Origin of the sequence: Erwinia billingiae Eb661 (assembly GCF_000196615.1) — a bacterium.
In the GTDB taxonomy this organism is placed as follows: Bacteria; Pseudomonadota; Gammaproteobacteria; order Enterobacterales; family Enterobacteriaceae; genus Erwinia; species Erwinia billingiae.
Genome location: NC_014306.1, coordinates 3841036 through 3898706 on the forward strand (window position 1 = coordinate 3841036; position 57671 = coordinate 3898706).

Sequence of the window (57671 nt, forward strand, 5' to 3'; positions counted from 1 at the left end):
TGAGATCATGACCAGTCCAAATGCCCCCCACGGACTGCTGATGTTTTGCAGCAATGTCAGCACCGGCACGGTACATATCGCCGCCAGCCCACCAAAGATCAGCATTGAGCTCCGGCGTCCAATTTTATCTGACAACGCTCCAATCAACGGCTGAATCAGCATAAAAATGAACAGTGCAGCGGTCATTAGCATACTGGCCGTTCGCGCATCCATACCCGAAGTGTTTACCAGATACTTCTGCATATAGGTGGTAAAGGTATAGAAGCTTAGCGAGCCGCCCGCCGTAAAACCAAGCACCATAATAAACGCGCGACGGTGTTTCCACAGACCTCTCAACGATCCGGCATCTTTATGCTGACGGGTTTTCTGATCGGATGTTTCATTCAGGGAACGGCGCAGATAGAGTGCAACGACGGCCAGCACGGCTCCGATTGCGAACGGTATTCTCCAGCCCCATGCACGAAGTTCTTCATCACTCAGGATCTGCTGCAACACCACCACGGTTAGCAGTGCCATCAATTGCCCACCAATCAGGGTGACATACTGGAATGAAGCATAGAATCCCTTCTTCCCTTCTACAGCGACTTCACTCATATAGGTTGCGCTGGTGCCGTACTCGCCGCCTACAGACAGCCCCTGGAACAAACGCGCTAACAGCAGTAAAGCCGGCGCCCAGACACCGATGGTGTCGTAACCCGGTAAACAGGCAATCACCAGCGATCCGAAACACATCATGCAGACCGAAATCAGCATTGATTTCTTACGACCGTGCTTGTCGCCAATGTAGCCAAACAGCCAGCCACCGATGGGTCGCATCAGAAAGCCAGCGGCAAAGACACCTGCGGTCTGTAACAGCTGAGTTGTTGGGTTTCCTGAGGGGAAAAAGACGTGAGAAAAATAGAGAGAACAGAATGAATAGACATAAAAATCAAACCATTCGACCAGATTCCCTGATGATGCACCAACAATTGCCCAGATACGTTGGCGCGTGGAGAGCGCATCGGCCGTAGCCTCAGGCTGCCGTTCTGACGTGGCATCTGCCATAGAATTAACCTCTTTTATTATTCCTTGCTAATAATTAGCGATAGAAGTGAAACAACAACCGGTAGTAAACCTTACTGGCAAGATGTTAATGAATTGTTTTAAGTATTAACGTTACAGAACTGTGAAGCAGGTTGGATTATAGAGTAAGTGTTTAATATCGCCATAAATGAAGGGTGTGGTGCGTCAGCACGGCGTTTTAGTTTTCTGGTTTTGGGGTGCTTGAGGATTTCAGTGGTGGGTTTTGGCCGTTATCAGGCGGGCCTGGGGAGTCCGGGAGCTGTTTTGAGGCGGGTCTGGCGTGGATTTTTGCTTTTTACGCACACAAAAAAGCCCCATGCTTTCGCATGAGGCTTGTCTGCTTGTTTGATGCCTGGCAGTTCCCTACTCTCGCATGGGGAGACCCCACACTACCATCGGCGCTACGGCGTTTCACTTCTGAGTTCGGCATGGGGTCAGGTGGGACCACCGCGCTAAAGCCGCCAGGCAAATTCTGTTATTCACGCCGCCATAGGGCCGCGCAAATTTATCCGGTTCAAGCTGAAAATATCGTTCGTGTCTCTCAGACACCACCAGAACGCTTCTGGTGTTGTAAGGTTAAGCCTCACGGGTCATTAGTACCGGTTAGCTCAACGCATCGCTGCGCTTACACACCCGGCCTATCAACGTCGTAGTCTTCAACGTCCCTTCAGGGGCCTTAAAGGCCCAGGGAAGATTCATCTCGAGGCAAGTTTCGCGCTTAGATGCTTTCAGCGCTTATCTTTTCCGCACTTAGCTACCGGGCAATGCCATTGGCATGACAACCCGAACACCAGTGGTGCGTTCACTCCGGTCCTCTCGTACTAGGAGCAACCCCTCTCAATCTTCCAGCGCCCACGGCAGATAGGGACCGAACTGTCTCACGACGTTCTAAACCCAGCTCGCGTACCACTTTAAACGGCGAACAGCCGTACCCTTGGGACCTACTTCAGCCCCAGGATGTGATGAGCCGACATCGAGGTGCCAAACACCGCCGTCGATATGAACTCTTGGGCGGTATCAGCCTGTTATCCCCGGAGTACCTTTTATCCGTTGAGCGATGGCCCTTCCATTCAGAACCACCGGATCACTATGACCTGCTTTCGCACCTGCTCGAGCCGTCACTCTCGCAGTCAAGCTAGCTTATGCCATTGCACTAACCTCACGATGTCCGACCGTGATTAGCTAACCTTCGTGCTCCTCCGTTACTCTTTAGGAGGAGACCGCCCCAGTCAAACTACCCACCAGACACTGTCCCCACGCCGGATCACGGCGCCAGGTTAGAACATCAAACGTTAAAGGGTGGTATTTCAAGGTTGGCTCCACGCAGACTGGCGTCCACGCTTCAAAGCCTCCCACCTATCCTACACATCAAGGTTCAATATTCAGTGTCAAGCTATAGTAAAGGTTCACGGGGTCTTTCCGTCTTGCCGCGGGTACACTGCATCTTCACAGCGAGTTCAATTTCACTGAGTCTCGGGTGGAGACAGCCTGGCCATCATTACGCCATTCGTGCAGGTCGGAACTTACCCGACAAGGAATTTCGCTACCTTAGGACCGTTATAGTTACGGCCGCCGTTTACCGGGGCTTCGATCAAGAGCTTCTCCTTGCGGATAACCCCATCAATTAACCTTCCGGCACCGGGCAGGCGTCACACCGTATACGTCCACTTTCGTGTTTGCACAGTGCTGTGTTTTTAATAAACAGTTGCAGCCAGCTGGTATCTTCGACTGGCTTCAGCTCCGGGAGCAAGTCCCTTCACCTACGCGCCAGCGTGCCTTCTCCCGAAGTTACGGCACCATTTTGCCTAGTTCCTTCACCCGAGTTCTCTCAAGCGCCTTGGTATTCTCTACCTGACCACCTGTGTCGGTTTGGGGTACGATTCTGTGTTACCTGATGCTTAGAGGCTTTTCCTGGAAGCAGGGCATTTGTTACTTCAGCACCGTAGTGCCTCGTCATCACACCTCAGCGTTAAAAGAGTCCGGATTTACCTAAACTCTCCGCCTACATGCTTAAACCGGGACAACCGTCGCCCGGCTAACATAGCCTTCTCCGTCCCCCCTTCGCAGTAACACCGAGTACAGGAATATTAACCTGTTTCCCATCGACTACGCCTTTCGGCCTCGCCTTAGGGGTCGACTCACCCTGCCCCGATTAACGTTGGACAGGAACCCTTGGTCTTCCGGCGAGCGGGCTTTTCACCCGCTTTATCGTTACTTATGTCAGCATTCGCACTTCTGATACCTCCAGCAGCCCTCACAGTCCACCTTCGACGGCTTACAGAACGCTCCCCTACCCAACAACGCCTAAGCGTCGCTGCCGCAGCTTCGGTGCATGGTTTAGCCCCGTTACATCTTCCGCGCAGGCCGACTCGACCAGTGAGCTATTACGCTTTCTTTAAATGATGGCTGCTTCTAAGCCAACATCCTGGCTGTCTGTGCCTTCCCACATCGTTTCCCACTTAACCATGACTTTGGGACCTTAGCTGGCGGTCTGGGTTGTTTCCCTCTTCACGACGGACGTTAGCACCCGCCGTGTGTCTCCCGTGATAACATTCTTCGGTATTCGCAGTTTGCATCGGGTTGGTAAGCCGGGATGGCCCCCTAGCCGAAACAGTGCTCTACCCCCGAAGATGAGTTCACGAGGCGCTACCTAAATAGCTTTCGGGGAGAACCAGCTATCTCCCGGTTTGATTGGCCTTTCACCCCCAGCCACAAGTCATCCGCTAATTTTTCAACATTAGTCGGTTCGGTCCTCCAGTTAGTGTTACCCAACCTTCAACCTGCCCATGGCTAGATCACCGGGTTTCGGGTCTATACCCTGCAACTTAACGCCCAGTTAAGACTCGGTTTCCCTACGGCTCCCCTATACGGTTAACCTTGCTACAGAATATAAGTCGCTGACCCATTATACAAAAGGTACGCAGTCACACCACGAAGGTGCTCCCACTGCTTGTACGTACACGGTTTCAGGTTCTGTTTCACTCCCCTCGCCGGGGTTCTTTTCGCCTTTCCCTCACGGTACTGGTTCACTATCGGTCAGTCAGGAGTATTTAGCCTTGGAGGATGGTCCCCCCATATTCAGACAGGATGTCACGTGTCCCGCCCTACTCATCGAACTCACAATAAGTGCATTTTTGTGTACGGGAGTATCACCCTGTACCCTGCGACTTTCCAGACGCTTCCACTAATGCACAAACTGATTCAGGTTCTGGGCTGTTCCCCGTTCGCTCGCCGCTACTGGGGGAATCTCGGTTGATTTCTTTTCCTCTGGGTACTTAGATGTTTCAGTTCCCCAGGTTCGCCTTGCAACACTATGTATTCATGTTGCAATGATGCACCAAAGTGCACCGGGTTTCCCCATTCGGGTATCGTCGGTTATTACGGTTCATATCACCTTACCGACGCTTATCGCAGATTAGCACGCCCTTCATCGCCTCTGACTGCCTAGGCATCCACCGTGTACGCTTAGTCACTTAACCTCACAACCCACAAGCGTCCCGAAAGACACGTGCTGTTGTAAGCATTTGAGAGACTCGAACATATCGTTAATTTCATTCTTATTACGGAGAATGAAAACGACATGTCGTTTCAATTTTCAGCTTGTTCCGGATTGTTAAAGAGCAAATATCTCAAACGTGACTCGTCCTTGCGGAGAGAATCAGTTTTGAGATACTGGTTGATAATGTCTTTCACTCATTATCAGGAGATGGCGTCCCCAAGGGGATTCGAACCCCTGTTACAGCCGTGAAAGGGCAGTGTCCTGGGCCTCTAGACGATGGGGACTCTGTTACTGTTGCTCATTACGTTTTCTATCAGACAATCTGTTGTGGACACTACGCGGGAAGGTATCTTCAGGTAAGGAGGTGATCCAACCGCAGGTTCCCCTACGGTTACCTTGTTACGACTTCACCCCAGTCATGAATCACAAAGTGGTAAGCGCCCTCCCGAAGGTTAAGCTACCTACTTCTTTTGCAACCCACTCCCATGGTGTGACGGGCGGTGTGTACAAGGCCCGGGAACGTATTCACCGTAGCATTCTGATCTACGATTACTAGCGATTCCGACTTCACGGAGTCGAGTTGCAGACTCCGATCCGGACTACGACGCACTTTGTGAGGTCCGCTTGCTCTCGCGAGTTCGCTTCTCTTTGTATGCGCCATTGTAGCACGTGTGTAGCCCTGGCCGTAAGGGCCATGATGACTTGACGTCATCCCCACCTTCCTCCGGTTTGTCACCGGCAGTCTCCTTTGAGTTCCCGACATTACTCGCTGGCAACAAAGGATAAGGGTTGCGCTCGTTGCGGGACTTAACCCAACATTTCACAACACGAGCTGACGACAGCCATGCAGCACCTGTCTCACGGTTCCCGAAGGCACTAAGGCATCTCTGCCGAATTCCGTGGATGTCAAGGCCAGGTAAGGTTCTTCGCGTTGCATCGAATTAAACCACATGCTCCACCGCTTGTGCGGGCCCCCGTCAATTCATTTGAGTTTTAACCTTGCGGCCGTACTCCCCAGGCGGTCGACTTAACGCGTTAGCTCCGGAAGCCACGCCTCAAGGGCACAACCTCCAAGTCGACATCGTTTACGGCGTGGACTACCAGGGTATCTAATCCTGTTTGCTCCCCACGCTTTCGCACCTGAGCGTCAGTCTTTGTCCAGGGGGCCGCCTTCGCCACCGGTATTCCTCCAGATCTCTACGCATTTCACCGCTACACCTGGAATTCTACCCCCCTCTACAAGACTCTAGCCTGCCAGTTTCAAATGCAGTTCCCAGGTTAAGCCCGGGGATTTCACATCTGACTTGACAGACCGCCTGCGTGCGCTTTACGCCCAGTAATTCCGATTAACGCTTGCACCCTCCGTATTACCGCGGCTGCTGGCACGGAGTTAGCCGGTGCTTCTTCTGCGGGTAACGTCAATCGACAAGGTTATTAACCTTATCGCCTTCCTCCCCGCTGAAAGTACTTTACAACCCGAAGGCCTTCTTCATACACGCGGCATGGCTGCATCAGGCTTGCGCCCATTGTGCAATATTCCCCACTGCTGCCTCCCGTAGGAGTCTGGACCGTGTCTCAGTTCCAGTGTGGCTGGTCATCCTCTCAGACCAGCTAGGGATCGTCGCCTAGGTGAGCCATTACCCCACCTACTAGCTAATCCCATCTGGGCACATCCGATGGTGTGAGGCCCGAAGGTCCCCCACTTTGGTCCGAAGACGTTATGCGGTATTAGCTACCGTTTCCAGTAGTTATCCCCCTCCATCAGGCAGTTTCCCAGACATTACTCACCCGTCCGCCACTCGTCACCCGAGAGCAAGCTCTCTGTGCTACCGTTCGACTTGCATGTGTTAGGCCTGCCGCCAGCGTTCAATCTGAGCCATGATCAAACTCTTCAATTAAAAGTTCGATTTGCTGAAACAAGTTCAGCGGTGCTCAAGTGTAAAACGTCATAATGAATTTCATTATGTGTTCACTCTTAAGGCTTGATATTTTTTTGCGCCTTGCGGCGCTGATATCAATCCTGCGAGTGCCCACACAGATTGTCTGATAAATTGTTAAAGAGCGTTGCGGTAAGTGCCTTGGCGCCTTACTGCGAGGTGGCGTATATTACGCTTTCCTCCTTCAGAGTCAACTTCTTTTTGTGAAGTTTTTCTCCGGCGATTCAGCTTCCTGAACCTCTGACCCGGTGACTCGTAAGTCGTTGTTCCGTGTCAGTGGAGGCGCAGTATAGGGAATTTCTGGAGACTGACAAGGGCTAAATGCAAAAAAACATTCAACCGCTCAATTTTCAACCCAAAACGCCAAATTGGCCCCTTTTACGACCACTTATTAAACAAAAATGGGCCCGAAGGCCCATTTTTATTTTTACCGCGATTACTGCTGAGCCACTATGGCATCGTCTTTTACATCCATTTCGATCGTTTTACCCGGGATCAGTGCACCAGAAAGTATCTGCTGCGCCAGCGGGTTCTCGATCTGCTGCTGGATAGCACGCTTCAACGGACGAGCACCATAAACCGGGTCATAGCCATTTTCAGCAAGCTTATGCAACGCAGCATCGGAAATGTGTAAGTCATATCCGCGATCGGCCAGGCGATCGTAAAGACGCTGCAACTGAATCTTGGCTATAGAAGCAATATGCTGCTCACCCAACGGATGGAAGACCACCAGCTCATCTATACGGTTAATGAACTCCGGACGGAAGTGCTGACCGACTACCGTCATCACCACGTCTTTCATTTCCGGATAGCTAAGCGCGCCAAACCGTTCCTGAATCAGATCGGAGCCCAGGTTAGAGGTCATGATCACCACCGTGTTGCGGAAGTCGACCGTTCTACCCTGACCATCCGTCAGACGTCCATCATCCAGAACCTGCAGTAAGATGTTGAAGACATCCGGGTGCGCTTTCTCCACCTCATCCAACAGGATCACCGAATACGGCCGGCGACGGACGGCTTCAGTCAGGTAACCGCCCTCTTCATATCCGACATAACCTGGAGGTGCACCCACCAAACGGGATACTGAATGCTTCTCCATGAACTCGGACATATCGAGACGCACCATCGCATCGTCACTGTCGAACATAAAGTTAGCCAGCGCTTTGCACAGCTCGGTCTTACCCACACCTGTCGGGCCAAGGAACAGGAATGAACCAATCGGACGATTAGGATCCGCCAGACCCGCACGACTACGGCGAATCGCATTCGACACGGCTTCGACCGCTTCATTCTGTCCAATCACACGCTGATGCAGATCCTGCTCCATACGCAGTAACTTATCGCGCTCCCCTTCCATCATCCTGTCGACAGGGATCCCGGTCCAGCGAGCCAGCACGTCAGCAATTTCAACTTCGGTTACCCGGTTACGCAGCAAACGCATGGTTTTGCCTTCAGACTGCGTAGCCAGAGCCAGCTGTTTTTCCAGCTCAGGGATTTTCCCGTACTGCAGTTCAGACATCTGAGCCAGATCGCCAAGACGACGCGCCTGTTCCATTGCCAGCTTCGCCTGTTCCAGCTCAGCTTTAATTGTCTGAGTGCCGGAAAGAGAGGCTTTCTCCGATTTCCACTCTTCTTCAAGCTCAGAGTAATCACGCTCTTTCTGGTTCAGCTCATCTTCCAGCATAGACAGTCGTTTGATGCTGGCATCGTCAGTCTCTTTCTTCAGAGCCTGTTGCTCAAGCTTCAGCTGGATGATGCGGCGTTCCAGGCGATCCAGAGATTCCGGTTTTGAATCAATCTGCATACGAATGCTGGAACCGGCTTCATCAATCAGGTCGATGGCTTTATCCGGCAGCTGACGGTCGGCAATATAGCGATGCGATAAGGTTGCCGCAGCCACGATAGCCGGATCGGTGATCTGCACATGGTGGTGCAGCTCATAACGCTCTTTCAGACCACGCAGGATCGCGATGGTATCTTCCACGGTTGGCTCAGCCACATACACTTTCTGGAAACGACGCTCCAGAGCCGCATCTTTCTCAATATACTGACGATACTCATCGAGAGTGGTCGCGCCTACGCAGTGAAGCTCACCGCGAGCCAGTGCAGGTTTGAGCATGTTACCGGCATCCATCGCGCCGTCAGCTTTACCTGCGCCAACCATAGTATGCAGCTCATCAATAAACAGAATGACATTGCCTTCCTGTTTAGAGAGATCGTTCAGTACGGCTTTCAGACGCTCTTCGAACTCACCGCGGTATTTCGCGCCGGCCACCAGCGCACCCATATCAAGAGAAAGCACCCGGCGCCCTTTCAGCCCCTCCGGCACTTCGCCATTTATGATTCGCTGGGCAAGCCCTTCGACAATAGCGGTTTTACCTACACCAGGCTCACCGATCAAAACCGGGTTGTTTTTGGTACGGCGCTGCAGAACCTGAATGGTGCGACGAATTTCTTCATCACGACCAATCACCGGGTCCAGTTTGCCGGACTCAGCACGTTCGGTCAGGTCGATGGTGTATTTTTTCAGTGCCTGGCGCTGATCTTCAGCCCCTTGATCGTTCACGTTTTCGCCTCCACGCATTTGGTCAATTGCCTTGCTCAGTTTGTCAGTGGTTACACCGGCAGATTTCAGAAGATCGGCCAGCGAACCGCGCGACTCAAGAGCAGCCAGAACAAACAGTTCGGATGAAATGAAATTATCAGCACGTTTTTGAGCCAGCTTGTCACAGAGATTCAGAACACGAACCAGGTCCGCAGAAGGCTGAACATCGCCATCCGTTCCTTCCACCTGCGGCAAACGGCCGATAGCCTGTTCAACACTGCTGCGCAAAGCAGCGGTATCAACACCGGCGGTGGTCAGTAAAGGACGTACGGATCCGCCTTCCTGAGTCAGTAATGCACTCATTAAGTGGAGAGGTTCGATAAATTGATTGTCGCGACCCAGGGCTAAAGACTGGGCATCGGCGAGAGCAAGCTGGAATTTGTTAGTAAGACGATCCAGACGCATAATTCCCCCATTCAGGTCAAATTGCTACTGGAGATTAAATGAGGTCATCCCTCAAATTTTCAAGTTTAATGACCTAAATATTTTGGTGAAAAATACATCATTCTGGACCGTCTTATGGCGCTAGGTTATATCAGCCAGATCAAACTTGCCAGACGGCCGGTGACGCCATCGCGTCGGAAGGAGAAGAATTCAGTGGGTTTTGAGACGGTGCAAAGGCCGCCACCCGAGATGTGGCGCACTCCGCTGCGGACTAAACGCTCTCTGGCAAGTTGCCAAATATCCGCATAATATTTTTCACCAACAGGCCTGAAAGCCCTGTCACTGTGCATTTTTTGCGCTAAAAATGCGTCCCGAACCTCGGGACCCACTTCAAAAGCGTCTGGCCCGATCGCCGGCCCCAGCCAGGCATGTATCTCTTCCGGCGGCGCATTAAATGCTGCCAGCGTCGATTCCAGTACGCCCTGGCAAAGACCTCGCCAGCCAGCATGTGCCGCCGCCACTTCCTTGCCATCTGAAGAACAAAAAAGCACCGGCAAACAGTCGGCTGTCATCACGGCGCAAGGTATTCCGCGCTGACGGGTGTAAACGGCATCCGCCTTTAAGCTGTCAGGTTGACCGCCCGTCAGGTGAAGCACCTCACTACCATGAACTTGTTCAAGCCAGACTGGCATTGCAGGCAGCTCGCCCAGCTCAACCAGACGCTGACGATTAGCCTGCACATGCAGAGGATTATCCCCCACATGTGCGCCAAGATTCAGTGAGTCCCACGGCAAGCAGCTTACGCCACCCACCCGGGTTGAGCTGCATGCCCGCACAGTGGCAGGCAGCGTCCAGTCAGGCGTGATCAGGCTCATTACCAGTCCATCTGATCCTTGAATTCAGCGGTATCCGCTTTCATCTCTGCGATCAGGTCAACCATATCCTGAGGCAACGGCGCATGCCATTCCATTTCAATGCCGCTAATCGGATGGTACAGGCGAAGCATGGTGGCATGCAGAGCCTGACGATCGAACTTACGCAGCATCGCAATAAATGACTCCGACGCGCCCTTCGGCGGACGCGGACGGCCACCGTATAACTGATCGCCCACCAGCGGATGGTTAATGTGCGCCATATGGACACGGATCTGGTGAGTACGGCCGGTTTCCAGACGCAGACGCAGGCGCGTATGCACACGGAAATGCTCCATGATGCGGTAATGCGTAGTGGCAGGTTTACCGGTTGGGTGAACCGCCATATGCGTACGCTTGGTGGAGTGACGGCTGATAGGCTCGTCAACCGTACCGCCCGCTGTCATTCTGCCGATCGCCACAGCTTCATACTCACGGGTGATTTCTCTTAACTGCAAAGATTCCACCAGATGCGTTTGCGCTGGAACGGTCTTCGCCACCACCATCAGACCCGTTGTGTCTTTATCGAGGCGATGAACGATACCCGCACGCGGCACGTCAGCGATGGCCGGGAAATGATGCAACAGTGCATTCAGCACGGTGCCATCGGGATTACCGGCACCGGGATGGACAACCAGACCGCGTGGTTTGTTGATGACCAGAATGTCTTCATCTTCATATACGATGTCTAAAGGAATGTCCTGCGCTTCCCAGCGTGCTTCTTCTTCAATTTCGGCATCAATAGCGATTTGTTCGCTACCGAGCACTTTTTCCTTCGGTTTGTCGATGATTACGCCATTGACGGTGACGCGACGGTCGAGAATCCACTCTTTTATGCGAGATCGAGAATAATCAGGGAACAATTCGGCCAAAGCCTGATCTAAGCGTTGTCCGAGTTGTGATTCGGATACCGTTGCGTTGAGTTTTACTTGTTGTGCCATAAACAGCTTCTTCGTTAACGTTGGGTTTTCACGGCGATGCCGTTTAATATAATGTGCTATTGTACCTGGTCACTATCGGGAGCTACATGGACAGCTTCCTGAATAACACTCTGAGGATAATCAAATCGTCATGACGCGTATGAAATATCTGGTGGCTGCAGCCACGTTGAGCCTGGCATTGGCTGGTTGTTCCGGTTCGAAGGAAACGGTGCCTGACAATCCGCCTTCTGAAATCTATGCCACAGCCCAGCAAAAACTGCAGGACGGTAACTTTAAAGGAGCAATAACGCAACTGGAAGCGCTTGATAACCGCTACCCGTTCGGCCCTTACTCCCAGCAAGTTCAGCTAGACTTGATCTACGCTTACTACAAAAATGCCGATTTGCCGCTGGCGCAGGCCGCAATTGACCGCTTCATGCGTCTGAATCCAACCCACCCGAATATTGATTACGTGATTTATATGCGTGGTCTGACGGATATGGCGCTGGACGATAGCGCACTGCAGGGCTTTTTCGGCATCGACCGCTCTGACCGCGATCCGACGCATGCGCGTGACGCCTTCCATGATTTCTCTCAGCTGCTGCGCGGTTACCCGAACAGTCAATATGCAACAGATGCAAGAAAGCGTCTGGTGTATCTGAAAGATCGTCTGGCGAAATATGAATTATCCGTTGCTCAATTCTACACTAAGCGCGAGGCTTATGTCGCAGTAGTTAACCGTGTTGAGCAAATGATGAAAGATTATCCGGACACTCAGGCTACGCGCACGGCACTGCCACTGATGGAAAATGCATACCGTCAGCTGCAGTTAAATGCTGAAGCGGACAAAGTCGCTAAGTTGATTGCAGCAAATCAGGCTTAAGCGTTGAAATGAAAAATGGCAGCCCGTGGCTGCCATTTTTTTGCTCAGAATTCCTGCTAATTGCCCAGTTCTCTTCTGAGTTATCCAGTCAATAATGCCCGCTAAAAAGCGCCCCGACAACCCCCATTTCAGCATTTCTCCTCCCATCTCACAGATTTCTCCACATTGACAAAAAGTGACAAAAAAACGTGATGTGAATCACGCATAAACCTCTTTTTCGAGGTATGCTGGACCTACATTCGACGGAAATGACAGAGAGGTAAGCACTATGGTTCTGAACATTACCAGCAAGCACATGGAAATCACTCCGGCTATCCGCCAACATGTCGAAGACCGTCTCGCCAAGCTCGAAAAATGGCAAACTGACCTGATAAAACCCCATATCGTTCTTTCAAAGGAGCCGAAGGAATTTGTCGCTGATGCCACCATCAATACGCCAAATGGCCCGCTGGTCGCCAGCGCGAAGCATGATGATATGTATACGGCTATCAATGATCTGATCGGAAAACTGGAACGCCAGCTGAACAAGGTTCAGCATAAAGGTGAAGCGCGCCGCGCCAATGCCAGTGTGAAAGACCTGAGCATCATCGATCAGGAATAGACGTCAAAAGGAAGATAACGCGCCTCAGGGCGCGTTTTTTATTGACAGAAATAAATTGCAGCGGTTACTTTAAACGCTCTCCGGTTCTGGATAGCACAATGCACAAACGACCGTTCTTCTTCGCATTCTTTTTTACCTTCTTTACCTTCCCCTGATTGGGAGGCAATTCGTCGTGTAAGAATGAATGCGAAGACGAACTACAAAGCCTCCCCAGCGGGAGGCTTTTTTTTTATGAACATCTGACAGGTAGCCTTATGACCCCTGAGAATCCCCTGCTCGGCCTGCGCGATAAAATCAGCGCGCTGGATGAACAACTGCTGAATATGCTTGCTCAACGCCGGGCGCTGGCGATTGAGGTTGCAACGGCGAAGATGGCAACACATCGCCCTATCCGCGACATCGACCGCGAGCGAGACCTGCTTGAGCATCTGATTACCCTTGGCAAAGGCCACAAGCTGGACGCGCATTACATCACGCGTCTGTTTCAGCTGATTATCGAAGACTCGGTGCTGACGCAGCAAGCCCTGCTGCAAAAGCACCTCAATAAGACCACGGCTCAATCCGCACGCGTTGCCTTCCTCGGCCCGAAAGGTTCTTACTCCCATCTGGCTGCACGCAACTACGCCGCGCGCCATTTTGAGACATTTATCGAAAGCGGCTGTCTGAAATTCCAGGACATCTTTAATCAGGTCGAAACCGGCCAGGCGGACTATGCGGTGTTGCCAATTGAAAATACCAGCTCCGGCTCGATCAACGATGTCTATGACCTGCTGCAGCTGACCAGCCTTTCAATTGTCGGCGAGATGACCATTCCGATCGATCACTGCGTGCTGGTCAACGGCAGCACCGATCTGCAACAAATCGAGACGGTTTACAGTCATCCTCAGCCTTTCCAGCAGTGTAGCCAGTTCATTAATCGCTATCCGCACTGGAAAATTGAGTACACCGAAAGCACTGCTGCCGCGATGGAAAAAGTCGCCGCCATGGACTCGCCTAAAGTTGCCGCCATTGGCAGCGAAGCAGGCGGAGATCTTTATGGGCTGCAGGTACTGGAACGTAACCTGGCGAATCAGAAGCAAAATATCACCCGCTTCATTATCCTCGCCCGCAAACCGGTAGAGGTGACGCCGCAGGTTCCCGCTAAAACCACGCTGATTATGGCTACAGGCCAGCAAGCGGGTGCGCTGGTAGAAGCCCTGCTGGTTCTGCGTCAGCACAACCTGGTGATGAGTAAGCTGGAATCCCGTCCCATCAACGGCAATCCATGGGAAGAGATGTTTTATATCGATTTCCAGGGCAACCTGCGTTCCGATGAGGTTCAGCAGGCATTGAAAGAGCTGACGCCGATTACCCGTTCCCTGAAAGTGCTGGGTTGCTACCCGAGCGAAAACGTTATCCCGGTTGAACCTGAATAAGCTTTAACGCCTTCCAGGCATTGGCCATCTCAACCCCGGCCGATGCCTCCTCGACTTGTTTGCGCAGAATCATTGTCTCCTTTCGACCTAACGCTATATTATGCTTTATATAACGTTACTCAGGGAATCACCATGTTGCGCGCCTTCAAGACTGCTGCTTTTACCGCCCTACTCGCCCTTGCTCCTTTTTGCTCCCAGGCTGCCCGTCAGGTCACCGATCAGTTAGGCCGGCAGGTCACCATCCCGGATCGTGTCGATCGCGTGGTGGTTCTGCAGCATCAGACGCTGAACCTGTTAGTCCAGCTCGACGCGACCAATACCATGGTTGGCATTCTGGGTAACTGGAAACAACAGTTAGGAGACGGCTATCAGCGTCTGGTCCCGCAGCTGGCCACCATTCCTGCGCTGGGCGATCTGACGCATGTTGACGTGGAGAAATTGGTCGCGCTGCATCCGCAGGTAGTTTTTGTCACCAACTACGCCCCGAAAGAGATGATCGACCAGATCCAAAACCTTGGCATTGCGGTGATTGCGATTTCACTGCGTAGCGGTGATGAGAAACAGCAAGGTGAACTGAACCCTCAGTTACAGAACGAAGATCAGGCTTATAACCAGGGCCTGAAGGACGGGATCAGATTGATCGGTGAGGTGGTAAACCATCAGCCACAGGCCGAAGCGCTGATTAAAGCGACTTTTGACGAGCGCCAGCAAACGGCGGATCGACTGAAAGACATTCCTGCCGAACGGCGGATCCGCGCTTATATGGCCAATCCGGATCTGACGACTTATGGTTCCGGAAAATACACCGGGTTGATGATGGCACATGCCGGTGCGTTGAACGTCGCGGCAGCCACGGTCAAAGGCTTCAAGCAGGTCTCGATGGAGCAAATCATCGCCTGGAACCCGCAGGTGATCTTTGTACAGGACCGTTACCCAAAAGTGATCGATGAGATCAATCAGCAGCCAGCCTGGCAAGCCGTAGATGCGGTAAAAAATCACCGCGTTTATCTGATGCCTGAGTATGCAAAGGCCTGGGGTTATCCAATGCCGGAAGCGCTGGCACTGGGCGAACTGTGGATGGCGAAGAAGCTGTATCCTGAAAAATTCAGCGATATCGATATGCAGAAAAGAGCCGACAGCTGGTATCAACGTTTCTACCGTACTCACTACGTTGGCGGTAATTGATGTGCAGCATAACGGTCTTAGCGGCCGGCAGCCTGCGGGTGGTCTGGCCCAGATTAATGACGGCATTCGAACGGGAAAGTGGCATCAGCGTGACGACTGATTTTGGTCCTGCTGGCCTGCTGTTGCAACGCATCGAACAGGGCGAAGCCTGCGTTCTGTTTGCGTCAGCCAACTCAGCCCATCCTCAGACTTTGGTTGAGAAAGGACAGGCAATCCATACCGCCCTGTTTACCCACAATCAACTCTGTCTGAGCGTTACCGCTACGCTGGCTGCACAAGGTCGTGACTGGTTAGATCTGTTGCGGGATCCGCACTTGCGCCTGGCAACGTCCACGCCATTAAGCGATCCGTCAGGCGATTATACCTGGCAGCTTTTTGATCGTATTGACGCGACGCATCCCGGAGAAGGCAGGGCGTTAAAGCAGCGAGCGATGCCGCTGGTTGGTGGCCCGCAAAGCACAGCCATCCCGGCCGGAGAACTGGCTGCAAGCTGGTTACTGAATACCAAACAGGCTGAGATGTTTATTGGCTATCAGAGCTACGCGCCATTGCTGAAAGAGAAGGGAAACCTGGTGACGCTATCCATTCCCGCGCCCTGGCAAATCACGGCTGATTATGCTTTTGCCGTGTGTCAGGAGCGTGCGCAACCACTGGCAGCATTTCTACTGTCAGCCAGGGCTCAGCAGATATTTAAGGATGCGGGTTTTTGCAGTGAATAGAAAAAGGCCGTTTCCGGCCTTTTGATGGAGAGATTACGGTCGGCTGTCATTCGCCTGGCGTAGCAGCGTACGGCTTTCCAACATGAAGCGTTGGGCATAATCGCCAAACCAGTGCTCCACTTTGCGGAAGCTGGTAATAAACGCCTGCTTATCGCCCTGCTCCAGCAGCTTGATAGCTTCACCGAATCGCTGGTAGTAACGTTTAATCAGCGCCAGATTGTTCTCGGACGACATAATGATGTCCGCATACAACTGTGGGTCCTGAGCAAACAGCCTGCCCACCATCGCCAACTCCAGCCGGTAGATTGGCGAGGAGAGCGCCAGCAGCTGTTCGAGCTGGACATTCTCTTCGGCCAGATGTAAGCCATAAGCGAAGGTTGCGAAGTGACGCAGCGCCTGAATAAAGGCCATGTTCTGGTCGTGTTCCACCGCGCTGATACGGTGTAGACGCGCGCCCCACACCTGAATCTGTTCCAGCAGCCATTGATAGGCCTCTGGCTGACGGCCATCACACCAAACCACTAACTGCTTCGCCAGGCTTCCACTGTCCGGACCAAACATCGGGTGCAGGCCTAAAACCGGGCCGCTGTGTGCCGCCAACATCGCCTGCAACGGACTGTTTTTTACCGATGCCAGATCGACCAGAATACAGTCGTCAGGCAATGGCGGCAGCCCGGCAATCACCTGCTCGGTCAGGTGGATCGGTACGCTGATGATCACCATTCCGGCATCAGACAGCATACTGTCAGCCTGTTCCCAGTCTTCTTTATCAAGGATCTTCACCTGATAGCCGGACAGCGTAAGCATCTTTTCAAACAGACGCCCCATCTGCCCTCTGCCACCGACAATCACCACCGGGCGCAGATCGGGATTCAGCGTTTTAAAGCCTTTATCATTTTCGCTGGTGTAGGATTCACGCATCACCCGACGAAGAATATCTTCGATCAGGTCAGGCGGGACACCGAGCAACTCAGCTTCTTTGCGGCGTGAAGCCAGCATTGAGGCTTCACGCTCTGGAACATAAATCGGTAATCCATAACGGCTCTTTACCTCGCCGACTTCAGCGACGAGGTGCAGACGTTTGGCCAGCAGATCGAGCAGCGCTTTATCAACTTCATCAATTTGATCGCGTAGCGCGGTCAGTTCAGCCACCATAATTAATCCTCTTGCGACAGACGCGCCGCCAGCACTCCGTTCAGGTCCTGATGAATTTCACGCAGCAAGGTTTCCGTGGTTTCCCAGTTGATGCAGGCATCAGTAACGGAAACGCCGTAGCGCATATCACTGCGCGGTTGCTCGGAAGACTGGTTGCCTTCGTGAATATTGCTTTCCAGCATCAGGCCCATAATTGAACGGTTGCCGTCTTTGATCTGCGCTACCGCAGATTCAGCCACGCCGGACTGACGACGAAAATCTTTGTTAGAATTGCCATGGCTGCAATCTATCATCAAGGAAGGACGGAGTCCCGCCTGACGCATCTCTTTTTCACACTGCGCGACATCTTCCGGGCCGTAGTTCGGGCTTTTGCCGCCACGCAGGATCACATGACCATCCGGATTGCCCTGGGTCTGCAACAGGCACACCTGGCCACTCTGATTGATGCCGACAAAACGGTGAGGCATTGATGCCGCACGCATGGCGTTGATCGCCGTGCCCAGGCTGCCGTCAGTGCCATTTTTAAAGCCAACCGGCATGGATAAGCCCGATGCCATTTCGCGGTGAGTCTGAGATTCTGTGGTACGCGCACCAATTGCTGACCAGCTGAACAGATCGCCAAGGTATTGCGGGCTGTTAGGATCCAGCGCTTCGGTCGCCAGCGGCAGGCCCATTTCAACCAGGTCCAACAACAGACGGCGAGCAATGTGCAGACCGGCTTCCATATCGAAAGAGTTATCCATGTACGGATCGTTGATTAAACCTTTCCAGCCAACGGTCGTACGAGGTTTTTCAAAATAGACACGCATAACGATGTACAACTGATCCTTCAGTTGCTCGGAGAGACCTTTCAGCTGACGAGCATATTCCAACGCGGCTTCAGTATCGTGAATTGAGCAAGGGCCACAAACCACCAACAAACGGTGATCTTTGCCGCTGGTGATATCGGCAATGGTCTGGCGGGAAGCGGTGATTTGCGCTTCCAGCGCTGCATTCAGCGGGTACTGTTTTTTTAACTCTTCTGGCGTGATCAGAATCTGTTCGCCAGCGATATGGACATTATTAAGCGCGTCTTTTTGCATGATGGTCATCCTGTTTCTCTCGATATGCGTAGGTCAGCCCTCTATGGGGTGATTGATAATGTATCATATGCGATACAAAACTCAATCCACGCATGTACACTTTTATTACCACAACCAATCACCCTTTGAACTTATTTAAATAAATCTATATAAATCATATCTATAAATAACCTAGCGCACCCCTAACCCACAAATCATATGTACACTTAACTTTACACTGATATGTGAAATTTCCCCTGTTTTATTCGTGCCATCCCGTTCACTCTAGGTTTTCTGCGCGTCCATAAAGGGCACGGGCAGACATAAGATTCGTTCGTGAATGTTGAAATGATAACCTATGATGAAGATAACTAAGGATTAATCCCGCTAAAGGAGAGCCTGCAATGAAAATCCAGCTTCGCCCCTACCGTGATGAAGATGCTCCCGCATTCTCTCAGGCCGTGAATGATTCAATGGATACGTTACGTCCCTGGTTACTGTGGGCGCACTCAGGATTCACTGAAGCCGAAGCCCGCCAGTGGTTCGCCATCTCTCATCTGCTTCGGGATAAAGGGGAAGCCAATGAACTGGGCCTGTTCGCAGAAGACGGGCGCTTGCTGGGTGGCGCAGGGTTACGCTACTCCAGAGATCAGCAGAATCATTGTTCCATCGGCTACTGGGTGCGTAGCAGTGAACAGCGTCAGGGGATTGCCAGCTCCGCGGTGCAGTATCTGGTCGATCTCGCCTGGCAAAGTCCGGAAAGAGAGATTGTGGAGATCCTGGCCGTTGAAGAGAATCTGGCCAGCCGGGGTGTGGCGCTAAAGTGTGGCGCGGAGTTTATCGGCATTAAGTACGGTTTGATCGTGCTGGACAGCGGTCCGGTGAACACCGCCATCTACCATTTTCACCGACAGCGGTGAGGCAAATTTCAGGCACAAAAAAAGGGGCCGCCTTTCGGTCAGCCCCTTGTTCGCTATTAACTTAAGAAGTTGCTTTAGCGCCCAAACGTTCTTTGATACGTGCAGACTTACCAGTACGCTCACGCAGATAGTACAGTTTAGCCTGACGCACGGCGCCACGACGTTTCACAGCAATGCTGTCGATAACCGGTGAGTGAGTCTGGAATACACGCTCAACACCTTCGCCGTTAGAAATTTTACGAACAGTGAATGCAGAGTGCAGACCGCGGTTACGAATAGCGATAACCACGCCCTCGAATGCCTGCAGACGTTTCTTAGAACCTTCAACGACCCATACTTTCACTTCCACGGAATCACCCGGACGGAATGAAGGTACGTCCTGTTTCATCTGCTCTTGTTCAATTTGCTTAATAATGTTGCTCATAATTAAATCTCTTATCCTGGGTAAACTGATATTCAGGCGCGCGGCGATTGCCGTGCATGCCCATCATCGTTATGTTGCTTAGCGAAGCTCCTTTTGGAACTCCTTCAGCAACTTTGCTTGCTCTTCAGTCAGAGCCAGGTTTTCCAGAAGTTCAGGTCTTCTTAGCCAGGTACGGCCCAACGACTGTTTCAGGCGCCAACGGCGAATTTCAGCATGGTTGCCCGACAGCAGAACTGGCGGAACCTCCATCCCTTCTAACACTTCAGGTCGGGTGTAGTGTGGGCAATCCAGCAAACCGTTAGAGAACGAATCTTCATCGGCTGACGCCTGCTTACCCAGTACGCCTGGAATAAACCGGGCAACTGAATCAATCAACGTCATTGCGGGTAGCTCCCCACCACTGAGTACGTAATCGCCAATCGACCATTCTTCATCGATTTCGGTTTTGATTACGCGCTCATCAATCCCTTCATAACGACCACATACCAGAATCAGTTTCTGGTTGGTCGCCAGCTCGCAAACCCCATCTTGATCGAGTTTGCGACCCTGAGGTGAAAGATAAATCACCTTAGCGCCTTCTCCTGCCGCCGCTTTTGCTGCGTGGATGGCATCCCGTAAGGGTTGAACCATCATTAGCATCCCCGGTCCGCCGCCGAATGGACGTTCGTCCACGGTGCGGTGCCGGTCATGAGCGAAGTCACGAGGACTCCAGCTCTGGATGCTGAGCAGGCCATTTTTTACTGCCCGGCCAGTTACTCCGTAATCGGTAATCGCGCTGAACATCTCTGGGAACAGGCTGATAACGCCAATCCACAGCGATGAAGCTGGTGCCATACCGTCTTGTCCGGAGCTCAAAAACCAGGATCCCAATCTACTTCAATGGTGCCGGTAGTGAGATCGACATTCTTGATAACCTGTCCATCAAGGAACGGAATTAACCGCTCCTTCGCACCGAATGCATCCTTCAGGTTTGCCTGTACGACGAGAACGTCGTTCGAACCGGTTTCCATCAACTCAGTGACTTTACCCAGCTCGTAACCTTCAGTGGTGACTACCTGGCAACCTATAAGGTCTTTCCAGTAGTAATCGCCGCCGTCCAGTTCCGGCAACTGCTCTGAGTCCACGACAATTTCGCAATTCGTCAGCAGACCGGCAGTATCACGATCGTCAATGCCTTTGACTTTGATGATCATGTCCTGATTGTGGCGCTTCCAGCCTTCCAGCTCGACAAGCTGCCATTGACCCGCACGTTGGATAAACCACGGCTGATAGTCAAAAATGCTTTCGGCATCTTCGGTGGAGGAAAACACTTTGAGCCAACCACGGATACCGTAGGCTGATCCCATCTTCCCCAGAATTAACGGGTTAGCTGGAGACCGCGCGGCGAGTTGCTTGCTCATGTTGACCACCGTGACAGATTAAGCTGCTTTCTTAGCTTCTTTGACCAGCGCACCAACGCGGTCAGAAACAGTAGCGCCCTGGCCAACCCAGTGCTCAATGCGGTCCAGATCCAGACGCAGTGCTTCAGCCTGACCAGATGCGATCGGGTTGAAGAAACCAACGCGCTCGATGAAGCGACCGTTGCGAGCATTACGGCTGTCAGTGACGACTACCTGATAGAACGGACGCTTTTTAGCGCCGTGACGTGCCAAACGAATTGTTACCATAACATCCTCTTGAGTTAATAAAACACACGGGCCCCATTGAGGGAACGGGGCCCGAATGCAATATAAAAAGCCCGAAAATTTTACTCATTTTGGCGCAAAAAGCAATCTAATTCTCCATCCTGTCTTTTCGGCTGATTTAGCGGCCCGGGAAGCCCGGCGGCATCATACCTTTCATGCCGCGCATCATCTTCGCCATACCGCCCTTTTTCATCTTCTTCATCATGCGCTGCATGTCGTCAAACTGCTTCAATAAGCGGTTAACGTCCTGCACCTGCATACCTGAACCGGTTGCAATGCGGCGCTTGCGGGAACCTTTGATGATCTCCGGCTTTTCGCGCTCTTTACGCGTCATGGAGTTGATCATCGATTCCATGCGCACCAGCACTTTATCGTCCATCTGCGACTTCACGTTATCAGGCAGTTGCCCCATGCCCGGCAGTTTGCCCATCAGGCTGGCCATGCCACCCATGTTACGCATCTGCTTGAGCTGATCGAGGAAGTCGTTCAGATCGAAGCCGTCACCCTTCTTGAGCTTGCTGGCCAGCTTTTCAGCCTGAGCACGGTCAACTTTGCTTTCGATATCTTCAATCAGCGACAGCACATCGCCCATTCCAAGGATACGGGAAGCAATACGTTCCGGGTAGAACGGCTCCAGAGCGTCGGTTTTTTCACCCACACCCATAAATTTAATCGGTTTGCCGGTGATTTGACGGATAGACAGGGCAGCACCGCCACGGGCATCACCGTCCACCTTGGTCAGGATCACACCGGTCAACGGCAGCGCTTCGTTAAACGCTTTCGCTGTATTGGCGGCATCCTGGCCGGTCATCGCATCGACCACAAACAGGGTTTCTACCGGGTTAATCGCGGCGTGAACCTGTTTGATTTCGTCCATCATCGCTTCGTCTACGTGTAAACGACCGGCGGTATCCACCAGCAGCACGTCGTAGAACTTCAGCTTAGCCTGCTGTAACGCATTCTTAACGATATCAACCGGCTTCTGGCTCAGATCGGATGGGCAGAAATCAACGCCAACCTGTTCAGCCAGGGTTTCCAACTGTTTGATCGCCGCCGGGCGATAAACGTCGGCAGAGACGACCAGCACTTTCTTTTTGTGCTTTTCGCGCAGGAATTTACCCAGCTTACCGACACTGGTGGTTTTACCCGCACCCTGCAGGCCAGCCATCAGCACCACGGCAGGAGGCTGCGCCGCCAGGTTAAGCGTGTTATTTTCTGCGCCCATCGCCGCGACCAGTTCACTCTGAACGATCTTGACGAACTCCTGACCTGGGGTCAGGCTTTTATTTACATCCTGACCTACCGCCCGCTCTTTTACGCGGTTGATAAAGTCACGCACCACCGGCAGCGCAACGTCCGCCTCAAGTAACGCCATGCGAACTTCGCGCAGCGTGTCCTTAATGTTGTCTTCGGTCAGCCGTCCACGGCCACTGATATTGCGCAGGGATTGCGACAATCTGTCGGTTAAATTATCAAACATCGTCTCTCGCTCAACGTAATGAGAGGTCGCCAGGCGACACAATGGGACGGATTATAACATGAAGCCGCTGCGATCTCAGCCATCTGCGTTGAGATCGTTTGGAGCCAGCAGCCGCTGACGCTATACTGATTTTTTTCTCATCTGGCTGGTACCTGACAACACCTATGTCCGTTTTTGCGATCCTGGCGCTACTCGCCTACTCCTTCAGCCTTGCTTTGATTATTCCCAGCCTGCTGCGCAAGCAAAGTGGATGGCGTCGCCTGGCGGTAATCTCAGCTGTAATCGCGCTGATTTGCCACGCTGTCGCGCTCGAACAGCGTATTTTTGCCATCGACGGCGGCCAGAATCTTAGCCTGCTGAATATTGGCTCACTGGTCAGCTTGCTGATTTGCGCGATCATGACCATCGTCGCCTCACGCAATCGTGGCTGGATGCTGCTGCCGATTGTGTACAGCTTTGCGTTGATCAACCTGGCCTTTGCCACGTTTGTGCCCAACGCCTTTATCACCCACCTCGAAACCACACCGGGGATGATGGTGCATATCGGTCTGGCACTGTTTGCATATGCTACGCTGATCATTGCCGCACTCTATGCCTTACAACTGGCGTGGATCGACTATCTGCTGAAAAACAAGAAGCTGGCCTTTAACAGTGATATCCCGCCGTTGATGACCATTGAGCGCAAGATGTTCCACATCACTCAGGTTGGCGTGGTGCTTCTGACGCTGGTGCTTTGCACCGGCTTGTTTTACATGCACGATCTTTTCAGTCGCGAGAATGTTGACAAAGCCGTGCTGTCGATTCTTGCCTGGTTCGTCTATATCGTTTTGCTTTGGGGTCATTATCACGAAGGCTGGCGCGGTCGCCGCGTAGCCTGGTTCAACTGCGGCGGGGCTTTTCTGCTGACCATGGCGTACTTCGGTAGCCGGATGTTGCAGCACTTCCTGACCTCATGACCCTCCACTACAAGGAATTCCTTCGTTGGAACATGTTTCAACCACCACGTTAATTATCACTCTGGTCATCATGATTTTTGTCTCGGCCTACTTCTCAGGTTCCGAGACGGGGATGATGACCCTCAATCGCTATAAGCTTCGCCATCTGGCTAAAAACGGTAACCGTGCCGCTCGTCGTGTTGAAAAACTGCTGCGTCGTCCTGACCGCCTGATCAGCCTGGTGTTGATTGGCAATAACCTGGTGAATATTCTGGCCTCCGCGCTGGCCACCATCGTCGGCATGCGGCTATATGGCGATGCGGGTGTGGCCATCGCCACCGGGATCCTGACGTTTGCAGTACTGGTGTTCTCTGAAGTTCTGCCAAAAACCATTGCTGCGCTCTATCCTGAAAAAGTCGCTTTCCCCAGCAGCTTCCTGCTCGGCCCGTTACAGATCGTGATGATGCCGCTGGTGTGGTTGCTGAACACCATTACGCGCCTGCTGATGAGCATGGTGGGCATCAGAAGCGATGGGGCTATCAGCGGCGCATTAAGCAAAGACGAGCTGCGTACCATCGTGCATGAGTCACGCTCACTGATGTCCCGTCGCAATCAGGACATGCTGCTGTCAGTGCTGGATCTGGAAAAAGTGAACGTCGATGACATCATGGTGCCCCGCAATGAGATTGCCGGCATTAATATCAACGATGACTGGAAATCGATTGTTCGCCAGCTGACCCACTCTCCTCATGGCCGCATCGTGCTGTACCGTGACTCACTTGATGACACCATCAGCATGCTGCGCGTGCGCGAAGCCTATCGGCTGATGACCGAGAAGAAAGAGTTCACCAAGGAAGTCATGCTGCGCGCTGCGGACGAAATTTATTACGTTCCTGAAGGCACTCCGCTGAACGTGCAGCTGGTTAAATTCCAGCGCAATAAGAAGAAGGTTGGCCTGGTGGTGGATGAGTATGGCGATATCAAAGGGCTGGTGACCATCGAAGACATTCTTGAAGAGATTGTCGGCGACTTCACCACCTCGATGTCCCCTACTCTGGCGGAAGAAGTGGTACCGCAGAATGACGGTTCAGTGCTGGTTGAAGGCAGTGCCAACATCCGTGAGCTGAACAAAGCCTTTAACTGGACGTTGCCAGAAGATGAAGCCCGTACGGTGAACGGCATGATCCTTGAAGAGATACAGGATATTCCGTTACCTAACACCCGGGTAAAAGTGGGCAACTATGCGATTGATATTCTTGATGTTCAGGAGAATATGATTAAGCAGGTACGCATCATACCGAAGAAATCGTTGAAAGAGTCAGTCGGATCGTAAAAGGCGGGCGGTAAAAAAGGGCGGGAAATTTTCCGCCCTGTTCAGAAGGTAAGACGTTGGGGCAAACTCACTTGCCCCGGACAAACTAGATGTGCAGTTCCTGCAGTTTGTCTTTCGGCAGCGCCAGTTCGTCGTTATGGTTCACGCGAATGTCGTTGTCGATAATGTGACGTGCAATATCCTGCGCTTCATCTAAAGAGTGCATCTCAAACGTGCCGCACTGATATTCGTTCAGTTCAGGGATTTTGCGCTGGTCGGTGACTTTCAGCACGTCCTGCATTGCCCCTTTCCAGGCTTTTGCCACACGCTGCTCATCAGGTGTACCAATCAGGCTCATGTAGAAGCCGGTACGGCAACCCATTGGGGAGATATCAATGATCTCCACGCCATCACCGTTCAGGTGGTTACGCATGAAGCCAGCAAACAGGTGCTCCAGCGTGTGGATCCCGCGCTCAGGCATCACTTCTTTGTTTGGCTTGCAGAAACGCAGGTCGAAAACGGTAATGGTATCGCCATGAGGAGTGTTCATGGTCTTAGCTACACGAACCGCAGGTGCCGCCATAATCGTATGATCGACAGTAAAGCTATCCAGCAATGGCATATTGTTACCTCAACTAATGAATTTATTTTCGAATCAGTGAAACTTTCTCTGTCGTGCCCGGTCTGAATATATGAAAGACGCGCAATTTTGTTATCATCATCCCTGACAACAGAGATGTTATTTTGGCCACAGCAATGTGGCCATTTTCTTTTCTTAACTGCGACTCTTTAAGAAGTCTTCAAAGTTAAGCGTATCACTTTCTTCGATTTCCTGCTGACTCGCATTTGAGCGAACAGCTTCCTGCTCAAAATCAGACTCAGTCAAAATTTCCAGCGACTCTTCAGCCAGCTGATGGCGATACTGTTCCGCCAGGGCCAGCCCCGTGCCGTCAATGCCGTTATCTTTCAGGGCATTCAGGAAACGTGCTGAATAGGTCAAATCCGGATCGTCGAAAGAAGCAACCAGACGGTCACACACTTCCTGATACAAATGATTTCCCTGCTGGCTATCCAGTGTTTCAGCCACGCGACGCAGATCTTTGAACAGCGTTTTGCCCACTTCTGCCAGCGGATGCTGCGCTTCACCACAACCCATGCCCAACATTAAGCCAGGCTTACGCCCTTCAAGGATCACGCGGTTCCAGTTGGTCCGGGTGCACAGCAGCTCGTCACTGCTCATCTCCGGCGCATCGGCCAGCGTACACCAAATCAGGAACAGATCCAGGAAGCGGACCTGATTCTCATCGACGCCAATGGCTGAGAACGGGTTGATATCCAGTGAACGGACTTCGATATACTCAATCCCACCACGCAGCAGCGCGTCAGACGGGTTCTCGCCGGAACGCGTGACGCGTTTAGGACGGATTGGCGCATAAAGCTCGTTTTCAATCTGCAGCACGTTGGTGTTCAGCTGCAACCAGTTACCCTGCTCGTCCTTAATGCCCATCTCGCCATACTCTTTCGACGGCGTTTTAATCGCCGCTTTCAGAGCCTTCACATAATCGGGCAGATTATTGAAGGTGATGCCCAGACCGTTCTGAGATTTGTTGGTATAACCGAGGTCGCTCAGACGTAATGAGGTGGCATAAGGCAGATATAGCATGCCCTTTTCCGTTTTCTCGAACGGCAACTTAGTCTCTTTTCCCTGCAGGAACGAAGAGCAGATCGCCGGAGATGCGCCGAACAGATAAGGAATGACCCAGCCAAAACGGTAGTAGTTACGGATCAGGCGCAGATAGCCTTCGGAGATCGCGTCCTGCCCGCTCTTCTCATCCTTACCTTCTCCCCATGCCTGCCAGAAAGAGAGCGGCAGTGAGAAGTTGTAATGGACGCCGGAAATAACCTGCATCAGCGAACCGTAGCGGTTTTTTAAGCCTTCACGGTAGAGCGTTTTCATCTTACCGATGTTGGAGCTGCCGTACTGAGCCAGTTCGATATTCTGACTGTCTTCAATCAGGCACGGCATGCTCATTGGCCACATACGCTCTTCGCCTAAATCGCGGGAGGTATGACGGTGGATATCCCGTAAAAAGGCCAACAGTTTGTCGATATCGCCTTCTACCGGCGTAATGAATTCGAGCAGCGTTTCCGCAAAATCCGTGGTGATCCACTTGTGCGTTAACGCCGAGCCAAGAGATTTTGGGTGGCCGGTGGTCGCCAGATGACCATCTGGTCTGACGCGCAGCGTTTCGCGTTCAATACCGCGACCAATACCTTTTAATGCGTCAGGATGAGCTTCCAGCCAGGAAAGCGCCTGTGATACGTCCGGGATCAAATTGACCTCCCGCTCGGAGAAAAACTTATTATTGTTAAGCATAATGTTAACCGTAGCGCCGATTATTCGCGAATCAATGCCACCAATCCATGCCCTGTAGTGTTGCGTACGCCAACGCTATGTAACGCAAGGTCTTACCCACGGCGAGAAAAAACACCATCGGCAGCCAGGCAAAACGTAGCCAGCCAGCGAGAACGCATAGCAGGTCGCCAATCACTGGCAACCAACTCAATAGCAGCGCAGCAGGCCCCAAACGGTGCAGCCACGCCGTTGCTGTGTTATGCCATCGCCCCTGCTGTTTTAACGGCAGCCAGCGACCAATGATAATATTTGTCAGACCGCCTAGCGTGTTACCAAGTGCTGCGGTTGCAACAATGCCACTCACTGAAACCTTTCCTGCTATCAGCAAGCCCGCCAGTAACACTTCTGAACTGCCGGGCAGTAAGGTTGCACTGAGAAAGCTGCTGGCGAACATCGACCCGTAAGCGAGCCAGTCACTCACAGCAAACGTACATCGACGTAGTCCATTCCTGCGGCCTGAGCTGCCTGAATGCCGAAATCTGCGTCTTCAAACACCACGCAACGTGATGGAACCACCTTCATCAACTCTGCGCAGCGCACAAAGGTTTCTGGCTCGGGTTTGTGGCGGGTGACGTCATCGGCCCCCACAATCACATCGAAGTACTCACGTAGCCCCAGATGCTGCAGCAAGGCTTCTGCCATCGCATGTTCGCTACCGGTCCCTACCGCCATTGGACGACGCCCTTTATAGGCTTTCACCACCTCAATCAGCGGCAGTGGACGCACGGTATCAAAGAGCATCTCTTTTAGCGCCACGGTTTTTTCTTCCGCCAGCTTAAAAGGGTCCAGCGTACTTTGATGACTGGCGATGATCACTTCAGCAATACGCCAGGTCGGTGAGCCATTCAGGCCAATCACCGAGCGTTCATCAAAGTGCAAGCCATGACGTGCCAGAACGTCATGCCAGGCCTTACGATGCGTTGGCTCCGTGTCCAAAATGGTGCCATCCATATCGAATATCAACCCTGCATAACTGTCGTACATTCTGCTCTCTCCATCCTTGATCAAGTGAACAATTACTTTAGCGTAAAGCGGTGCACTTGTCGCTGTTGGCATGGATCCGCAAATGCCTTGATTTACATAGGGATTTTCATTATCAGAATTTGGCGTGAGAATAAGCTCAGAGGGTTCTAAACAGGAGTAGACATGTTTTTTACAGGGTAATCAGAGGGTTAATATTATGAGGGTGGTGAATTGTTGTGAAGAGGAGATGTTGTGCGGAACGGTAATCATCCTTTGTGCTGGCTTCAATCACAGGTAACTTTGCCAAACCGGAGGAGCTATAAGACTTGGGAAATATGGTGCATCCAGGAGGATTCGAACCTCCGACCGCTCGGTTCGTAGCCGAGTACTCTATCCAGCTGAGCTATGGATGCATTGGGAAATGCGGTAATGCTGAGGGGTAATGCGATGATACCGTCAAGTGCGCTGGCTGAATTGTTGAGAGAGACAACTCAGTCGACCACAAAGACCGTAAAATCTGTATTCTGGTGCTGCCAGAATTGCAAAATATGGTGCATCCAGGAGGATTCGAACCTCCGACCGCTCGGTTCGTAGCCGAGTACTCTATCCAGCTGAGCTATGGATGCATCGGAAAAACTAAGGGGAGATAACGCGACAAACCTGAGGTGATACAGAAGAAACTAATTGCCATTCGAAGGAACGCTTTCACTTCTCAGAAATGGTGCATCCAGGAGGATTCGAACCTCCGACCGCTCGGTTCGTAGCCGAGTACTCTATCCAGCTGAGCTATGGATGCATGACATATTCTGGTATAACGCAGGGTGCTAACGACTCACCGTGATACAAGCTGCTAACAAGTATCGTACTACACACAAAAAAGTTTCGTTCAAACTCTCTTGTAAAATGGTGCATCCAGGAGGATTCGAACCTCCGACCGCTCGGTTCGTAGCCGAGTACTCTATCCAGCTGAGCTATGGATGCAAATGGCGGTGAGGCGGGGATTCGAACCCCGGATGCAGCTTTTGACCGCATACTCCCTTAGCAGGGGAGCGCCTTCAGCCTCTCGGCCACCTCACCAGTACGCACTCTTGCGAGTTGTGCTTCAGAACTTGATAACTGCTCATCGGCACTGCGTGGCGCACATATTACTTTGGCGGACTTATAAGTCAAACAATTTTTCCCCCTACGTGTTTGATTGCACAATTCGCAGGCAATACGGGTGTTTTGGCGACAAAAAGATTGAAATATCAACAATAATACCCAGGCGATAATGCAATAAGCTCAGCGCAAGAAAATACGATTGTGGGAAGATTTTGGGCCACGACAGCCAATACAGGGCAATCAAAAGCGGTATTGAGGCAGAAACAGTGAAAAGTTCAGGGCAACAGAGAAAGCGGAACGGGGGATTTAAGACAGAAGAATGGCAGAGATGAGGAAGAAAACCGGTAGCGCCTCGCTAAGCGTAGCGAGACGCCGGATCCGTTAGTAACTCGTTTGCTGAGTTTTTTCGGCCTGAATACGCTGATAGATCTCTTCGCGATGGACAGACACTTCTTTAGGGGCGTTCACACCGATGCGAACCTGGTTCCCTTTCACACCCAGCACCGTTACAGTCACCTCATCGCCAATCATGAGGGTTTCACCAACTCGACGAGTTAGAATAAGCATTCTTTGCTCCTTGAAAGATTAAAAGAGTCGGGTTAACTGTCGCCCGGCATTATCCATCGTATAACGCTAAATATAGACTATGACAAATACACCACAAGTGCACCATCATACCAATACATTCTGCTGATACTTAGTTTAGCCGAAATACCCTTCGCTAACCTGACTTTGTGTTTTTTAAGAGTGCACCCATCAGTAAGCGCCATGGAGTGACTCCACAGCGCCTTCTGCGCGCATTTTTTATTTTGTTACAGCTTTGCAGCGACCCACGACTCAACGCCTGCCAGTGCCGCAGGCAGCGCCTGAGCATCGGTGCCACCCGCCTGAGCCATATCAGGACGACCACCACCTTTACCGCCAACCTGCTGAGCCAGTTCGCCCACCAGTTCGCCGGCTTTAACCCGATCGGTCAGATCTTTCGTTACCCCGGCAATCAGGGAGACTTTCCCATCCGCCACGGTCGCCAGCACGATGATCGCTGACTTGAGCTGATTTTTCAGCTCGTCGACCATCGTACGCAGCATCTTCGGCTCAACGTTGCTCAATTCACTTACCAGCAACCTGGTGCCTTTAATTTCAATCGCTTTACTGCTCAGGGACGCACTCTCCTGCGCCGCCTGCTGATCCTTAAGCTGCTGCAGCTCCCTTTCCAGGCCGCGTACGTGATCAATCATCGCACGTACCTTTTCGTTCAGGTTGCTGTTGTTGGCTTTAATCAGATGGGCAATCTCCTGCAACTGCTCGCTCTGGGCATACATCAGGCCCAACGCGCCTTCACCGGTTACTGCCTCAATACGACGCACGCCGGCTGCCGTACCCGACTCAGACAGAATGCGGAACAGGCCGATATCACCGGTACGGCTGGCGTGGGTACCGCCACAAAGTTCCGTGGAGAAGTCACCCATGCTCAGCACACGCACGTGATCGTCATACTTCTCACCGAACAGCGCCATCGCACCATGGGATTTGGCGGCTTCCAGCTCCATGATATTGGTTTCAATGGCCAGATTGCGACGAACCTGGGCATTAACAATCTCTTCAACCTGGCGAATTTCTTCTGGCTTCATCGCTTCAAAATGCGAGAAATCAAAACGCAGGTATTTGTCGTTAACCAGAGAGCCTTTCTGCGCCACATGATGACCCAGAACCTGACGTAATGCAGCATGTAACAGGTGCGTAGCAGAGTGATTCAGACGAATGCGGTCACGACGTGCCTGGTCAACCTGCGCAGACAGACGATCGCCAATGCGGATTTGACCGGCGGCCAGCGTGCCAGTATGACCAATCGCCTGACCGTATTTCTGCGTGTCGTTAACGGTAAAGGTGGCTGCATCGCTCTTCAGCTCGCCGGTATCGCCAACCTGGCCACCCGATTCGCCATAGAATGGCGTCTCATCCAGCACAATCACCCCTTCCTGCCCTGCCACGATCTCTGTCGCCGGTTTGCCGTCGACAAAAATAGCGGTCACGGTGGAGTTCAGTTCAAGCTGCTCGTAGCCTTTGAAGGCAGACGCGGCATCAATCTGGATCACTTTGCTGTAATCAGCGCCGAAGCCACTGGCCTCACGCGCACGTTGACGCTGCTGCTCCATGGCTTTCTCGAAGCCAGCCTCATCAATCTTCAGATTTCTTTCACGGCAAACGTCAGCCGTCAGGTCAGCCGGGAAGCCGAAGGTGTCATACAGACGGAAGACGGTTTCGCCATCCAGCGTATCGCCCTGCAACTTCTCCAACTCTTCATCCAGCAGAGCCAGACCACGCTCCAGCGTTTTAGCAAACTGCTCTTCTTCTGTTTTCAGGATCTGCTCAACCTGAGACTGCTGGCTTGCCAGCTCTTCGCCCGCGGAACCCATCACAGAAATCAACGGCCCAACGAGTTTCCAGAAGAAGCTGCCCTGCGCGCCCAGCATGTTGCCATGACGGACAGCACGACGAATGATGCGGCGCAGCACGTAGCCACGGTTCTCATTCGAAGGGATAACCCCATCAGCAATCAGGAATGCACAAGAACGAATATGATCGGCAATTACGCGCAGGGATTTGCTGGTCAAATCCGTGGCGCCCGTCACCTCAGCAACCGACGCGATCAGCCTGGCGAACAGGTCGATCTCGTAGTTAGAATTAACGTGCTGCAGAACGGCAGTAATACGCTCCAGGCCCATGCCGGTATCGACAGATGGCTTAGGCAACGGCAGCATGGTTCCGTCTGGCTGACGGTTGAACTGCATAAAGACGATGTTCCAGATCTCGATAAAGCGATCGCCATCTTCTTCCGGGCTACCCGGAGGGCCACCCCAGATGTGATCGCCATGGTCGAAGAAGATCTCGGAGCACGGGCCGCAAGGACCGGTATCGCCCATCTGCCAGAAGTTATCGGAGGCATACGCGCCGCCCTTATTGTCACCGATGCGGATAATGCGCTCACGCGGCACGCCCACTTCTTTTTCCCAGATGTCGAAGGCTTCGTCATCGGTCTCGTAAACGGTGACCCACAGTTTCTCTTTCGGCAGGTTAAACCACTGCGCGCCGGTCAACAGTTCCCACGCAAAGCCAATGGCCTCGCGCTTGAAATAGTCGCCGAAGCTGAAGTTACCCAGCATTTCAAAGAAAGTGTGGTGACGGGCGGTATAGCCCACGTTTTCCAGGTCGTTATGCTTGCCACCCGCGCGCACGCAGCGCTGAGAGGTGGTGGCGCGGGAATAGTTGCGCTTATCCTGACCGAGGAAAACATCTTTAAACTGGTTCATCCCGGCGTTAGTGAACAACAACGTCGGATCGTTGTTTGGGACGAGGGAGCTACTGGCTACAACCTGATGTCCCTTGCTTTGGAAAAAGTCGAGAAACGCCTGGCGAATCTCCGCAGTGCTCTTGCTCATAATTGTCCCTGAATCACGCTAAAGACTGTTTCGTGAGTCTTACCTCGCCAGAAAGCGTTAGTCTTCGCTGGCAACTCACGAACAAAAAGTGGTGAATAAGATAAATTTTCTTCGGGGGGAAGTAAAATCCCATCGTCGGTCATTCGTCAAAATTTGAGAAAATGGCGCGAATATCGTCGGAAAAGAAGCCTTTGGTCATCAGATAGCGTTGGACTTTGGCTTTCTCCTTCCAGTCGGTAGGCAGCGGTAAGCCAAATTTGCGTTCAGCGACTTCAAATGCCTGGCGCGCCCAGTCAATTTCGCTATTGGCCAGCACCTCATCCGTCAGCGCCTTGTCTATCCCCTTCTGCCCCATCTCCATCCGAATACGCTGTGGGCCATAGCCTTTTCGGCTGCGGCTGGCGACAAAACGCTCGGCAAAATGGGCATCATCCAGATAGCGGTTTTCATAGCACCAGGCCACCACGCGGTCGATTTGCTCCGGCGTGATGGTCTCCGGTTCCTGAGACTTGTTTTTGGCATACATCGCGGCGCGTTCGGCTGACAACGCCAGCTTGCGGCGAAACTCAACTTCGCTGTGATCGCGCATGGCAAGAATGCGCATTGCCCGATCCAGCAGGCGAGCGAACTGGCTACGTTCAGTGGCGTCAGACATCTTGCTCCACGTTTTTTCAGGTTTAAAGGGGGATCACAAGGTAAGGGTAGCGAGGTTGAAAGCAAGAAACAAAAAAAGGAACGGATTTAATCCCGTTCCTTTTTTCACATGCTGACAGCGGAGGCTGTCAGGAACGAAATCAGAAGTTTTCGTTGGTTTCGCTGGTTTCATCCAGCTCGGCCGCCGTTGCCACAAAATCTGGCTTGGTGTCCGGGTTGGTCAGCAGCGTAGCACGCAGTTTAGCTTCAATTTCGTTGGCGATAGCCGGGTTCTCTTTCAGGAAGTTGCCTGAGTTCGCTTTACCCTGACCAATCTTATCGCCGTTGTAGCTGTACCAGGCACCGGCTTTTTCAATCAGCTTGTGCTTCACGCCCAGGTCTACCAGCTCACCGTAAATGTTGATGCCTTCGCCATACATGATCTGGAACTCAGCCTGCTTGAATGGCGCAGCAATTTTGTTCTTCACCACCTTCACGCGGGTTTCGCTGCCGACGACTTCGTCACCTTCTTTAATCGCACCAATACGGCGGATATCCAGACGGACAGAAGCGTAGAACTTCAGCGCGTTACCACCGGTCGTGGTTTCCGGGTTACCGAACATCACACCGATTTTCATACGGATCTGGTTGATGAAGATCAGCAAGGTGCCAGAGTTTTTCAGGTTACCGGCCAGCTTACGCATTGCCTGGCTCATCATACGTGCCGCAAGGCCCATATGAGAGTCACCAATTTCACCTTCGATTTCTGCTTTCGGCGTCAGTGCAGCCACGGAGTCAACGATGATCACGTCTACCGCACCTGAGCGGGCCAACGCGTCACAGATTTCCAGCGCCTGCTCACCGGTGTCCGGCTGAGAACACAGCAGGTTATCGATATCTACGCCAAGCTTTTTGGCATAGACCGGGTCAAGGGCATGCTCTGCATCGATAAACGCACAGGTTTTACCTTTACGCTGTGCAGAAGCAATTACCTGCAGGGTCAGCGTGGTTTTACCGGAAGACTCAGGGCCATAGATTTCAACGATACGCCCCATTGGCAGGCCGCCCGCACCCAGTGCGATATCCAGTGACAGGGAACCGGTCGAAATGGTTTCCACGTCCATGGTACGGTCTTCACCCAGGCGCATGATGGAGCCTTTACCAAATTGCTTTTCAATCTGGCCCAGCGCTGCTGCCAGTGCTTTTTGCTTGTTTTCGTCGATAGCCATTTTCGCTCCTAATCATGCGGGGTAAAGCACACGCACACGCGGCTTTGCATATACTCAATATGGGGCTGATTATACTGTATGGTCATACAGTATCAAGTTTAATTTTCGAGAAAATGATCGCGCAGGGTCTGGAGCGCCCAGGCGGTGGCCTGACGGCGTACCGCTTCACGGTCACCGGAGAAAACCTGGCGTTGGGCCAGCGTCTCTTTGCCTTCAGCGGCAAAACCGAACCAGACCGTGCCCACGGGTTTTTCTGCCAAACCGCCATCCGGGCCGGCTATCCCACTGACAGATAGTGCAAAATTCGCCCGCGCCTGCTGCCGCGCGCCTTCGGCCATTTCCCGCACCACCGGTTCGCTGACGGCACCAAAACGCGCCAGCGAGTCGGCAGTCACGCCAACTAAATCCGCTTTCGCCTCATTACTGTAGGTCACGAAGCCGCGCTCAAACCATTGCGAACTGCCGGCGATATCGGTCAGCACTTTGGCGATCCAGCCGCCGGTGCAGGACTCCGCCGCCGTCACCGTCGCCTTGCGGTGTAACAGCCGCTGCCCGATGTCCTTACTCAGCTGCATTAATTCTGTGTCCGTCATCCCGACTCCTCTTTTCCCTCACTAACAGAACCGCAAGCCTAGCATTTTTTCTCGTTAAAAGAGGCCGCAAACGCCGTATTTGCGCGCCGTCTTCCAGTAAAAAACGCAGGCTCACCCTTTTCGGGCCACCATAAACAGCCGAGGGAAAGGCATCAGCACATTGCCATCCTGACGGACCGAATAAGCACCGGCCAGCTCACGCAAATATTCCGCGAGGAAAGCCTCTTGATCCGGTTCACTCAGTGGGGTCAGAAACGGCCGCAAGCCGGTCGCCTTCAGCCAGTCCACCATCGCCTGATGCGACGGCATCACATGGTAATAAGTGGTGCGCCAGATATCGACCTTGCAGCCCGCCGCACTCAGCAAATCGTAATACGCTTCGGTGCTGAGCAGTTTCTTGCGGTCGGCGGCACCCGGGCCAATTTTCTCTGCCCACCGTCGGTCTTCCGCTACTTTGCGCATCAGGCTGTGCGTCGGCTGGTCGAGGTTATCAGGCATCTGGATTGCCAGCACGCCACCGGAAGCCAGCTGCGCCACCAAATGGGGGAATAACTGCTGATGATCGGTCAGCCACTGCAAAGAAGCGTTGGCGTAAATCACCTCCTGCGGCACGTCAGCCTGCCAGTGACGGATATCGGTCTGCACGAAATGGCAATCAGGCAGTCGTTTCAGCGCCTGCTCCAGCATCGCCTGCGAGCTGTCCAGCCCCGTCACGCGGGCTTCTGGCCAGGCCTGACAGAGCAGCTCGGTACTGTTGCCCGGTCCGCACCCCAGATCGGTGGCACGGCTGACATGTCGGAGGGGAATGCGGGAGAGTAATTCGGTGGCAGGACGCGTCCGTTCAGCTTCGAACTGACGGTAAAGATCGGGATTCCAGTCTTTCATGTGTTCCTCATTATAACGGTCAACCCTACGCATTAACTGTAGCATCTAACGCCTGGGCAAGATCGGCAAGCAGATCCGCGCAGTCTTCAATGCCCACCGACAGGCGCAGCAGATCGTCAGGACAACGAGATCCTTCGCCTTCCGTACTGCGACGGTGTTCAATCAGGCTTTCTGTCGACCCTAATGATGTTGAATGACGGAAGACGCGGGTGCGACGACAAAACGCGGCCGCGGCTTTTGCACCGGCGCTGAGCTGGAAAGAGAGCATTGCGCCAAAGCCGCCAGAGAACTGGGCCTCAGCGCGGGCAAAATGGGGATTCTGTTCCAGCCCGGGATAGTGCACCCCGGAGACGCCAGGCTGCTGTGCCAGCCAGCGCGCAATCTTCAACGCATTCTCAGAGGCCCTTTCCACCCGAAGCGCCAGCGTGCGCATGCCGCGTAACAGCAGCCAGGCTTCCATTGCCGGCAACACCGAACCGGATGCGGTGCGGTAAGCGATAATCTCCTGCCACCACGCGTCCGGCCTGGCGGTCACCAGCGCGCCAGCCGTTAAATCGCCGTGGCCATTCAGGTATTTGGTCGCCGAATGCAGCACCACGTCCGCCCCCAGCGTCAGCGCGTTGAGCCATAACGGCGTGGCCACGGTGGCATCCACCACCAGCCTCGCCCCCACCCGATGAGCCACCTTCGCCAGCGCCGCGATATCGGCAATTTTCCATAAGGGATTGGTGGGCAGCTCGGCCCAGATCAAATTCGTATGACCCTGACGCGTTGCCTGCCCGACCGCTTCCAGGTTACAAAGGTCCACCAGCGTTAAGGCGATCCCCTGCCGCTGGCAGTAGCGGCTGATGATGGTACGAAACTCGTAATAGCAATCCGCTTCGAGGATCACGCCGTCACCCGGTGTAAGGGTAGAAAGCACGGCCCAGGCTGCAGACGCCCCGGCGTTGAAGAAGGCACAACCCTGACCGTTTTCGAGGGTATTGAGTAGCGATTCAGCCAGTAATACCGACGAATTTCCGCTACGGGCATAGCCCAGTGCGCCTTCACTGCCATCGATAACCGAGGTAACGCTGCTCTGAACAGGCGGCACAAGCCCACCGCTTTGCGGGCAGGTGTAATGGCCGAGTCCAGCCAGCAAGGTGGCATTTTTACGCATAGCGGCTTGTTTCCTGTTGATTTTTTGGCCATTATCGATTGTCGACAATCAATTGTCTATCTTTTGACCAGCGATTTTTCCCACTGTGAGGTTATGAATGAACGCATCTCAGCCTGAGGGCCTTGATGAAAAAATTGCCGGAATGGTGAAAGGGTTGGCGCCCCACCTGATTGCGCTGCGCCGCGATATTCATGCGCATCCGGAGCTGGGTTTTGATACCCATCGTACGGCAGACGTGATCGCCCAGGAGCTGCAGAAATTAGGCTTTGAGCCGCAGACCGGCGTGGGAAAAACCGGCGTCATGCTGGATATTCACGGTGCAGAGTCAGGCCCAAGTCTGTTGCTGCGTGCCGATATGGATGCCCTGCCTATCGAAGAGAAAACCGGATTGCCGTTTGCCAGCGTCTGGCCGGGCAAAATGCACGCCTGCGGTCATGACCTGCACACGGCAACCCTGCTGGGCGTGGCGGCCACGCTGAAAGAGCTGCAGCCGTTGCTGAAAGGGTCGGTGCGCCTGATCTTCCAGCCGGCGGAAGAAACCACCGAAAGCGGTGCCGCGGCGATGATTGCCGACGGAGCCGCCGATGGCCAGGACATGGCGATCACCTTCCATAACCGCCCGGAACTGGCGGTAGGTAATATTATGCTGACCCGTGGCGCCAGTACCGCGTCCTGCGATGAGTTCGACGTGCAGGTGATCGGCATCTCCGGTCACGCCGCCCGTCCTCATGCCGCTGCGGACCCGATTGTTGCCACCGCGTATTTGATTACCCAACTGCAGACCATCATCTCCCGCGAGATGGATCCAGCCCAGTCAGCGGTATTGACCGTGGGGCACATTGAAGGCGGCGCCATCCACAATATTATTCCGGATTCCTGCCTGTTTCGGGGCACGGTTCGGGCGCGCTCGGCCGCCTCACGCGATCATGTTGAAGCCGCCTTCCGCCGCGTGTGTGCCGGTGTGGCGCTGTCGATGAACGTCCAGGTGGAGATCAACTATCAGCGTGGCGTTCCGCCACTGCTCAATGACGACCGGATGGTCGACCTCGCCGAGCAAAGCATCACCCGCCAGTTTAAGCAGCAGCCTGAAGTGCAGCAAGGCAGAAGCTTCGGCGCGGAAGACTTCTCCTACTTTTCCGATCGGGTTCCGGCCTGTCAGATCCATATTGGATCGGCTCAGCCTGGCCGTAACGACCATGTTCATAACTCAGACTATCAGCCAGACGAAGGCTGCATCAGCGTAGGTGCCATCGCGCTGACGCGTTTAACGCTGGATATTCTCTCTTAATCCGTTTTTCACTTTCTCAGGGGTAGCACATGATTCTGACACGCAAACGTTTCCTTACCGGCGCCATTGCCGCATTAGGCCTGCTGGTTCTGCCACAGCTACAGGCGAGAGACCTCTCGTCGCTGACCTTCGCCACCGAAGGCGCCTTCCCTCCATACAACCAGACCACGCCATCGGGTGAAATTGTCGGCTTCGAACCCGACATGATCAAAGAGATCGCTAAGCGCGCGGGCTTTAACTACAAAATCGTCGCCCAGAGCTGGGGCGGCATGATCCCAGGCCTGCTGGACGGTAAATATGATGCGATCGTCGATGCGGTGTCGATCACCCCTAAGCGTCAGGAAACCATTAACTTCACCAGCCCGTACATCAACGGCGGCTCGGGCTTTGTCACCACCAAAGACAGCAGCATCCCCAGCCTGCCCGGCACCGGTACCCGCATTTCACTGACCGATGATGCCGCCAGCAAACCGGCCATCGACAGCATCGCTAAGCTGGTGAAAGGCAAAACGATTGGTGTGCAGGTAGCCACCATTCAGGCTGACTTCCTGAAAAAATACTTTGGTGATATCGCCACTATTCGTACCTATCCTGGCGGCAAAGATACCTTCTTCGACCTCGATGCCGGCCGCGTGGATATGGTGATGGCGGCGGTTCCTAACCTGACGGCCTACGTGAAGCGTTCAAACGGCAATGGCGCACTGACCGGATATACCTTCCAGAATGGCGTACTGGGATCGGGTTCGGCGATCGGCATGCGTAAAGACGACACGGAACTGCAGGCGAAACTGAACACCGCTATCGATTCAATGGTGAAAGACGGCACGATGAAGGCGCTGATCGTCAAATGGTTTGGCATGGATTTATCGCCACAATAATGACCGGAGTTCCTGATGGGTATTGACTGGCAACTTCTGAGTTTTGGCCCCGACGGATGGGGCCCGGTGCTGCTGAAAGCCGCTGGCGTGACGGTATCCGTGTCGCTCTGCGCTTTTTTGCTGGGATCGGTAATTGGCAGCCTGGTGGCCTGGGCGAAGATTGGCGGCAATCGCTGGATGCGGCGACTGGCGGAAGGCTATACCGTGGTGTTACGCGGTATTCCTGACCTGATCGTCATCTATATCTTCTACTTTGGCGGTCGTCAGGTGCTGGCCTTCTTTGGTCACGCACTGGGCATGCAGGGGCCGTTTGATATCAGCGGCTTTGTCGCGGGCGCGCTGGCGATCGGGTTGATTTCGGGTGCCGGACAGGCTGAAGTGTTCCGTGGCTCTTATCACAGCATCCCCAAAGGCACGCTGGAAGCCGCCACGGTGGTCGGCATGGGAAAATGGCTGATGTTCCGGCGGGTGATCGTCCCGCAGGCGCTGACCACCGCCATCCCCGGACTGGGCAATCAGTGGCAGTCGGCAATTAAAGAGTCGGCGCTGGTGTCGGTGACCGGCCTGGTCGAAACCATGAATCAGGTGCAGGTGGCTTCCGGCTCGACGCAGATGCCCTTCTTCTTCTTTGCCGTTGGCGCAGTGATTTATTTGCTGATCACCACCGTCTCTGAGTTTGTGATCCGTCAGGCTGAGAAATGGTCTTTGCGCGGTCAGAATTACCACCAGCTTTAAGGGCACGGGCATGGACATCACCTTTATACAAGAGACCTTTCTGAAGCTGTTAGCCGGCCTGCCGCTGACCTTAAACCTGGCGGTGCTGTCGCTGTTGGGTGGCGGTTTGCTGGCGCTGACTCTCAACTTACTGCGCGCCACGCGTGCGGGCAGTTATGTCGCACGCAGCTACGTTTTTCTGTTCCGCGGCACGCCGTTGCTGATTCAGATTTTTATGATCTATTACGGCCTGGGCAACATCAGCGCCATTCGCCACAGCTTTCTCTGGCCGTTCCTGCGCGATCCTTACTGGTGCGGGCTGCTGGCCCTGATCCTCAATGACGCGGCCTACACCTCTGAAATTCTCAGAGGCGGCATTCGCGCCGTGCCGGCTGGGGCTATTGAAGCCGCGAGGGTGTGCGGCATGTCCAAATTCACCATCCTCAAGCGGATTACGCTGCCGATTGCCGTCCGTCAGGCCTTACCGGCCTACAGTAATGAAGTGATTTCGATGGCCAAGTCGACGTCGCTGGTCAGCACCATCAGCCTGATGGACGTCACCGGGATTGCCAACGCCGAGGTCTCATCCACCTACCGTGCGCTGGAAGTGTTTATCAGTGCGGCGGTGATTTACCTCGCCATCTCACTGATCGTCACCAAGGGTCTCTCCCTGTTTGAGAAATATCTTTCACCCGATAAGTTCGGAGCCAGAGCATGAGCACACCCACGCTGACACTGCGTAATATAAAGAAGAGTTTTGACCAGCATGAAGTGCTGCATGATGTCAGCCTGACCGCCAACGACGGCGATGTGATTTCGCTGATTGGCGCCAGCGGCTCGGGCAAAAGTACCCTGCTGCGCTGTATTCCTTTTCTGGAAGTGCCTCAGGGCGGCGAAATTCAGGTCGCCAACGAAAAAATCACCCTGACCGGTAGCGACGGCACGCTGACCACCGCGCAACAAACTGCGGTGCGCAATATCCGTCAGCAGCTCGGTTTTGTTTTCCAGAGCTTTAATCTGTGGCCGCACCGCACCGTGCTGCAAAACATCATTGAAGCGCCGGTGCATGTGCAAAAGCGCAATAAAAAAGAGTGCATCGACGAAGCGGAAGCCCTGCTGGAAAAGGTCGGGCTGTCGGCGAAGAGGGATGCCTGGCCTGCGCACCTTTCTGGCGGTCAGCAACAGCGTATTGCCATTGCCCGCGCGCTGGCGCAGCACCCGAAGGCGATCCTGTTCGATGAGCCGACGTCAGCCCTCGATCCCGAGCTGGTCGGTGACGTATTAAAAGTGATCCGCGACCTGGCTGAAGAAGGCCGTACCATGATTATCGTCACCCACGAAATGGGCTTTGCCCGCGAAGTGTCGAACAAGGCGATCTTTCTTCATCAGGGTCGGGTTGAAGAAGAAGGCCCGCCAGAGCAGGTCTTTTCCAACCCGAACTCCGACCGCTGCCGGGCCTTTGTCAGCAGCCATTTCCAGCGCAACTTTTAAGGTTTCGTCATGGATAAACAGGATCCCATCGTACGCAAGAGTTTGCAGGATAACGCCATCGACTGGCTTCGACGGGAGATTGTCCATGGCCGCTTGCAGCCCGGCGAAGTGCTGACCGAGATTGCGCTGGCGCAGCAGATGGGCGTTGGCCGCGGCACCGTTCGCTCGGCGCTGTTTGCGCTGGAAGCGCAGGAACTGGTGGTACGTTCGCCTTATCTCAGCTGTCATGTGGCGCCGTTAGACGCCGAAATCATCTGGGAAATCTACACGCTGCGGGAAGCGCTGGAATGTCTGGCGGCCAGAATTTACGTCAGCCGCCGCACGCCGCTAAGCCGTGAGAGATTGAACCAGGCTTTTGACGGCCTGGCAAAGGCGGAGAAGGGTGATATGGACAGCCGCGTCGAGGCCGATCTTCGCTACCATCGCACGCTGGTGGACGCGACGAGTCACGGGCATCTCAACCGCAGGCACAAGCAGTTACAGGATAAAATGGAGTGGCTGTATCGCTGGTCAGAAGGCCACTGGCCGCAGCGTGAGCCGCTGGTCAGTGGGCATCAGGCACTGCATGATGCGCTGATTACCGGCGATGAGGATCGGGCTGAAGCGATGACCCGCCAGCATATCCGCTCCTCGCTGGAAGAAGACCTGCAGGGGTTTGCAGGCCTTTCCTCAGACACGCAGCGCTAAGGTTTAGCGCGCGTCCTTCACCGCCAGACCCAGTTGCCACACCGCCATCGCATAATGATTGCTGTGGTTATAGCGGGTGATGGCATAGAAGTTTGGCAAGCCGAACCAGTACTGGTAGCTGGTGCCCATATCAAAGCGCAACAGGCTGACCTGCTGATTGCCGTCCAGCTTCAGCTGCGGACGGAAGCCGCCAGCGGCCAGCGACGAGACGGAATAACGGGTTTTGAAGCCGGTTTCCCAGGTGGTGTCGGGACCGGTCGCCGGCACGGCCACGGTGCCATTTTTCACCCAGCCATGGGCGTTAAAGTAGTGCGCCACGCTGCCGATGGCATCCACCGGATCCCACAGGTTGATGTGCCCATCGCCATTGAAATCGACGGCATAGCTTTTAAAGGAGGACGGCATAAACTGGCCATAACCCATCGCACCGGCGTAAGAGCCGCGCAGATCCAGCGGGTCATCACCCTCTTCCCTTGCCATCAGCAGGAAGGTTTCCAGCTCCGCACTAAAGAAGTCGGCCCGACGCGGATAGTTAAACGCCAGCGTTGAGAGCGCATCGATAATGCGGGTTTTGCCCATCACGCGGCCCCAGCGGGTTTCGACGCCAATAATGCCGACGATAATTTCCGGCGGCACCCCGTAGGTTTTATACGCACGCTGCAACGCATCCTGATACTGGTTCCAGAACATCACGCCGTTTTGCACGTTGGACGGGGTAATAAACTTGGCCCGGTAGCGGATCCACGCGCCGTTTGGCCCGGTCGGTCCCTGCGAAATCGGCGCCTGGCGATCCATCAGGCGGATAACCCAGTTCAGGTTATTGGCCTGCGCCAGCACATCATGCAGCTGCTGACGCTGGAAACCGTGTTCGCGCACCATTTTATCGATAAAGCGCTCGGTGGCCGGATTGTTGGCAAAATCGCCCATCAGTGGCGTGGTGTTGTGCGCGGGGTCCAGCTTGAAGCCGCCGCCAAAGGGATTGCCCTGCGGTTCAACGTTCTGTGGTGGTTTATGGCTACTACAGGCGGTCAGTAACAGCAGTGCAGGAAGAAGTGTGGCCAGAGAACGCATTTAATATCCATAAGTGCGATGCGAAAATGTAACGCTATGGTAAAGCATTGGCTGGCGAGAAGAAAAGCAGATGTTATGTAAAGAAAGGGCAACCAGCGGCTGCCCGGAGCGTGCGGAATATTCAGATAAGACCCGTCAGGCTTTCGCCCGCTGGCGCACGGCATACACCAGCACCACGGCGAAGCACAGCAGAGGCAGGCTGTAGGCGGTAGCGGTGCTGTAGCGATCGGCCATCGCGCCCATCAGATACGGCATAATCGCGCCACCGACAATTGCCATAATCATCAGCGAACTGGCGCGTTTAGTCTGTTTGCCCATGTTTTTCACCCCCATCGCGAACAGCGTCGGGAACATGATCGACATAAAGAAGAACACTGCCACCAGCGCAATCACCGACAGCGTTTCAATCCCCGACACCACGATGGCGCACAGCACAATGTTGATGGCGGCATACGCCACCAGCAGCGTCGCCGGACGAACGCGTCCCATCAGCCAGGTGCTGAAGAAGCGGCCAATCATAAAGCTGACCATCCCCACCGACAGCAGGTAAGAGGCGTTCTGGTTAGAGAGGTTCGCCCAGTGCTCGGTAACGTAGTTAATAAAGAAGGCACCGACGCCCACCTGCGCGGCGACATAAAAGAACTGAGCAATCACCCCGCCGGTAAAGTGGCCATGCTGCCACAGGCTTTTTTCATCGCCGCTGCTCTGCTCTTCTTCCTGCGCGCGAATGTCCGGCAGACGGGTGCGGCCAAAGACAAAGGCAATCACCAGCACTAACGCCGCAATCGCCACGTAGGTGGTTTTCACTGACGCCAGGCCATCGGTGGTGGTGCCCTGCGTGGCAGAGAAGAACAGCGATCCGCCGATCACCGGGCCAACAAACTGCCCCAGGCCATTAAACGATTGTGACAGATTCAGGCGACGTTCCGCGCCAGCCGGATCGCCCAGCACCGTGGCGTAAGGGTTGGCCGCCGTTTCCAGACAGCCTAACCCCAGCGCGATGACAAACAGCGCCAGCAGGAACATCTCAAAACTGCCGGCTGAAGCGGCAGGAACAAACAGCAGCGCACCCAGCGCATACAGGCACAGCCCCACCAGCACACCGGCCTTGTAACCGAAGCGATCCATAAAGAATCCCGCCGGTAACGCCACCACAAAGTACGCGCCGAAGTAGGCCGCCTGCAACAGGCCCGACTGGGCTTTGTTGACGTGCAGCACGTCCTGGAAATGCTTATTCAGCACGTCGAGCAAGCCGTAGGAGAGTCCCCACATAAAAAACAGGACGGTGACCATAATAAAGGCCAGCCGATAGCTGGTTGCCGCTTGTCGCTCGCGATAAGCCGGCGCAGTCGTTTTATTGACTAACATGTTTCGTTCCTCGGTAGCTGTGGCCAGTACAGCGAAAAACACCGGCAGTGAAGAGATGAGGGCCAGAAGAGAACCCGTTGATTAACTTAGTTCTGCTCCTGCAGAGAGAAGATCCGTTCCATCGCCACCCATTTTTCTCCGGCGGGTGTCCAGGGGGTTGGCCGCTGATAAGTCCACATCAGCGCCTCCCATTCCCTGACTTTCGCATCCTGCTCACTAAACTGTGCGAACCGCTCGGCGTCGAAGTCTGGCGTGGTTTCCATCACCATCACCAGCCGGGTGCCCAGCAGATAAATTTCCATATCGGCGATGCCGTAGCGCCGCAGATGTTGTGTAATCTCCGGCCAGATCTGCTGGTGATACTGGCGATATTCCGCAATCAGCTGCGGATCGTCAGCCAGGTCCAGCGCCTGGCAGTAACGTCGGTTCCCGGTCATGTCAGCGCCCTGTCCAGATGGGAATAGCCGCCGTCAACCGTCAGCCATTGCCCGGTGGTGTGCGAGGCCCGCGACGACAGCAAAAAGACCACGGTGTCGGCGATTTCCTGCGGCGTGGTCATCCGCTTGCCAAGCGGAATATGGCGGGTAATTTGCTTCAGCTTTTCCTCCGGCTGGTCGAAGCTCTTGATCCAGCGTTCGTACAGCGGCGTCATCACCTCTGCCGGGATGACCGCGTTGACGCGGATCCCGTCACTGAGCAATGAGGCGGCCCATTCCCGCGTCAGCGCCAGCACGCCGCCTTTTGCCGAGGCATAGCCGCTGGTGTTTCCCTGTCCGGTCAGCGCGGTCTTCGAGCTGATATTGACGATGGCGCCCTGGCTGGCGCGCAGATGATCCAGACACAAATGCGCCATCAGGTAGTAATGGATCAGGTTCTTTTCCAGCGAGCGCACAAAGGCTTCCCGTCCGGCTTCCAGACCCACGCTGTCATTGACGCCGGCGTTATTCACCAGCCCGTCAATGCGGCCACATTGTTGAGTGACGCGTTCCACCGCCTGAATGCAGCTGGATTCCTCCTGTAATTCCGCCAGCACGAAAAACGCCTCTGGCTGATGCTGGTGAAGCCGTTGCATCAGCTCAGCGGACGGTTCGCTGTTGCTGACAATCACCGGGATCGCCCCTTCTTCGGCCAGCGTCAGCGAGATAGCCGCGCCAATGCCGGAGCCGCCGCCGGTCACGATCACCACTTTGTTTTGCAGATGAAGATTCATACTTCAACGTCCTCTATTCGATAGATTCGGCAGGCATTGCCGCCTGAAATGGCGTCCTGCTCGCTGGCCGATAACGGCACGATGGCGCGCTGAATAAGCTGCCAGGCATCGGCATACTCGCCCGCCAGCAGGCAGACCGGCCAGTCCGATCCGGCCAGCACCCGGTCGCTGCCAAACGCCTCGAGGGCCGCATCGATAAACGGCAGCAGATCGTCAATGCCATAGCCCGCCGGGCGGGGTTCGGTCAGCAGGCCGGACAGTTTGCAGCTGACATGCGGTAACGCTGCCAGCGGGGCGATCTGCCTGGCCCAGCTTTTGGCACCGGCCGCCAGATCCGGTTTGCCCAGGTGATCCAGCACCATCAGATGACCATCGTGACGGGCCGCAAACGCCGTCGCCTCGGCCAGATGTCGGTGTGTGACCAGCAGATCCCAGACGTACTCTTTGCGCTGCAGCTGCTGCATCGCCAACTGTACCGACGGCTGTGCCATCCAACCCGCCGGATCGGCTTCGTCCTGAATCAGATGGCGGAAGCCGCGCAGTAATACACGATGTTCACATTCCGCCAGTTGAGGTGTGAGATCGCCCTGCTGAAGATCGATCCAACCGACCACCGCCTTCACCTCGGGGGAACGCCCGGCCAGATCCAGCAACCCGCGCGTCTCCTGCAGGCTTTGCCGGGCCTGCACCAGCACGCTGCCGTCAATGCCCTGTGCCGACAACTCAGGCGCCAGCTGGCGTGGCAGGAAATCCTGCTTTAGCCGCGCCATCCCGTCACCGATCCAGCCATACTCCTGCGGCTGGTAGCGCCAGAAGTGCTGGTGCGCATCAATCCGCAGCGTCATCAGGCCGGTTCCAGCGCGCGAAAGCGGTATTGTTCAATCGAGGCCGGGTACATTTCGATCGAGAATCCGGGATGTTCTGGCGGCATATAGGCCGCTCCTTTGATCACACAGGGATGAACAAAGTGCTCGTGCAGATGATCGACAAACTCAATCACCCGGCCTTCGTGGGTGCCGGCAATGCACAGATAGTCGATCATCGACAGATGCTGGACGTATTCGCACAGCCCAACGCCGCCGGCATGCGGACACACCGGCAGATCGTATTTCGCCGCCATCAGCATCACCGCGAGGATCTCGTTGACGCCACCCATCCGGCAGGCATCGATCTGCACCACATCGATCGCGCCGCGCATGATGAACTGTTTGAACATAATGCGGTTCTGGCACATTTCGCCGGTGGCCACTTTGACCGGCGCGATGCCTTCCCGGATGCGGCGATGCCCTTCAATGTCGTCCGGGCTGGTCGGCTCTTCGATAAACCACGGATTGGCAAACGCCAGCTTGTTCACCCAGGGAATGGCTTCATTGGTTTCCCACACCTGGTTTGCGTCGATCATCAGTTTGCGGTCCGGGCCGATCACTTCGCGGGCGATGGTCACCCGGCGAATGTCATCTTCCAGATCGCGCCCGACCTTCAGCTTCAGGTAATCAAAACCGGCATCCACCGCTTCCTGACACAGGCGACGCAGCTTGTCATCGGGATAGCCCAGCCAGCCGGCTGAGGTGGTGTAGCAGGGATAGCCGTCAGCCAGCAGCGTTTGCAGCCGCTGATCTTTGTTGTCCGCCCGCTGACGCAGCAGCGCCAGCGCTTCCTCCGGCGTGATGCAGTCGGTGATGTAGCGGAAATCCACACAGCGCACCAGCTCTTCTGGCGACATCTCGGCCACCAGCCGCCACAGCGGTTTGCCTTCGGCCTTACTCCACAAATCCCACACCGCGTTGATCACCGCGCCGGTGGCCAGGTGGATCGCGCCTTTGTCCGGGCCAATCCAGCGCAGCTGGCTGTCGCTGGTAAAGGATCGCCAGAACGCGCCCATATCTGCGGCGATGGTAGCCAGATCGCGCCCGACCACCAGATGCTGCAGCGCATGGATTGCGGCGCAGCAAATTTCATTTCCCCGGCCAATGGTAAAGGTCAGCCCGTGGCCGCTCAGTGACGGGGTGTCGGTCTCTAAAATCACGTACGCGGCGGAATAGTCCGGGTCCGGGTTCATCGCGTCCGATCCATCCAGTGACAGCGAGGTCGGGAAGCGGATATCTTCAACGCGCAGGGCAGTAATCGTGGTCATAAATGCGTCCTTAACTGAACGGGCCTAAGCCTGAATGGTTGTCTGGCGCTGTTCACCCAGCCCCTCAATACCGAGGTGGATCTGCTGGCCGGCACGCAGGTAGACCGGCGGCTTCTGCCCCATTCCCACTCCCGGCGGCGTGCCGGTAGAAATCACATCGCCCGGCTGCAGGCTCATAAAGCGGCTCAGGTAGCTGATGATTTCCGGCACCTTAAAAATCATGGTGTTGGTATTGCCGTTCTGATAGCGCTTGCCGTCCACTTCCAGCCACATGCTGAGCTGATTGGCATCGGGGATTTCATCGGTGGTCACCAGCCAGGGTCCTAGCGGCCCGAAAGTATCGCAGCCTTTGCCTTTGTCCCAGGTGCCGCCACGCTCAATCTGGAATTCACGTTCGGAAACGTCGTTAATCACGCAGTAGCCTGCGACGTGGGACAGCGCATCGGCTTCGCTGATGTAGCGACCGCCTTTGCCAATCACCACGCCCAGCTCCACTTCCCAGTCGGTTTTTACCGAGTCGCGCGGGATCTCAATCGCATCGTTCGGACCGACAATGGCGCTGGTCCATTTGCTGAAGATCACCGGCTCGTTGGGGATTTCCGCCCCGGTTTCCGCCGCATGGTCGGCGTAGTTAAGGCCGATGCAGATAAATTTGCCGACATTGCCAACGCAGGCGCCGATGCGCGGCGTGCCAGCCACTTTCGGCAGCGCGTCGACATTCAGCTGACGCAGCTTGTCCAGTGAAGCGGGCGACAAGGCGCTGCCGGCCAGATCGTCAATCACGTCGGAGAGATCGCGCAGGTTGCCCTGGGCATCAACCAGTGCCGGACGCTCTGCGCCTGGCTGGCCGTAACGTAATAATTTCATCCTTCCTCCTGTCAAAAATAGGGCGGCGATCAGTTGCTCCAGCCGCCATCAATAATGTGGATCGCGCCGGTGGTGTAGGCGCTGGCATCCGAGGCCAGATACAGCGCCAGCTGGGCGATCTCTTCGGTTTTGCCAATGCGCCCTATCGGCTGGCGCGAGACAAACGCCTGATAAACGTCGGCTTCGCTGCGCCCTTCGGCTTTAGCCTGTTCAGCAATGCGCTGCCGCAGCGACGGCGATTCCACCGTGCCCGGACAAATGGCATTACAGCGAACACCGCGGCCGACATAATCCGCCGCCACCGACCGCGTCAGTCCAATCACCGCCGCTTTCGAGGCGCTGTAGGCAAAACGGTTTGGCACGCCCTTCACGCTGGACGCGACGGAAGACATATTGATAATCGAGCCCTTTTGCTGCGCCAGCATGCCGGGCAAAAACGCCCGCACGGTGTGGAACATGGCGGTCACGTTCAGGTCGAGGGCAAACTGCCACTGCTGTTCCGTGCAGCTGAGGATATCGCCGCTGTGCACCACGCCAGCGCAGTTAAACAGCACATCGATGCTGCCAAGCTCTTCCGCCAGCGCGTGAATGGCCTGCGTATCGGTCACGTCCAGCACCCTGCCGGTGACGCCGGGCAGTTCCTGTAGGCGGGCAATATTGATATCGGTGGCGATCACCTCCGCGCCCGAATCGGCAAACAGTTGCGCGGTATTAAAGCCAATTCCCTGCCCTGCGGCGGTGATCAGCACTTTCTTACCCTGAAGATCCATAACGGTTCCCGTTGATTAAAGGACTAATGGTCAGGCCATTAACGGTGAAAAAAAACGTTTTAAGCGGTGCCCTTTTGCTATGATTCAGGGCATATTCAGCCGTAAAACGCGCTATTTATTTAACCAATTTTTCACATGTTAAAAACATTCCAGCAAGCCGTATTTCTGCAAACTGCTGGCTGAATCGCTTAACTGAAAAAATGCCTGGTGAGCCATGCCGATAAAAAAATTAGAAAATCCAAGAATTTACCGCCAGATTGCCGATCAGCTGAAACAGCTGATTGCCAGCGGTGAATTTCCGCCTGGCAGCAAGCTTCCTGCCGAGCGCGATCTTGCCAGTCAGCTGCAGGTCAGCCGCGCGTCGGTGCGGGAAGCGTTAATCGCGTTGGAAGTGATTGGCCTCGTGGATGTGCGCGTCGGCAACGGAGTCATTGTTTGCCATCCCGGCACCGTCGCGTCGGAAGAGCCGGTGATGATGCAGGCTGGCCGCGATCAGTGGGCCGATGTGGATGATGAACTGGATATCCAGCTGGATTTCAGCGCCGAACTGCCGCCGTTTTCGCTGCTGCAAACCCGCCGGTTGATTGAACCTGAAACCGCCGCACTGGCCGCACGCCATGCGTCAGAAGACGAACTTGCGTTGATTGAGCAGGCTTATGAGCAGAACTGCCGCGATAACCGGCAAGGCTCGGCGACGCATCCCGGCGATCGGCTGTTTCATATCCGCATTGCGCAGGCCAGCGGCAATCCGGCCTATGCCTTTATCATCGCCCATCTGTTAGGACACCGTTACGGCAGCATGTTCCGCAGCCTGCAACAGCATTACACCCCGCAGGATATGCCGCATCGCTCTGAAACCGAACATCTGGCGATCCTGCAAGCCCTGCGCGCGCGCGATCCGCGTGCAGCGAAAAAAGCAATGAAGGATCATCTGGATGCGGTGATTGAAATTTTCGGTCGGGGATAAAAAAGGCCAGGGGATTAGCCCTGGCCCTGCAATACTCCGCTCGCTAATAAATTAACGGCGGTTACGCACAATCTGATAGCGGCGGGTCAGATACTCGACCGGTGCGCTCCAGATATGCACCAGGCGGCAGAAAGGGAACAGCAGGAACAGCGTCATCCCCAGTACCATATGCAGGCGGAAAATCACCGCCACGCCCTCAAGATGCTGAGAAGCCCCGCCGTGGAAGGTCACCACCGCCTGCGCCCAGGCCACCAGCTTCATCATCTCGCTGCCGTCCATATGCTGGGCCGAGAACGGGATGGTCAGTAATCCCAGACAAACCTGCACCACCAGCAACGTCAGGATCAGGATATCGCCCACGCTGCTGGTGGCCCGCACGCGGGGATTGGTCAGACGACGCTTCAGCAACAGCCCGCCGCCCACCAGCGTTAACAGCCCGCAAATGCCGCCGGCGATCATCGCCAGCTTCTGCTTAACGTCAATCGGCAGGAACGCTTGGTACATCCAGTGCGGCGTTAACATGCCGACAATATGGCCAAAGAAGATGCCCATAATGCCGATATGGAACAGGTTCGAGGCCAGACGCATGCCTTTTTTATCCAGCATCTGGCTGGAGCCTGCACGCCAGCTGTACTGGCCATAATCGTAGCGTAACCAGCTGCCGATCAGGAAAACCGCGCCGGCAATATAGGGATAGATGTCGAAAAAGAACTGCGATAAATAGTGCATGATTAGTGTCCTGAGGAACGTGGCGTGGCCTGCGCCACGTCCAGATACTGAGGCTTGACCGCGCCAGCAAAGCGACGCTGATGCGTGGCCTGTTGCGCAGAGGCGCAGCCCTGCTCGCCGAGGAACTTCACCTGCTCCTCTTCCCACACCGCATCCAGCGCGGCTGGCGTATCATCGCGGGCTTCGCTTGCCACCTGGCTTTGCAACGCGTCGGCCTGCACACCGCTGCCGGACAGCGACAGCAGCGCGTCAAATAACCGCGCATACGGGCTTTCGCGCTGCTGAAGACGTGCCGCCAGCAGCGCCAGAATCGGCGCGATATCCTGTAATCCGCCGCGTGCCCGCTGCACTGAGCCGTTGCCCAGATACTCCAGGTACAGCGGCAGGTAGTCCGGCAGCTCTTTGCAATCCAGCTGCAGACCGTCGGCACGATACTGATCCAGCAGATCGACCATCGCCTGACCACGATCGCGCGATTCGCCGTGCACATGTTCGAACAGCAGCAGCGAAGTGGCGCGGCCACGATCGAACAGCTCGCAGTACTCCGCCTGCACGTCCAGCAGCGGACGGGCGCAGAAGTCGTGGATAAACTGCACCAGCGGAGCACGGCTATCCGCATCCAGTTCAGCCGCGCTTTGCAGCGCGTCCACCAGCTCGGCAGCGTGATCGAACAGCGCCTGTTCCGGGTAATCCATCAGTCGGCCAATAACACGTAAGCTGATCATGACCGATCCTCCTGCGGTGGCGTTTTGCGGCCCACATCTATCGCATCAATGCGGCGGCTGTTAAACAAATTGAACTTGCTGTCGCTGCCGTGGCAACCGTCGCCAAAGCTAAAGCCACAGCCTTTGCTTTCCGGGAAGGCTTCGCGCGCCAGCTCACGGTGGCTGGAGGGCACCACGAAACGGTCTTCGTAGTTAGCGATCGCCAGGTAACGGTACATCTCCTGCGCCTGCGCTTCCGTCAGCCCAACCTGCTCCAGCGCGCGGGTATCCACTTCGCCGTCGACGGTTTCGGCGCGCTTGTAGTGACGCATCGCCAGCATCCGCTTCAGCGCCAGCAACACCGGCGCGGTATCCCCCGCCGTCAGCAGGTTCGCCAGGTACTGCACCGGGATACGCAGGCTTTCCACATCCGGCAGCACGCCGCTGTGGCCGAGTTCACCGGCATCGGCAACCGACTGGATCGGCGATAAGGGCGGCACATACCAGACCATCGGTAAGGTGCGGTATTCCGGGTGCAGCGGCAGCGCCAGCTTCCAGTCCATTGCCATTTTCCACACCGGCGATCGTTGCGCGGCCTCAATCACACTGTTTGGAATGCCGTCTGCCAGCGCCTGTTCAATCACCGCCGGATCGTTCGGGTCGAGGAAAATATCCAGCTGACGCTGGTAGAGATCCTGCTCGTTCTCCGCTGAGGCCGCCTGTTCGATGCGATCGGCGTCATACAGCAGCACGCCGAGATAACGAATGCGGCCGACGCAGGTTTCTGAACAGACGGTGGGCTGACCCGCTTCAATGCGCGGATAGCAGAAGATGCACTTCTCCGACTTGCCGCTTTTCCAGTTGAAGTAGATTTTTTTGTACGGGCAGCCGGTCAGGCACATCCTCCAGCCGCGGCATTTGTCCTGATCGATCAGCACGATGCCGTCTTCGCCTCGCTTGTAAATGGCGCCGCTGGGACAGGTCGCCACGCAGGCCGGATTCAGGCAGTGCTCACACAGGCGCGGCAGATACATCATGAAGGTGTTTTCAAACTGGCCGTACATCGCTTTCTGGATGTTATTAAAGTTCTGATCGGCGGAGCGTTTCGAGAATTCGCCGCCGAGGATCTCTTCCCAGTTCGGGCCGTTTTCGATCTTCTTCATCCGCTTGCCGGTGATCAGCGAGCGCGGACGGGCTATCGGCTGATGCTTGCCCGCTGGCGCGGTATGCAAATTCTGATAGTCATAATCAAACGGCTCGTAATAGTCATCCAGCTCCGGCACGTGCGGGTTGGCGAAGATTTTCGACAGCAGCCCGACGCGGCTGCCCATGCGTGGCTCCAGCCTGCCGTTGATTTTACGGATCCAGCCGCCCTTCCACTTCTCCTGATCTTCCCAGGCATGGGGATAGCCCACGCCCGGCTTGCTCTCGACGTTGTTGAACCAGGCATATTCCATGCCTTCACGGCTGGTCCAGACGTTTTTACAGGTCACCGAACAGGTGTGGCATCCGATGCATTTGTCGAGGTTCAGCACCATGCCGACTTGCGAACGAATTTTCATGGCTGTTTCTCCTGCTGGCTGCCCTGGCAATCGTCGGTGCCCTCACCGTCTAACCAGTTAACGTGATTCATTTTTCTCACCACCACGAACTCGTCACGGTTCGAGCCGACGGTGCCGTAATAGTTGAAGCCGTAGGACTGCTGCGCGTAGCCGCCAATCATATGGGTCGGCTTCGGACAGGTCCGCGTGACCGAGTTATGAATGCCTCCGCGCTGGCTGGTGATTTCCGAACCGGGAATATTCACGATGCGCTCCTGGGCGTGGTACATCATGGTCATCCCAGCCGGAATACGCTGGCTGACCACCGCGCGGGCCGTCAGCGCGCCGTTGGCGTTAAAGGCTTCAATCCAGTCGTTATCCTCAATGCCCAGCTCGCGGGCATCGTCCTCACTCATCCACACAATCGGCCCGCCGCGCGACAGCGTCAGCATCAACAGGTTGTCGCTGTAGGTGGAGTGAATGCCCCATTTCTGGTGCGGCGTCAGGAAGTTCAGCGCCTTCTCCGGGTTGCCGTTAGGCTTCTGGTTGAGGAACGGCTTCGCGGCACGGGTATCGATTGGCGGACGGTACACCAGCAGGCTTTCGCCGAAGGCACGCATCCACTCATGATCCTGATACAGCTGCTGACGGCCGCTCAGCGTGCGCCAGGGGATCAGCTCATGAACGTTGGTGTAGCAGGCGTTATACGACACATGCTCATCTTCAAGGCCTGACCAGGTTGGGCTGGAGATAATTTTGCGTGGCTGCGCCTGAATATCGCGGAAGCGGATCTTCTCGTCTTCTTTATTCAGCGCCAGATGCGTGTGGTCGCGGCCGGTGATTTTGCTCAGCGCCTGCCAGGCCTTAACGGCCACCTGGCCGTTGGTTTCCGGTGCCAGCGAGAGGATCACTTCCGCCGCATCAATCGCGCTGTCGATATTGGGCCGACCGGCAGCAGGGCCGTCCGCCTTGACGTAGTTAAGCTGCTTCAGGAAGTCGACTTCGGTCTGGGTATTCCAGCTGATGCCTTTGCCGCCGTTGCCCAATTTATCAAGCAGCGGCCCGAGCGAGGTGAAACGCGCCCAGGTGGCCGGGTAGTCACGTTCTACCGCAATAATATGTGGCGCGGTTTTGCCTGGGATCAGCGCGCACTGGCCTTTTTTCCAGTCCTTCACCTCAAACGGCTGCGCCAGTTCGGCCGGGGAATCGTGCTGCACCGGCAGCGTGACCACATCGGTTTCTACCCCAAGATGGCCAACACACAGCTCTGAGAAGGTTTTGGCGATCCCTTTGTAGATTTCCCAGTCGCTTTTCGACTCCCAGGCCGGATCGACCGCCGCCGAGAGCGGATGAATAAACGGATGCATATCCGAGGTATTCATGTCGTCTTTTTCATACCAGGTGGCGGTCGGCAGCACGATATCGGAATAAAGGCAGGTGCTGGACATGCGGAAATCCAGGGTCACCACCAGGTCGAGCTTGCCTTCACCGCCGTTATCCTGCCATTCCACCTCTTCCGGCATCACGCCACCCTGACGGCCGAGGTCTTTGCCCAGAATGCCGTTTTCGGTGCCGAGTAAATATTTGAGCATGTACTCATGCCCTTTACCGGAGGAGCCCAGCAGGTTGGAACGCCAGACGAACAGGTTCCTTGGGAAGTTTTGCGGACTGTCCGGCTGTTCCGCCGCAAAGCGCAGCGTGCCCTGCTTCAGGCTGTCGACGGTGTAATCCACCGGCGACATGCCGGCCGCGTCGGCCTTAGCGGCAATGTGCAGCGGATTCACGTTGAGCTGCGGCGCGGACGGCAGCCAGCCCATGCGTTCGGAGCGCACGTTGAAATCAATCAGGCTGCCGCTGTAACGGCTTTTATCCGCCAGCGGCGACAGCAGCTCTTCGGTGGTAACCGACTCGTAGCGCCACTGGCTGGAGTGGTTATAGAAGAACGAGGTGCTGTTCATATGGCGAGGCGGACGTTGCCAGTCCAGCGCAAAAGCCAGCGGCGTCCAGCCGGTCTGCGGCCGCAGTTTTTCCTGGCCCACATAGTGCGCCCAGCCGCCGCCGCTTTGTCCGACGCAGCCGCAGAACACCAGCATATTGATCAGGCCACGGTAGTTCATGTCCATGTGATACCAGTGGTTCATACCGGCACCAACGATGATCATCGAGCGGCCACGGGTTTTCTCTGCGTTTTCGGCAAACTCACGGGCAATACGGATGATGTTCTGACGCGACACGCCGGTGATCTGCTCTGCCCATGCCGGGCTGTAGGCGTTGACCTCATCGTAATTCTGCGCGCAGTTGGCATCGCCCAACCCGCGTTCCAGGCCGTAGTTGGCCAGGGTCAAATCGTAGACGCTGGTCACCAGCGCTTCGCTGCCGTCGGCTAAGGTCAGGCGCTTCACCGGCAGCTTGTGCAACAGGATCTCTTCCAGCGCGACACTGTTGAAGTTCTCGCTGGTGATGCCGCCAAAGTACGGGAAGCCGACCTCAACCACCTCGTCATGCTTACCGAGCAGGCTGAGCTGAAGCTCCACCTCCTGCTGGCCTTTGCCTTCGCGCGATTCCAGATTCCATTTGCCCTGCTCACCCCAGCGGAAACCAATCGACCCTTGCGGTGCCACCAGCTCGCCGTCCGCTTCATTGATGGCAATGGTTTTCCATTCGGGGTTGTTTTGCTGGCCCAGGCCATCGACCAGATCGCTGGCACGCAGCTGACGGCCGGCGGCATAGAAACCACCTTCACGCGGCTCAAGCAGCACCAGCATCGGCATATCGCTGTAGCGGCGAACGTAATCGCGGAAATAGCCCACTTCACGATCGAGGTGGAACTCTTTCAGCATCACGTGGCCCATGGCCAGCGCCATCGCGCTGTCGGTGCCCTGTTTCGGGTTCAGCCACTGGTCACAGAGCTTGGCCACTTCAGCATAATCCGGCGTGATAGCGACGGTTTTGGTGCCCTTATAACGAACTTCGGTGAAGAAGTGCGCATCCGGCGTGCGGGTCTGAGGCACGTTTGAGCCCCAGGCAATGATGTAGGACGAGTTATACCAGTCAGCCGATTCCGGCACGTCGGTCTGCTCACCCCAGGTCATTGGCGACGCGGGCGGCAGGTCGCAGTACCAGTCGTAGAAGCTCAGGCACACGCCGCCAATCAGCGACAGATAACGGGCGCCGGCGGCATAAGAGACCATCGACATCGCCGGGATCGGCGAGAAGCCAACGATGCGATCCGGGCCGAAGGTTTTCGCGGTATAGATGTTCGAGGCGGCAATCAGCTCGTTCACTTCCTGCCAGCTGGAGCGAACAAAACCGCCGCGTCCACGGGCAATCTTATAGCTTTTGGCTTTTTCCGCATTGCTGACGATGGAACCCCAGGCCTCGACCGGATCGCTGTGCTGCAGCTTCGCTTCACGCCAAAGGGCGATCAGCTTTTTGCGCATTAACGGGTATTTCAGGCGGTTGGCGCTGTAAAGATACCAGGAGTAACTGGCACCACGCGGGCAGCCGCGCGGTTCGTGGTTTGGCAAATCCGGGCGGGTGCGCGGATAGTCGGTCTGCTGAGTTTCCCAGGTGACCAGGCCATTTTTGACGTAAATCTTCCAGCTACAGGAACCGGTGCAATTCACGCCGTGGGTCGAGCGGACAATTTTATCGTGCTGCCAGCGGCTGCGATAGCCATCTTCCCAGTCACGGTTGGCGTTGAGGGTCTGGCCATGTTTGCCAGAAAAAGGTTCGGCTAG

Annotated in this window: 49 protein-coding genes, 6 tRNA genes, 3 rRNA genes and 1 other annotated feature (2 of these 59 only partly in view); of the genes, 15 read left to right on the forward strand and 43 right to left on the reverse strand. The window is 54.9% G+C overall.

The window, feature by feature from the left end:
* From EBC_RS18975 to rluD, 8 genes are all read right to left on the reverse strand, one after another.
* On the reverse strand, nt 1–1044 hold the 5' portion of the coding sequence (locus tag EBC_RS18975; protein ID WP_013203473.1) for an MFS transporter. It extends 261 nt beyond the left edge of the window; 1044 of the gene's 1305 nt are visible here — the first part of the coding sequence; it begins with the start codon at nt 1042–1044; its stop codon lies off the left edge, out of view.
* Between the two features lie 368 nt (nt 1045–1412).
* A 5S ribosomal RNA gene (gene rrf, locus EBC_RS18980) occupies nt 1413–1528 on the reverse strand.
* 106 nt (nt 1529–1634) lie between these two features.
* Nucleotides 1635–4541 (reverse strand): 23S ribosomal RNA (locus EBC_RS18985).
* A gap of 228 nt (nt 4542–4769) precedes the next feature.
* A tRNA-Glu gene (locus tag EBC_RS18990) sits at nt 4770–4845 on the reverse strand.
* Between the two features lie 73 nt (nt 4846–4918).
* Nucleotides 4919–6459, reverse strand: a 16S ribosomal RNA gene (locus EBC_RS18995).
* Together the 16S, 23S and 5S rRNA genes with 1 tRNA gene alongside form the textbook arrangement of a ribosomal RNA operon.
* 475 nt (nt 6460–6934) lie before the next feature.
* Nucleotides 6935–9508, reverse strand: coding sequence for an ATP-dependent chaperone ClpB (gene clpB / locus EBC_RS19000; RefSeq protein WP_013203474.1), 2574 nt, complete (start codon nt 9506–9508; stop codon nt 6935–6937).
* 125 nt (nt 9509–9633) lie between these two features.
* Nucleotides 9634–10362 carry a purine nucleoside phosphorylase YfiH gene (gene yfiH, locus EBC_RS19005; RefSeq protein WP_013203475.1) on the reverse strand — a complete coding sequence of 243 codons (729 nt, stop codon included), beginning with the start codon at nt 10360–10362 and terminating at the stop codon, nt 9634–9636.
* Entirely contained in the window at nt 10362–11339 is a 978-nt protein-coding gene (gene rluD, locus EBC_RS19010; RefSeq protein ID WP_013203476.1) for a 23S rRNA pseudouridine(1911/1915/1917) synthase RluD, read from the reverse strand. Before rluD ends, yfiH begins: the two co-directional genes overlap by 1 nt.
* A 130-nt stretch (nt 11340–11469) precedes the next feature.
* Between rluD and bamD the strand changes: the two genes are divergently transcribed.
* The 5 genes from bamD to EBC_RS19035 all read left to right on the forward strand — a co-directional run bounded on the left by bamD (nt 11470) and on the right by EBC_RS19035 (nt 16121).
* Nucleotides 11470–12201 (forward strand): outer membrane protein assembly factor BamD, encoded by a 732-nt coding sequence (gene bamD, locus EBC_RS19015; protein ID WP_013203477.1) that lies wholly within the window; start codon nt 11470–11472, stop codon nt 12199–12201.
* A 268-nt stretch (nt 12202–12469) separates the two neighbouring features.
* On the forward strand, nt 12470–12802 hold the full coding sequence (gene raiA, locus EBC_RS19020; protein WP_013203478.1) for a ribosome-associated translation inhibitor RaiA: 333 nt from the start codon (nt 12470–12472) through the stop codon (nt 12800–12802).
* 97 nt (nt 12803–12899) lie between these two features.
* Nucleotides 12900–13033, forward strand: a sequence feature (Phe leader region).
* Between the two features lie 23 nt (nt 13034–13056).
* On the forward strand, nt 13057–14217 hold the full coding sequence (gene pheA / locus EBC_RS19025; RefSeq protein ID WP_013203479.1) for a bifunctional chorismate mutase/prephenate dehydratase: 1161 nt from the start codon (nt 13057–13059) through the stop codon (nt 14215–14217).
* 132 nt (nt 14218–14349) lie between these two features.
* Complete coding sequence (locus tag EBC_RS19030) at nt 14350–15402, forward strand: ABC transporter substrate-binding protein (protein ID WP_013203480.1); 1053 nt, start codon at nt 14350–14352, stop codon at nt 15400–15402.
* Nucleotides 15402–16121 (forward strand): substrate-binding domain-containing protein, encoded by a 720-nt coding sequence (locus tag EBC_RS19035; RefSeq protein WP_013203481.1) that lies wholly within the window; start codon nt 15402–15404, stop codon nt 16119–16121. The genes EBC_RS19030 and EBC_RS19035 overlap by 1 nt, the downstream gene beginning before the upstream one ends.
* Nucleotides 16122–16154: 33 nt before the next feature.
* Here EBC_RS19035 and tyrA read toward each other — a convergent pair whose 3' ends face one another.
* Together tyrA and EBC_RS19045 are read right to left on the reverse strand one after the other, a co-directional pair.
* Nucleotides 16155–17276, reverse strand: a complete 1122-nt coding sequence (gene tyrA / locus EBC_RS19040; RefSeq protein ID WP_013203482.1) for a bifunctional chorismate mutase/prephenate dehydrogenase — start codon at nt 17274–17276, stop codon at nt 16155–16157.
* A 2-nt stretch (nt 17277–17278) separates the two neighbouring features.
* Nucleotides 17279–18358: a 3-deoxy-7-phosphoheptulonate synthase gene (locus EBC_RS19045; protein WP_041692101.1), complete on the reverse strand. Its 1080-nt coding sequence runs from the start codon at nt 18356–18358 to the stop codon at nt 17279–17281.
* A 383-nt stretch (nt 18359–18741) separates the two neighbouring features.
* Here EBC_RS19045 and EBC_RS19050 point away from each other — a divergent pair, with 383 nt between their 5' ends.
* The gene (locus tag EBC_RS19050; protein WP_013203484.1) at nt 18742–19257 is read left to right on the forward strand and encodes a GNAT family N-acetyltransferase; all 516 of its coding nucleotides are present in this window, start codon (nt 18742–18744) and stop codon (nt 19255–19257) included.
* Nucleotides 19258–19318: 61 nt separating this feature from the next.
* Here EBC_RS19050 and rplS read toward each other — a convergent pair whose 3' ends face one another.
* The 5 genes from rplS to ffh all read right to left on the reverse strand — a co-directional run bounded on the left by rplS (nt 19319) and on the right by ffh (nt 22846).
* Nucleotides 19319–19681 carry a 50S ribosomal protein L19 gene (gene rplS, locus EBC_RS19055; protein ID WP_013203485.1) on the reverse strand — a complete coding sequence of 121 codons (363 nt, stop codon included), beginning with the start codon at nt 19679–19681 and terminating at the stop codon, nt 19319–19321.
* Nucleotides 19682–19759: 78 nt separating this feature from the next.
* Complete coding sequence (trmD, locus tag EBC_RS19060) at nt 19760–20515, reverse strand: tRNA (guanosine(37)-N1)-methyltransferase TrmD (protein WP_013203486.1); 756 nt, start codon at nt 20513–20515, stop codon at nt 19760–19762.
* A 17-nt stretch (nt 20516–20532) separates the two neighbouring features.
* Complete coding sequence (gene rimM / locus EBC_RS19065) at nt 20533–21081, reverse strand: ribosome maturation factor RimM (RefSeq protein ID WP_041692103.1); 549 nt, start codon at nt 21079–21081, stop codon at nt 20533–20535.
* 18 nt (nt 21082–21099) lie between these two features.
* Nucleotides 21100–21348, reverse strand: coding sequence for a 30S ribosomal protein S16 (gene rpsP, locus EBC_RS19070; RefSeq protein WP_013203488.1), 249 nt, complete (start codon nt 21346–21348; stop codon nt 21100–21102).
* A gap of 136 nt (nt 21349–21484) precedes the next feature.
* Nucleotides 21485–22846 carry a signal recognition particle protein gene (gene ffh / locus EBC_RS19075; RefSeq protein WP_013203489.1) on the reverse strand — a complete coding sequence of 454 codons (1362 nt, stop codon included), beginning with the start codon at nt 22844–22846 and terminating at the stop codon, nt 21485–21487.
* Between the two features lie 164 nt (nt 22847–23010).
* Here ffh and EBC_RS19080 point away from each other — a divergent pair, with 164 nt between their 5' ends.
* Both EBC_RS19080 and EBC_RS19085 read left to right on the forward strand, forming a co-directional pair.
* Complete coding sequence (locus EBC_RS19080; protein ID WP_013203490.1) at nt 23011–23802, forward strand: cytochrome C assembly family protein; 792 nt, start codon at nt 23011–23013, stop codon at nt 23800–23802.
* A gap of 25 nt (nt 23803–23827) precedes the next feature.
* On the forward strand, nt 23828–25114 hold the full coding sequence (locus tag EBC_RS19085; RefSeq protein WP_041692104.1) for an HlyC/CorC family transporter: 1287 nt from the start codon (nt 23828–23830) through the stop codon (nt 25112–25114).
* Nucleotides 25115–25199: 85 nt separating this feature from the next.
* On the opposite strand, the gene luxS is transcribed toward EBC_RS19085, so the two are convergent.
* The 16 genes from luxS to EBC_RS19165 all read right to left on the reverse strand — a co-directional run bounded on the left by luxS (nt 25200) and on the right by EBC_RS19165 (nt 37512).
* A complete protein-coding gene (gene luxS / locus EBC_RS19090) occupies nt 25200–25715 on the reverse strand; it encodes an S-ribosylhomocysteine lyase (protein ID WP_013203492.1) in 516 nt (171 codons plus the stop codon).
* 153 nt (nt 25716–25868) lie between these two features.
* Nucleotides 25869–27470: a glutamate--cysteine ligase gene (gene gshA, locus EBC_RS19095; protein ID WP_041692105.1), complete on the reverse strand. Its 1602-nt coding sequence runs from the start codon at nt 27468–27470 to the stop codon at nt 25869–25871.
* A 31-nt stretch (nt 27471–27501) separates the two neighbouring features.
* Nucleotides 27502–27930 carry a YqaA family protein gene (locus EBC_RS19100; RefSeq protein WP_041692106.1) on the reverse strand — a complete coding sequence of 143 codons (429 nt, stop codon included), beginning with the start codon at nt 27928–27930 and terminating at the stop codon, nt 27502–27504.
* Complete coding sequence (gene yqaB / locus EBC_RS19105; protein ID WP_013203495.1) at nt 27927–28493, reverse strand: fructose-1-phosphate/6-phosphogluconate phosphatase; 567 nt, start codon at nt 28491–28493, stop codon at nt 27927–27929. The genes EBC_RS19100 and yqaB overlap by 4 nt, the downstream gene beginning before the upstream one ends.
* Before the next feature lie 315 nt (nt 28494–28808).
* Nucleotides 28809–28885 (reverse strand) — tRNA-Arg (locus EBC_RS19110).
* A 136-nt stretch (nt 28886–29021) separates the two neighbouring features.
* Nucleotides 29022–29098, reverse strand: a tRNA-Arg gene (locus tag EBC_RS19115).
* Nucleotides 29099–29191: 93 nt separating this feature from the next.
* A tRNA-Arg gene (locus EBC_RS19120) sits at nt 29192–29268 on the reverse strand.
* Between the two features lie 108 nt (nt 29269–29376).
* Nucleotides 29377–29453, reverse strand: a tRNA-Arg gene (locus tag EBC_RS19125).
* A gap of 3 nt (nt 29454–29456) precedes the next feature.
* A tRNA-Ser gene (locus EBC_RS19130) sits at nt 29457–29549 on the reverse strand.
* A gap of 405 nt (nt 29550–29954) precedes the next feature.
* Nucleotides 29955–30140 carry a carbon storage regulator CsrA gene (gene csrA / locus EBC_RS19135; protein WP_004155916.1) on the reverse strand — a complete coding sequence of 62 codons (186 nt, stop codon included), beginning with the start codon at nt 30138–30140 and terminating at the stop codon, nt 29955–29957.
* Nucleotides 30141–30385: 245 nt separating this feature from the next.
* Nucleotides 30386–33013, reverse strand: coding sequence for an alanine--tRNA ligase (gene alaS / locus EBC_RS19140; protein ID WP_013203496.1), 2628 nt, complete (start codon nt 33011–33013; stop codon nt 30386–30388).
* 139 nt (nt 33014–33152) lie between these two features.
* The gene (locus EBC_RS19145; RefSeq protein WP_013203497.1) at nt 33153–33668 is read right to left on the reverse strand and encodes a regulatory protein RecX; all 516 of its coding nucleotides are present in this window, start codon (nt 33666–33668) and stop codon (nt 33153–33155) included.
* Nucleotides 33669–33807: 139 nt separating this feature from the next.
* Nucleotides 33808–34875 (reverse strand): recombinase RecA, encoded by a 1068-nt coding sequence (gene recA / locus EBC_RS19150; RefSeq protein ID WP_013203498.1) that lies wholly within the window; start codon nt 34873–34875, stop codon nt 33808–33810.
* 98 nt (nt 34876–34973) lie between these two features.
* Complete coding sequence (gene pncC, locus EBC_RS19155) at nt 34974–35468, reverse strand: nicotinamide-nucleotide amidase (RefSeq protein ID WP_013203499.1); 495 nt, start codon at nt 35466–35468, stop codon at nt 34974–34976.
* Between the two features lie 111 nt (nt 35469–35579).
* Nucleotides 35580–36353: a trans-aconitate 2-methyltransferase gene (gene tam / locus EBC_RS19160; protein ID WP_013203500.1), complete on the reverse strand. Its 774-nt coding sequence runs from the start codon at nt 36351–36353 to the stop codon at nt 35580–35582.
* A gap of 25 nt (nt 36354–36378) precedes the next feature.
* The gene (locus EBC_RS19165) at nt 36379–37512 is read right to left on the reverse strand and encodes a trans-sulfuration enzyme family protein (RefSeq protein ID WP_013203501.1); all 1134 of its coding nucleotides are present in this window, start codon (nt 37510–37512) and stop codon (nt 36379–36381) included.
* Between the two features lie 97 nt (nt 37513–37609).
* Between EBC_RS19165 and EBC_RS19170 the strand changes: the two genes are divergently transcribed.
* Genes EBC_RS19170 through EBC_RS24725 form a run of 6 tightly spaced genes read left to right on the forward strand, consistent with a single transcriptional unit; the run spans nt 37610 to nt 42570 of the window.
* Complete coding sequence (locus EBC_RS19170) at nt 37610–38800, forward strand: M20 metallopeptidase family protein (protein ID WP_013203502.1); 1191 nt, start codon at nt 37610–37612, stop codon at nt 38798–38800.
* Between the two features lie 29 nt (nt 38801–38829).
* The gene (locus EBC_RS19175; RefSeq protein WP_013203503.1) at nt 38830–39678 is read left to right on the forward strand and encodes a transporter substrate-binding domain-containing protein; all 849 of its coding nucleotides are present in this window, start codon (nt 38830–38832) and stop codon (nt 39676–39678) included.
* Between the two features lie 15 nt (nt 39679–39693).
* Nucleotides 39694–40413, forward strand: a complete 720-nt coding sequence (locus EBC_RS19180; RefSeq protein WP_013203504.1) for an ABC transporter permease — start codon at nt 39694–39696, stop codon at nt 40411–40413.
* 10 nt (nt 40414–40423) lie between these two features.
* Nucleotides 40424–41110, forward strand: coding sequence for an ABC transporter permease (locus tag EBC_RS19185; RefSeq protein WP_013203505.1), 687 nt, complete (start codon nt 40424–40426; stop codon nt 41108–41110).
* On the forward strand, nt 41107–41883 hold the full coding sequence (locus EBC_RS19190; RefSeq protein ID WP_013203506.1) for an ABC transporter ATP-binding protein: 777 nt from the start codon (nt 41107–41109) through the stop codon (nt 41881–41883). Before EBC_RS19185 ends, EBC_RS19190 begins: the two co-directional genes overlap by 4 nt.
* A gap of 9 nt (nt 41884–41892) precedes the next feature.
* Entirely contained in the window at nt 41893–42570 is a 678-nt protein-coding gene (locus EBC_RS24725; protein ID WP_013203507.1) for a GntR family transcriptional regulator, read from the forward strand.
* A 3-nt stretch (nt 42571–42573) separates the two neighbouring features.
* On the opposite strand, the gene mltB is transcribed toward EBC_RS24725, so the two are convergent.
* The 8 genes from mltB to EBC_RS19235 form a co-directional block, all read right to left on the reverse strand.
* Nucleotides 42574–43641 (reverse strand): lytic murein transglycosylase B, encoded by a 1068-nt coding sequence (gene mltB / locus EBC_RS19200; RefSeq protein WP_013203508.1) that lies wholly within the window; start codon nt 43639–43641, stop codon nt 42574–42576.
* A gap of 135 nt (nt 43642–43776) precedes the next feature.
* Complete coding sequence (gene fucP / locus EBC_RS19205) at nt 43777–45009, reverse strand: L-fucose:H+ symporter permease (protein ID WP_013203509.1); 1233 nt, start codon at nt 45007–45009, stop codon at nt 43777–43779.
* Nucleotides 45010–45095: 86 nt separating this feature from the next.
* Entirely contained in the window at nt 45096–45446 is a 351-nt protein-coding gene (locus EBC_RS19210) for an L-rhamnose mutarotase (protein ID WP_013203510.1), read from the reverse strand.
* Nucleotides 45443–46219: an L-fucose dehydrogenase gene (locus EBC_RS19215; protein ID WP_013203511.1), complete on the reverse strand. Its 777-nt coding sequence runs from the start codon at nt 46217–46219 to the stop codon at nt 45443–45445. Before EBC_RS19215 ends, EBC_RS19210 begins: the two co-directional genes overlap by 4 nt.
* The gene (locus EBC_RS19220) at nt 46216–47064 is read right to left on the reverse strand and encodes an amidohydrolase family protein (RefSeq protein ID WP_013203512.1); all 849 of its coding nucleotides are present in this window, start codon (nt 47062–47064) and stop codon (nt 46216–46218) included. The genes EBC_RS19215 and EBC_RS19220 overlap by 4 nt, the downstream gene beginning before the upstream one ends.
* Nucleotides 47064–48353, reverse strand: a complete 1290-nt coding sequence (locus tag EBC_RS19225) for an L-fuconate dehydratase (RefSeq protein WP_013203513.1) — start codon at nt 48351–48353, stop codon at nt 47064–47066. The genes EBC_RS19220 and EBC_RS19225 overlap by 1 nt, the downstream gene beginning before the upstream one ends.
* Before the next feature lie 24 nt (nt 48354–48377).
* Nucleotides 48378–49220: a fumarylacetoacetate hydrolase family protein gene (locus EBC_RS19230; protein ID WP_013203514.1), complete on the reverse strand. Its 843-nt coding sequence runs from the start codon at nt 49218–49220 to the stop codon at nt 48378–48380.
* A 29-nt stretch (nt 49221–49249) separates the two neighbouring features.
* The gene (locus EBC_RS19235) at nt 49250–49990 is read right to left on the reverse strand and encodes an SDR family oxidoreductase (protein WP_013203515.1); all 741 of its coding nucleotides are present in this window, start codon (nt 49988–49990) and stop codon (nt 49250–49252) included.
* A gap of 214 nt (nt 49991–50204) precedes the next feature.
* On the opposite strand from EBC_RS19235, the gene EBC_RS19240 reads away from it, so the two are divergent.
* A complete protein-coding gene (locus EBC_RS19240) occupies nt 50205–50957 on the forward strand; it encodes a FadR/GntR family transcriptional regulator (protein WP_013203516.1) in 753 nt (250 codons plus the stop codon).
* Between the two features lie 51 nt (nt 50958–51008).
* Here the strand turns inward: EBC_RS19240 and narI are convergent, their stop codons facing one another.
* The 4 genes in view from narI to EBC_RS19260 are tightly spaced (at most 2 nt apart) and all read right to left on the reverse strand, a layout consistent with a single transcriptional unit that may run on beyond the window.
* Nucleotides 51009–51686 (reverse strand): respiratory nitrate reductase subunit gamma, encoded by a 678-nt coding sequence (gene narI / locus EBC_RS19245; protein WP_013203517.1) that lies wholly within the window; start codon nt 51684–51686, stop codon nt 51009–51011.
* A 2-nt stretch (nt 51687–51688) separates the two neighbouring features.
* Nucleotides 51689–52411 carry a nitrate reductase molybdenum cofactor assembly chaperone gene (narJ, locus tag EBC_RS19250; RefSeq protein WP_013203518.1) on the reverse strand — a complete coding sequence of 241 codons (723 nt, stop codon included), beginning with the start codon at nt 52409–52411 and terminating at the stop codon, nt 51689–51691.
* Nucleotides 52408–53952 carry a nitrate reductase subunit beta gene (gene narH, locus EBC_RS19255; protein ID WP_013203519.1) on the reverse strand — a complete coding sequence of 515 codons (1545 nt, stop codon included), beginning with the start codon at nt 53950–53952 and terminating at the stop codon, nt 52408–52410. The genes narJ and narH overlap by 4 nt, the downstream gene beginning before the upstream one ends.
* Nucleotides 53949–57671, reverse strand: the 3' portion of a protein-coding gene (locus tag EBC_RS19260; RefSeq protein ID WP_013203520.1) for a nitrate reductase subunit alpha. The gene runs 39 nt beyond the window's last position; the window shows 3723 of its 3762 coding nt (coding positions 40–3762); its start codon lies beyond the right edge, outside the window — the gene reads right to left on this strand; it ends in the stop codon at nt 53949–53951. The genes narH and EBC_RS19260 overlap by 4 nt, the downstream gene beginning before the upstream one ends.

Excerpts from the sequence above, each read along its gene's own strand:
- tam (WP_013203500.1), bottom strand. The coding sequence starts at position 36,353 with ATGAAAGACTGGAATCCCGATCTTTACCGTCAGTTCGAAGCTGAACGG.
- narI (WP_013203517.1), bottom strand. The coding sequence starts at position 51,686 with ATGCACTATTTATCGCAGTTCTTTTTCGACATCTATCCCTATATTGCC.
- gshA (WP_041692105.1), bottom strand. The coding sequence starts at position 27,470 with ATGCTTAACAATAATAAGTTTTTCTCCGAGCGGGAGGTCAATTTGATC.
- EBC_RS19050 (WP_013203484.1), top strand. The coding sequence starts at position 18,742 with ATGAAAATCCAGCTTCGCCCCTACCGTGATGAAGATGCTCCCGCATTC.
- EBC_RS19215 (WP_013203511.1), bottom strand. The coding sequence starts at position 46,219 with ATGAATCTTCATCTGCAAAACAAAGTGGTGATCGTGACCGGCGGCGGC.
- clpB (WP_013203474.1), bottom strand. The coding sequence starts at position 9,508 with ATGCGTCTGGATCGTCTTACTAACAAATTCCAGCTTGCTCTCGCCGAT.
- alaS (WP_013203496.1), bottom strand. The coding sequence starts at position 33,013 with ATGAGCAAGAGCACTGCGGAGATTCGCCAGGCGTTTCTCGACTTTTTC.
- EBC_RS24725 (WP_013203507.1), top strand. The coding sequence starts at position 41,893 with ATGGATAAACAGGATCCCATCGTACGCAAGAGTTTGCAGGATAACGCC.
- rluD (WP_013203476.1), bottom strand. The coding sequence starts at position 11,339 with ATGGCACAACAAGTAAAACTCAACGCAACGGTATCCGAATCACAACTC.
- EBC_RS19030 (WP_013203480.1), top strand. The coding sequence starts at position 14,350 with ATGTTGCGCGCCTTCAAGACTGCTGCTTTTACCGCCCTACTCGCCCTT.
- EBC_RS19210 (WP_013203510.1), bottom strand. The coding sequence starts at position 45,446 with ATGACCGGGAACCGACGTTACTGCCAGGCGCTGGACCTGGCTGACGAT.
- luxS (WP_013203492.1), bottom strand. The coding sequence starts at position 25,715 with ATGCCATTGCTGGATAGCTTTACTGTCGATCATACGATTATGGCGGCA.
- EBC_RS19225 (WP_013203513.1), bottom strand. The coding sequence starts at position 48,353 with ATGACCACGATTACTGCCCTGCGCGTTGAAGATATCCGCTTCCCGACC.
- pncC (WP_013203499.1), bottom strand. The coding sequence starts at position 35,468 with ATGACGGACACAGAATTAATGCAGCTGAGTAAGGACATCGGGCAGCGG.
- EBC_RS19235 (WP_013203515.1), bottom strand. The coding sequence starts at position 49,990 with ATGGATCTTCAGGGTAAGAAAGTGCTGATCACCGCCGCAGGGCAGGGA.
- rpsP (WP_013203488.1), bottom strand. The coding sequence starts at position 21,348 with ATGGTAACAATTCGTTTGGCACGTCACGGCGCTAAAAAGCGTCCGTTC.
- EBC_RS19180 (WP_013203504.1), top strand. The coding sequence starts at position 39,694 with ATGGGTATTGACTGGCAACTTCTGAGTTTTGGCCCCGACGGATGGGGC.
- fucP (WP_013203509.1), bottom strand. The coding sequence starts at position 45,009 with ATGTTAGTCAATAAAACGACTGCGCCGGCTTATCGCGAGCGACAAGCG.
- EBC_RS19170 (WP_013203502.1), top strand. The coding sequence starts at position 37,610 with ATGAACGCATCTCAGCCTGAGGGCCTTGATGAAAAAATTGCCGGAATG.
- narJ (WP_013203518.1), bottom strand. The coding sequence starts at position 52,411 with ATGATCAGCTTACGTGTTATTGGCCGACTGATGGATTACCCGGAACAG.
- EBC_RS19175 (WP_013203503.1), top strand. The coding sequence starts at position 38,830 with ATGATTCTGACACGCAAACGTTTCCTTACCGGCGCCATTGCCGCATTA.
- EBC_RS19240 (WP_013203516.1), top strand. The coding sequence starts at position 50,205 with ATGCCGATAAAAAAATTAGAAAATCCAAGAATTTACCGCCAGATTGCC.
- yqaB (WP_013203495.1), bottom strand. The coding sequence starts at position 28,493 with ATGTACGACAGTTATGCAGGGTTGATATTCGATATGGATGGCACCATT.
- EBC_RS19190 (WP_013203506.1), top strand. The coding sequence starts at position 41,107 with ATGAGCACACCCACGCTGACACTGCGTAATATAAAGAAGAGTTTTGAC.
- bamD (WP_013203477.1), top strand. The coding sequence starts at position 11,470 with ATGACGCGTATGAAATATCTGGTGGCTGCAGCCACGTTGAGCCTGGCA.
- EBC_RS19185 (WP_013203505.1), top strand. The coding sequence starts at position 40,424 with ATGGACATCACCTTTATACAAGAGACCTTTCTGAAGCTGTTAGCCGGC.
- csrA (WP_004155916.1), bottom strand. The coding sequence starts at position 30,140 with ATGCTTATTCTAACTCGTCGAGTTGGTGAAACCCTCATGATTGGCGAT.
- yfiH (WP_013203475.1), bottom strand. The coding sequence starts at position 10,362 with ATGAGCCTGATCACGCCTGACTGGACGCTGCCTGCCACTGTGCGGGCA.
- EBC_RS19145 (WP_013203497.1), bottom strand. The coding sequence starts at position 33,668 with ATGTCTGACGCCACTGAACGTAGCCAGTTCGCTCGCCTGCTGGATCGG.
- EBC_RS19045 (WP_041692101.1), bottom strand. The coding sequence starts at position 18,358 with ATGCAAAAAGACGCGCTTAATAATGTCCATATCGCTGGCGAACAGATT.
- EBC_RS19220 (WP_013203512.1), bottom strand. The coding sequence starts at position 47,064 with ATGACGCTGCGGATTGATGCGCACCAGCACTTCTGGCGCTACCAGCCG.
- EBC_RS19080 (WP_013203490.1), top strand. The coding sequence starts at position 23,011 with ATGTCCGTTTTTGCGATCCTGGCGCTACTCGCCTACTCCTTCAGCCTT.
- mltB (WP_013203508.1), bottom strand. The coding sequence starts at position 43,641 with ATGCGTTCTCTGGCCACACTTCTTCCTGCACTGCTGTTACTGACCGCC.
- rimM (WP_041692103.1), bottom strand. The coding sequence starts at position 21,081 with ATGAGCAAGCAACTCGCCGCGCGGTCTCCAGCTAACCCGTTAATTCTG.
- pheA (WP_013203479.1), top strand. The coding sequence starts at position 13,057 with ATGACCCCTGAGAATCCCCTGCTCGGCCTGCGCGATAAAATCAGCGCG.
- recA (WP_013203498.1), bottom strand. The coding sequence starts at position 34,875 with ATGGCTATCGACGAAAACAAGCAAAAAGCACTGGCAGCAGCGCTGGGC.
- trmD (WP_013203486.1), bottom strand. The coding sequence starts at position 20,515 with ATGGCACCAGCTTCATCGCTGTGGATTGGCGTTATCAGCCTGTTCCCA.
- narH (WP_013203519.1), bottom strand. The coding sequence starts at position 53,952 with ATGAAAATTCGTTCGCAAGTCGGCATGGTGCTGAACCTCGACAAATGC.
- EBC_RS19230 (WP_013203514.1), bottom strand. The coding sequence starts at position 49,220 with ATGAAATTATTACGTTACGGCCAGCCAGGCGCAGAGCGTCCGGCACTG.
- tyrA (WP_013203482.1), bottom strand. The coding sequence starts at position 17,276 with ATGGTGGCTGAACTGACCGCGCTACGCGATCAAATTGATGAAGTTGAT.
- EBC_RS19165 (WP_013203501.1), bottom strand. The coding sequence starts at position 37,512 with ATGCGTAAAAATGCCACCTTGCTGGCTGGACTCGGCCATTACACCTGC.
- ffh (WP_013203489.1), bottom strand. The coding sequence starts at position 22,846 with ATGTTTGATAATTTAACCGACAGATTGTCGCAATCCCTGCGCAATATC.
- rplS (WP_013203485.1), bottom strand. The coding sequence starts at position 19,681 with ATGAGCAACATTATTAAGCAAATTGAACAAGAGCAGATGAAACAGGAC.
- raiA (WP_013203478.1), top strand. The coding sequence starts at position 12,470 with ATGGTTCTGAACATTACCAGCAAGCACATGGAAATCACTCCGGCTATC.
- EBC_RS19035 (WP_013203481.1), top strand. The coding sequence starts at position 15,402 with ATGTGCAGCATAACGGTCTTAGCGGCCGGCAGCCTGCGGGTGGTCTGG.